The sequence below is a fragment of the Pseudoalteromonas aliena SW19 genome, assembly GCF_014905615.1.
GTDB lineage: Bacteria > Pseudomonadota > Gammaproteobacteria > Enterobacterales > Alteromonadaceae > Pseudoalteromonas > Pseudoalteromonas aliena.
In genome coordinates this window covers 1-57,671 of sequence record NZ_AQGU01000018.1, presented here as the reverse complement: position 1 = coordinate 57,671, position 57,671 = coordinate 1, and the positions used below count along the sequence as shown (strand labels likewise).

General features: G+C 38.0%; 49 protein-coding genes, 9 tRNA genes and 1 pseudogene. 7 read left to right on the top strand and 52 right to left on the bottom strand.

The window, feature by feature from the left end; all coding sequences use genetic code 11:
• Positions 1 to 337: 337 nt before the first annotated feature.
• From nadA to PALI_RS01060, 20 genes are all read right to left on the bottom strand, one after another.
• Positions 338 to 1,378, bottom strand: coding sequence for a quinolinate synthase NadA (nadA, locus tag PALI_RS01155; RefSeq protein ID WP_193154526.1), 1,041 nt, complete (start codon positions 1,376 to 1,378; stop codon positions 338 to 340).
• A gap of 141 nt (positions 1,379 to 1,519) precedes the next feature.
• Positions 1,520 to 1,595 (bottom strand) — tRNA-Lys (locus PALI_RS01150).
• 63 nt (positions 1,596 to 1,658) lie between these two features.
• Positions 1,659 to 1,734: transfer RNA gene (locus PALI_RS01145), tRNA-Lys, on the bottom strand.
• A gap of 83 nt (positions 1,735 to 1,817) precedes the next feature.
• Positions 1,818 to 1,893: transfer RNA gene (locus PALI_RS01140), tRNA-Lys, on the bottom strand.
• Positions 1,894 to 1,955: 62 nt separating this feature from the next.
• A tRNA-Lys gene (locus tag PALI_RS01135) sits at positions 1,956 to 2,031 on the bottom strand.
• Between the two features lie 83 nt (positions 2,032 to 2,114).
• Positions 2,115 to 2,190: transfer RNA gene (locus tag PALI_RS01130), tRNA-Lys, on the bottom strand.
• 71 nt (positions 2,191 to 2,261) lie between these two features.
• Positions 2,262 to 2,337, bottom strand: a tRNA-Lys gene (locus tag PALI_RS01125).
• 64 nt (positions 2,338 to 2,401) lie between these two features.
• Positions 2,402 to 2,477 (bottom strand) — tRNA-Lys (locus PALI_RS01120).
• A gap of 61 nt (positions 2,478 to 2,538) precedes the next feature.
• Positions 2,539 to 2,614, bottom strand: a tRNA-Lys gene (locus PALI_RS01115).
• 171 nt (positions 2,615 to 2,785) lie between these two features.
• Positions 2,786 to 3,535 (bottom strand): tol-pal system protein YbgF, encoded by a 750-nt coding sequence (gene ybgF, locus PALI_RS01110; protein WP_193154524.1) that lies wholly within the window; start codon positions 3,533 to 3,535, stop codon positions 2,786 to 2,788.
• Between the two features lie 13 nt (positions 3,536 to 3,548).
• The gene (pal, locus tag PALI_RS01105; protein ID WP_077537593.1) at positions 3,549 to 4,091 is read right to left on the bottom strand and encodes a peptidoglycan-associated lipoprotein Pal; all 543 of its coding nucleotides are present in this window, start codon (positions 4,089 to 4,091) and stop codon (positions 3,549 to 3,551) included.
• A 34-nt stretch (positions 4,092 to 4,125) separates the two neighbouring features.
• Positions 4,126 to 5,484: a Tol-Pal system beta propeller repeat protein TolB gene (tolB, locus tag PALI_RS01100; RefSeq protein WP_138584482.1), complete on the bottom strand. Its 1,359-nt coding sequence runs from the start codon at positions 5,482 to 5,484 to the stop codon at positions 4,126 to 4,128.
• A 9-nt stretch (positions 5,485 to 5,493) separates the two neighbouring features.
• Entirely contained in the window at positions 5,494 to 6,420 is a 927-nt protein-coding gene (gene tolA / locus PALI_RS01095; RefSeq protein WP_138584481.1) for a cell envelope integrity protein TolA, read from the bottom strand.
• A 4-nt stretch (positions 6,421 to 6,424) separates the two neighbouring features.
• Positions 6,425 to 6,856, bottom strand: coding sequence for a protein TolR (gene tolR, locus PALI_RS01090; RefSeq protein WP_077537590.1), 432 nt, complete (start codon positions 6,854 to 6,856; stop codon positions 6,425 to 6,427).
• Positions 6,843 to 7,547, bottom strand: a complete 705-nt coding sequence (tolQ, locus tag PALI_RS01085) for a protein TolQ (RefSeq protein WP_077537589.1) — start codon at positions 7,545 to 7,547, stop codon at positions 6,843 to 6,845. Before tolQ ends, tolR begins: the two co-directional genes overlap by 14 nt.
• A 975-nt stretch (positions 7,548 to 8,522) precedes the next feature.
• Entirely contained in the window at positions 8,523 to 9,530 is a 1,008-nt protein-coding gene (ruvB, locus tag PALI_RS01080) for a Holliday junction branch migration DNA helicase RuvB (protein WP_138585712.1), read from the bottom strand.
• A gap of 7 nt (positions 9,531 to 9,537) precedes the next feature.
• Positions 9,538 to 10,155, bottom strand: coding sequence for a Holliday junction branch migration protein RuvA (ruvA, locus tag PALI_RS01075; RefSeq protein ID WP_002960647.1), 618 nt, complete (start codon positions 10,153 to 10,155; stop codon positions 9,538 to 9,540).
• Positions 10,156 to 10,157: 2 nt separating this feature from the next.
• The gene (gene ruvC, locus PALI_RS01070) at positions 10,158 to 10,682 is read right to left on the bottom strand and encodes a crossover junction endodeoxyribonuclease RuvC (protein WP_002960649.1); all 525 of its coding nucleotides are present in this window, start codon (positions 10,680 to 10,682) and stop codon (positions 10,158 to 10,160) included.
• A 129-nt stretch (positions 10,683 to 10,811) separates the two neighbouring features.
• Entirely contained in the window at positions 10,812 to 13,313 is a 2,502-nt protein-coding gene (locus tag PALI_RS01065) for an ABC transporter permease (RefSeq protein WP_193154522.1), read from the bottom strand.
• A complete protein-coding gene (locus tag PALI_RS01060) occupies positions 13,303 to 14,016 on the bottom strand; it encodes an ABC transporter ATP-binding protein (RefSeq protein WP_138585725.1) in 714 nt (237 codons plus the stop codon). Before PALI_RS01060 ends, PALI_RS01065 begins: the two co-directional genes overlap by 11 nt.
• Between PALI_RS01060 and PALI_RS01055 the strand changes: the two genes are divergently transcribed.
• Entirely contained in the window at positions 14,017 to 14,640 is a 624-nt protein-coding gene (locus PALI_RS01055) for an arylesterase (RefSeq protein WP_193154520.1), read from the top strand.
• 111 nt (positions 14,641 to 14,751) lie between these two features.
• Positions 14,752 to 14,828: transfer RNA gene (locus PALI_RS01050), tRNA-Pro, on the top strand.
• A 204-nt stretch (positions 14,829 to 15,032) separates the two neighbouring features.
• Here PALI_RS01050 and PALI_RS01045 read toward each other — a convergent pair.
• From PALI_RS01045 to PALI_RS01030, 4 genes are all read right to left on the bottom strand, one after another.
• On the bottom strand, positions 15,033 to 16,097 hold the full coding sequence (locus PALI_RS01045; protein WP_193154518.1) for a replication initiation protein: 1,065 nt from the start codon (positions 16,095 to 16,097) through the stop codon (positions 15,033 to 15,035).
• A gap of 77 nt (positions 16,098 to 16,174) precedes the next feature.
• On the bottom strand, positions 16,175 to 16,393 hold the full coding sequence (locus tag PALI_RS01040; RefSeq protein ID WP_182725279.1) for a helix-turn-helix domain-containing protein: 219 nt from the start codon (positions 16,391 to 16,393) through the stop codon (positions 16,175 to 16,177).
• Between the two features lie 240 nt (positions 16,394 to 16,633).
• Positions 16,634 to 17,485, bottom strand: a complete 852-nt coding sequence (locus PALI_RS01035; protein ID WP_193154516.1) for a hypothetical protein — start codon at positions 17,483 to 17,485, stop codon at positions 16,634 to 16,636.
• A gap of 143 nt (positions 17,486 to 17,628) precedes the next feature.
• A complete protein-coding gene (locus PALI_RS01030) occupies positions 17,629 to 17,820 on the bottom strand; it encodes a hypothetical protein (RefSeq protein WP_193154514.1) in 192 nt (63 codons plus the stop codon).
• A 92-nt stretch (positions 17,821 to 17,912) separates the two neighbouring features.
• Here PALI_RS01030 and PALI_RS01025 point away from each other — a divergent pair, with 92 nt between their 5' ends.
• Positions 17,913 to 18,188, top strand: a complete 276-nt coding sequence (locus tag PALI_RS01025; RefSeq protein WP_193154512.1) for a helix-turn-helix domain-containing protein — start codon at positions 17,913 to 17,915, stop codon at positions 18,186 to 18,188.
• Positions 18,189 to 18,215: 27 nt separating this feature from the next.
• Here PALI_RS01025 and PALI_RS01020 read toward each other — a convergent pair whose 3' ends face one another.
• Positions 18,216 to 18,935 (bottom strand): hypothetical protein, encoded by a 720-nt coding sequence (locus PALI_RS01020; protein WP_193154511.1) that lies wholly within the window; start codon positions 18,933 to 18,935, stop codon positions 18,216 to 18,218.
• Between the two features lie 628 nt (positions 18,936 to 19,563).
• Between PALI_RS01020 and PALI_RS01015 the strand changes: the two genes are divergently transcribed.
• Both PALI_RS01015 and PALI_RS01010 read left to right on the top strand, forming a co-directional pair.
• The gene (locus tag PALI_RS01015) at positions 19,564 to 19,785 is read left to right on the top strand and encodes a hypothetical protein (RefSeq protein WP_193154510.1); all 222 of its coding nucleotides are present in this window, start codon (positions 19,564 to 19,566) and stop codon (positions 19,783 to 19,785) included.
• On the top strand, positions 19,778 to 20,659 hold the full coding sequence (locus PALI_RS01010; protein WP_193154509.1) for a site-specific integrase: 882 nt from the start codon (positions 19,778 to 19,780) through the stop codon (positions 20,657 to 20,659). Before PALI_RS01015 ends, PALI_RS01010 begins: the two co-directional genes overlap by 8 nt.
• Before the next feature lie 22 nt (positions 20,660 to 20,681).
• Here the strand turns inward: PALI_RS01010 and PALI_RS01005 are convergent, their stop codons facing one another.
• From PALI_RS01005 to PALI_RS00950, 12 genes are all read right to left on the bottom strand, one after another.
• Positions 20,682 to 21,272 (bottom strand): hypothetical protein, encoded by a 591-nt coding sequence (locus PALI_RS01005; protein ID WP_193154508.1) that lies wholly within the window; start codon positions 21,270 to 21,272, stop codon positions 20,682 to 20,684.
• Complete coding sequence (locus PALI_RS01000; RefSeq protein WP_193154507.1) at positions 21,262 to 22,548, bottom strand: AAA family ATPase; 1,287 nt, start codon at positions 22,546 to 22,548, stop codon at positions 21,262 to 21,264. Before PALI_RS01000 ends, PALI_RS01005 begins: the two co-directional genes overlap by 11 nt.
• 285 nt (positions 22,549 to 22,833) lie before the next feature.
• On the bottom strand, positions 22,834 to 23,481 hold the full coding sequence (locus PALI_RS00995) for a hypothetical protein (RefSeq protein WP_193154505.1): 648 nt from the start codon (positions 23,479 to 23,481) through the stop codon (positions 22,834 to 22,836).
• 34 nt (positions 23,482 to 23,515) lie between these two features.
• Positions 23,516 to 24,694, bottom strand: a complete 1,179-nt coding sequence (locus tag PALI_RS00990; RefSeq protein WP_193154503.1) for a hypothetical protein — start codon at positions 24,692 to 24,694, stop codon at positions 23,516 to 23,518.
• Entirely contained in the window at positions 24,694 to 25,722 is a 1,029-nt protein-coding gene (locus tag PALI_RS00985) for a hypothetical protein (protein ID WP_193154502.1), read from the bottom strand. The genes PALI_RS00990 and PALI_RS00985 overlap by 1 nt, the downstream gene beginning before the upstream one ends.
• A gap of 75 nt (positions 25,723 to 25,797) precedes the next feature.
• Complete coding sequence (locus PALI_RS00980) at positions 25,798 to 27,054, bottom strand: tyrosine-type recombinase/integrase (RefSeq protein ID WP_193154501.1); 1,257 nt, start codon at positions 27,052 to 27,054, stop codon at positions 25,798 to 25,800.
• A gap of 1,015 nt (positions 27,055 to 28,069) precedes the next feature.
• Complete coding sequence (locus tag PALI_RS00975) at positions 28,070 to 28,492, bottom strand: type 2 periplasmic-binding domain-containing protein (RefSeq protein ID WP_077537586.1); 423 nt, start codon at positions 28,490 to 28,492, stop codon at positions 28,070 to 28,072.
• An 11-nt stretch (positions 28,493 to 28,503) separates the two neighbouring features.
• Entirely contained in the window at positions 28,504 to 29,832 is a 1,329-nt protein-coding gene (locus tag PALI_RS00970) for a hypothetical protein (RefSeq protein WP_193154500.1), read from the bottom strand.
• Positions 29,833 to 30,436: 604 nt separating this feature from the next.
• Complete coding sequence (locus PALI_RS00965; RefSeq protein ID WP_193154499.1) at positions 30,437 to 30,688, bottom strand: hypothetical protein; 252 nt, start codon at positions 30,686 to 30,688, stop codon at positions 30,437 to 30,439.
• 75 nt (positions 30,689 to 30,763) lie between these two features.
• Positions 30,764 to 31,522 carry an IS5 family transposase gene (locus tag PALI_RS00960; RefSeq protein WP_193154498.1) on the bottom strand — a complete coding sequence of 253 codons (759 nt, stop codon included), beginning with the start codon at positions 31,520 to 31,522 and terminating at the stop codon, positions 30,764 to 30,766.
• Between the two features lie 402 nt (positions 31,523 to 31,924).
• Positions 31,925 to 33,568 carry a cyanophycinase gene (locus PALI_RS00955; protein ID WP_193154497.1) on the bottom strand — a complete coding sequence of 548 codons (1,644 nt, stop codon included), beginning with the start codon at positions 33,566 to 33,568 and terminating at the stop codon, positions 31,925 to 31,927.
• Between the two features lie 255 nt (positions 33,569 to 33,823).
• Positions 33,824 to 36,370 carry a UvrD-helicase domain-containing protein gene (locus PALI_RS00950; protein ID WP_193154496.1) on the bottom strand — a complete coding sequence of 849 codons (2,547 nt, stop codon included), beginning with the start codon at positions 36,368 to 36,370 and terminating at the stop codon, positions 33,824 to 33,826.
• Between the two features lie 251 nt (positions 36,371 to 36,621).
• Here PALI_RS00950 and PALI_RS00945 point away from each other — a divergent pair, with 251 nt between their 5' ends.
• On the top strand, positions 36,622 to 37,545 hold the full coding sequence (locus PALI_RS00945) for a M14 family metallopeptidase (RefSeq protein WP_138583869.1): 924 nt from the start codon (positions 36,622 to 36,624) through the stop codon (positions 37,543 to 37,545).
• Positions 37,546 to 37,620: 75 nt separating this feature from the next.
• Here PALI_RS00945 and ccoG read toward each other — a convergent pair whose 3' ends face one another.
• The 10 genes from ccoG to PALI_RS00895 form a co-directional block, all read right to left on the bottom strand.
• Positions 37,621 to 39,003: a cytochrome c oxidase accessory protein CcoG gene (ccoG, locus tag PALI_RS00940; protein ID WP_193154494.1), complete on the bottom strand. Its 1,383-nt coding sequence runs from the start codon at positions 39,001 to 39,003 to the stop codon at positions 37,621 to 37,623.
• A gap of 145 nt (positions 39,004 to 39,148) precedes the next feature.
• Complete coding sequence (locus PALI_RS00935) at positions 39,149 to 40,567, bottom strand: sigma-54 interaction domain-containing protein (protein ID WP_193154492.1); 1,419 nt, start codon at positions 40,565 to 40,567, stop codon at positions 39,149 to 39,151.
• 93 nt (positions 40,568 to 40,660) lie between these two features.
• Positions 40,661 to 41,965 (bottom strand): ABC1 kinase family protein, encoded by a 1,305-nt coding sequence (locus PALI_RS00930; protein WP_193154490.1) that lies wholly within the window; start codon positions 41,963 to 41,965, stop codon positions 40,661 to 40,663.
• A 68-nt stretch (positions 41,966 to 42,033) separates the two neighbouring features.
• A complete protein-coding gene (locus PALI_RS00925) occupies positions 42,034 to 42,588 on the bottom strand; it encodes a DUF1439 domain-containing protein (RefSeq protein ID WP_193154488.1) in 555 nt (184 codons plus the stop codon).
• Between the two features lie 100 nt (positions 42,589 to 42,688).
• Entirely contained in the window at positions 42,689 to 45,370 is a 2,682-nt protein-coding gene (locus PALI_RS00920; protein ID WP_193154486.1) for a DUF349 domain-containing protein, read from the bottom strand.
• The gene (locus PALI_RS00915) at positions 45,360 to 45,641 is read right to left on the bottom strand and encodes a YeaC family protein (RefSeq protein ID WP_007378333.1); all 282 of its coding nucleotides are present in this window, start codon (positions 45,639 to 45,641) and stop codon (positions 45,360 to 45,362) included. Before PALI_RS00915 ends, PALI_RS00920 begins: the two co-directional genes overlap by 11 nt.
• A gap of 1 nt (position 45,642) precedes the next feature.
• Entirely contained in the window at positions 45,643 to 45,969 is a 327-nt protein-coding gene (locus tag PALI_RS00910; RefSeq protein WP_193154484.1) for a hypothetical protein, read from the bottom strand.
• A 139-nt stretch (positions 45,970 to 46,108) separates the two neighbouring features.
• Positions 46,109 to 47,611, bottom strand: coding sequence for an alanine/glycine:cation symporter family protein (locus tag PALI_RS00905; RefSeq protein ID WP_077537575.1), 1,503 nt, complete (start codon positions 47,609 to 47,611; stop codon positions 46,109 to 46,111).
• A 381-nt stretch (positions 47,612 to 47,992) separates the two neighbouring features.
• Positions 47,993 to 49,120 (bottom strand): M14 family metallopeptidase, encoded by a 1,128-nt coding sequence (locus PALI_RS00900; protein ID WP_182702493.1) that lies wholly within the window; start codon positions 49,118 to 49,120, stop codon positions 47,993 to 47,995.
• A gap of 216 nt (positions 49,121 to 49,336) precedes the next feature.
• Positions 49,337 to 50,779 (bottom strand): glyceraldehyde-3-phosphate dehydrogenase, encoded by a 1,443-nt coding sequence (locus PALI_RS00895; protein ID WP_182702494.1) that lies wholly within the window; start codon positions 50,777 to 50,779, stop codon positions 49,337 to 49,339.
• 485 nt (positions 50,780 to 51,264) lie between these two features.
• Between PALI_RS00895 and PALI_RS00890 the strand changes: the two are divergent.
• Positions 51,265 to 51,531, top strand: a pseudogene (locus PALI_RS00890) (IS30 family transposase); the annotation flags it as partial.
• 159 nt (positions 51,532 to 51,690) lie between these two features.
• On the opposite strand, the gene ihfA reads toward PALI_RS00890, so the two are convergent.
• The 5 genes from ihfA to PALI_RS00865 all read right to left on the bottom strand — a co-directional run bounded on the left by ihfA (position 51,691) and on the right by PALI_RS00865 (position 57,226).
• A complete protein-coding gene (ihfA, locus tag PALI_RS00885; RefSeq protein ID WP_077537572.1) occupies positions 51,691 to 51,990 on the bottom strand; it encodes an integration host factor subunit alpha in 300 nt (99 codons plus the stop codon).
• A gap of 2 nt (positions 51,991 to 51,992) precedes the next feature.
• A complete protein-coding gene (gene pheT, locus PALI_RS00880; RefSeq protein WP_193154482.1) occupies positions 51,993 to 54,380 on the bottom strand; it encodes a phenylalanine--tRNA ligase subunit beta in 2,388 nt (795 codons plus the stop codon).
• 15 nt (positions 54,381 to 54,395) lie between these two features.
• Positions 54,396 to 55,376, bottom strand: a complete 981-nt coding sequence (pheS, locus tag PALI_RS00875) for a phenylalanine--tRNA ligase subunit alpha (protein WP_077537570.1) — start codon at positions 55,374 to 55,376, stop codon at positions 54,396 to 54,398.
• Positions 55,377 to 55,460: 84 nt separating this feature from the next.
• On the bottom strand, positions 55,461 to 56,171 hold the full coding sequence (gene hda / locus PALI_RS00870; RefSeq protein ID WP_171037557.1) for a DnaA regulatory inactivator Hda: 711 nt from the start codon (positions 56,169 to 56,171) through the stop codon (positions 55,461 to 55,463).
• Positions 56,171 to 57,226, bottom strand: coding sequence for a DUF2066 domain-containing protein (locus PALI_RS00865; protein WP_193154480.1), 1,056 nt, complete (start codon positions 57,224 to 57,226; stop codon positions 56,171 to 56,173). Before PALI_RS00865 ends, hda begins: the two co-directional genes overlap by 1 nt.
• Positions 57,227 to 57,671: the final 445 nt, after the last annotated feature.

Here is a 57,671-nt window from a genome sequence, read left to right as displayed (position 1 = left end):
GTATGAAATAGATACCCTTGGCGCAAGGCATTTTTAAAGATGAATCTCCAAATGCTTATTTATCAAACAACCACTTACGTTTAAGTATAAAAAAACAGCTAAATTTGAGATTCAACCGTTTTATTACTACTTCTAAAATTACTTAACCTGAACTCTGGTTAAGAGATTTACTAACGTATTGAGTCATGATGATATTTAAATTTATTTTCTCTAGCCAGAGATTTTCAGCGAAAACAAGGCGAATTTACGCGTCAATAGCGAGCCTATTGCAAGTAAATTCAACGCAGTTAGCGCTGAAAATAGCTGCTCGAGATAGATTTATTATCCAGAGTTCAGGTTACTTAACCATACTTGCAGTAAATTCAAGCATGCGGTTAAGCGATTTAAGCGCGCCTTCACGCAAATCCATATCAACAAATACTTCTTTACCTTTAGGGTCAAGGAGCGCTTCCTCAATCGCTTTTAAGCCATTCATTGCCATCCAAGGACAGTGAGCACAACTTTTACAGGACGCGCCCTCACCGGCTGTTGGAGCCGCAAAAAACTCTTTATCTGGGCACAGTTGCTGCATTTTATAAAAAATGCCGCGATCAGTCGCCACAATAAACTTTTTGTTTGGCATTGTTTGCGCTGCTTTTATTAGTTGGCTCGTAGAGCCTACTGCATCGGCAAGTGCGACAATCTCTGCTGGCGACTCTGGATGAACCAATACACCTGCATCTGGATGCAATACTTTAAAATCTTTTAAGGCTTTGGTTTTAAATTCGTCATGTACGATACATGCGCCGTTCCACATAATCATATCTGCACCGGTATTCTTTTGAATATAGCTGCCTAAATGTTTATCTGGTCCCCAAATGATTTTTTCGCCTTGTTCGTCTAAGTGCTCAACAATTTCAAGCGCGCAGGATGACGTTACAATCCAATCGGCACGTGCCTTAACCGCCGTTGAGGTGTTTGCATACACAACCACTTTACGATCAGGGTGTTCATCGCAAAACGCTGAAAACTCATCGATAGGACAACCAATATCCAGCGAACATGTCGCTTCAAGCGTTGGCATTACAACCGTTTTATTGGGGGTTAATATTTTTGCGGTTTCGCCCATAAACTTTACGCCCGCGACGATGATCATATCTGCATCGTGACGTGCGCCAAAACGTGCCATTTCTAACGAGTCTGCAACGCAGCCGCCAGTTTCTTCAGCAAGTGCTTGAATTTCAGGATCGGTATAGTAATGTGCAACAAGTACTGCATTTTTATCGACCAGTAATTGTTTTATACGTGCTTTATATTCGCCTTGCTCATCGTGTGTTAATGGAGCTGGCTTAGGAGGGAAAATATAGCCTTCAGGCATAATAGTTTGAGCTAGACTCATGTTCTCGACCACTTATCTACAGTGCATTAATTACGGCGAATTATACGAGAATATGAACACAAATAACAGCAAACTAGCGAGGCTGTTTATAAAAAATAAAATGGGAATTTAAAAAAGAATATAAAGGAAAGTATTAGAGAGTGGTGGGTCATGATGGATTTGAACCATCGACCAATTGATTAAAAGTCAACTGCTCTACCAACTGAGCTAATGACCCGCTCTAATATAATTTGCTTTGTAAAAAAGCTACGTAAATCCGCCGATTAAAACTATCATAGAATGGTGGGTTATGATGGATTTGAACCATCGACCAATTGATTAAAAGTCAACTGCTCTACCAACTGAGCTAATAACCCGCTCTATGCACTTATTCAATTATGAATGAAGCTTGCGTAAATCCGCCGATTGAAGCCACTCGCTATTCACAAGGAATAAAGAATGGTGGGTCATGATGGATTTGAACCATCGACCAATTGATTAAAAGTCAACTGCTCTACCAACTGAGCTAATGACCCGCTCTGATATTAATTCGCTTTTTAAGCGCTACGTAAATCCGCCGATTAAAACTGCCATAGAATGGTGGGTTATGATGGATTTGAACCATCGACCAATTGATTAAAAGTCAACTGCTCTACCAACTGAGCTAATAACCCGCTCTATGCACTTATTCAGTTAAGAATGAAGCTTACGTAAATCCGTCGATTGAAGCCATTCGCTATTCACAAGAAATAAAGAATGGTGGGTCATGATGGATTTGAACCATCGACCAATTGATTAAAAGTCAACTGCTCTACCAACTGAGCTAATGACCCGCTCATGCACTTATTTAATAATAAATAAGCTTACGTAAATCCGCCGATTGAACCATTCTTACAATAAAGAATGGTGGGTCATGATGGATTTGAACCATCGACCAATTGATTAAAAGTCAACTGCTCTACCAACTGAGCTAATGACCCGCTCTGATATACACTATTTGCAGCAAAGTTTAAATTAAACCATTTATATTTTAATAAATAAAAATGGTGGGTCATGATGGATTTGAACCATCGACCAATTGATTAAAAGTCAACTGCTCTACCAACTGAGCTAATGACCCGCTCTAATTTATACAACTCTAACTACTACGTAAATCCGCCGATAAAAGACCATTTAAAAAATGGTGGGTTATGATGGATTTGAACCATCGACCAATTGATTAAAAGTCAACTGCTCTACCAACTGAGCTAATAACCCGCTCTTTTTGCCGCATTTCGAGTGGGGTAACCATTCGTTTGCTGCGGGCGCTTATAATACTTATTTATAAAATGAGTGCAACCGAAATTGTCTCTTTTTTTAAGTTTTTCTGCCTAGTTGACCAATTTTAGACCGCTTATGACAAAAAGCAGTCTAATCAAGCCGATTCAATTATTTTGATAAGCGATCAGTGGCTAATTTTGCAGCAGTTGTACTTGGATACTGATTAATAAGATCGGTCAGTATTTTTTGCGCATTTTCGGCAAAACCTTGCTCTTGTAAAAGCGTTCCTAACTTTAACATTGCATCAGGGCGTTTATTTGAATTAGGAAATTCGTTTACAACCACTTTAAAATGCTCAATTGCTTTAACTGGCGTATTTTTAATCGTTAACAATTGCCCAAGCCAATAATGTGCATTAGACACATAAACTGAATTTGGATACGTTGTTAAAAAAGTTTGAAACTCGGGAATAGCCTGATCATAGCGCTTATCTTTCATTATTAACGCAACAGCACGCTCGTACGCTTCGTTTTCAGATAAATCAGTGCTGTAGGTCTGCGTATCATTAGCTTGCGTGTAGTCCGTCGCAGGGGCTACAGCCGGCTGTGTGTAAGCTTGGCTTACTCTATTTTCAATTTCTTGATAAAGTTCACGTTGGCGCTGCAGTACTTTTTCAAGCTTATAACTCTGCTCTTCAGTTACGCCTCGTATTTGGCTGACTTCATCTTGTAATAGATTAAGTTGTTGCTGTAACTCAACTTGTAAAAAATTACGTGTCTGCATCAACTTTTCAAGTGACGCTAAACGCTTCTCAACACTCGTTTGTGAACTTGCAGCTTCTGAAACAGGAGCGGGAGCAGCCATTAACTGGGTGCTCCCGCTCAATATCATGGCTGCCAAAATAATTTTCGGCTTCATAATATCTCTTATCTTAGTAAACTAATACCGCACGGCGGTTTTTAGCGAAAGCTGATTCAGTGCGAGATTTAACCATTGGCTTCTCTTCACCGTAGCTTACCACTGACATTTGGCTCGCTGAAACACCTAAACTTTGTAGATATTTTTCAACAGCTTTACCACGGTGCTCACCAAGTGCAATATTATACTCTGGCGTACCGCGCTCATCTGCATGGCCTTCAATGAGTACTTTAACTGATGAGTTTTGAACTAAGAACTCAGCATGTGCACGAAGTAAATCAGCGTATTTACCTTCAACTGTCGCTTTATCAAAGTCAAAGTAAATTACTTGCTCTTGACGAAGTGCTTCGTATTTTTGGCGAAGTTGTTCTTCTGCTTGTTGCTCAGGTGAAATAGTCGCTACTTCAACTGTATCATTATTCGTTGGCTGCTCAACAACAGCTTGATTTGTTTGATTTGCAGCACCGTCATCAATATCTGATGATGAGCTACAAGCTGCTAATGTCATTACTGGCACAGCAATTAGCAGGCCTTTAAGTATTTTATTAAGTTGCATTGAGTTGATTCCTATTTTGAGTAAACCAGTAATATTACTGTAAATATGGCGACCAAGCTGGCGCCTTTACTTGTCCGTCTAGCACAGGTAACAGTGCTTTAAAGCGGCCGTCCATCGATACCAGCGCGAGTACCTGTTTATTATTATGGAGCGTGCTATAAATAATCATCGAGCCATTTGGCGCTATGCTCGGAGATTCATCAAGGCGTGTTCGCGTTAACACTTGAAACGCGCCTGTAGCCAGCTCTTTCTTAGCAAGATGATACTGCCCGTTAGTACGGTTTACCATCACTAATTCTTTTCCGTCAGGTGTTATAGAACCCGCTAGGTTCATATCGCCGTCAAAGGTCAACCTTCGCGACCTACCTGTTTGTAAATTTAACTTATAAATCTGAGCATTACCACCTCTTTCAGAGGTAAATACTATATCTTGGCTATTTGGGTGCCAAGATGGCTCAGTATCGATACTGCGATGACGCGTAAGTCGTGTTTCTTTACGTGTTGCTAGGTCCAACAAATAAATCTCAGTGGCTCCACCGTTGTCTTTTGATAATACCAATAACAACTTTTTACCGTCAGGTGAAAACTGTGGTGCGCCATTAATCCCACGGTAACTAGCAATAACTTCTCGTTTACCCGTGTACAAATCTTGAATATAGATTTGGCTTTGGCGATTTTCAAACGTCACATAAGCTAATTTAGTGCCATCTGGCGACCAAGCTGGCGACATCAGTGGCTCTTTTGAGCGAAGTAATACTTGTTCATTAAAGCCGTCATAGTCAGCAACAACTAGCTGATAAGGCTTAGCATCTGTATCGCGCACAATAACATATGCTATCTTCGTTAAAAAAGCGCCTTTTTCACCGGTTAGCTTTTCGTAAATAACATCACTAATGCGGTGCGAGTAACGACGAAAGCCACTCTCCCCTATTACACTTTCACGCGCTTCTAAAATATGGCTTTGGCTTTTAACTAACTTACCATTGCTCATCATTTGCGTGTTGCCACCGGTTATTTGACCACGTATTACATCAACTAACTCATAACGAACTAGGTATCGCCCATCAGTTTGTTGTTCAACTTCACCAACAAGCACTGCCTCAACGCCTTTATTAACCCATGATGCATAATCAATTTCACTGTCTTTGCTCGGTTGCTGCGGCATTTGCGCAACGTTAACAGGCTTAAATTTACCGCTGCGCATTAAATCGGCAGCAATAACACTATTTAACTCTTGGGGTATAGGGCCAATTCCTCTGTATTTAAACGGTACTATTGCAATAGGCCTTGCACCATCAACCCCTTCTGTAATTACAATTTCAAGCGCTGCATGTGCAATACTCTGAAACCCCAATAATAAAACTAAACAGGCTATTTTTACTTTGTTGAACATATCATCCCTTTAAAACTCTGGCTTGATTGTTAAATTAATATTCTTGAGTTTATCGAATACATCTTTATCTTTAGAAACAGGTAGCGTGTCTGCCATTCGCACTGCTCTCAACGTCGCTTCGCACACTAATTTATCGCCGCCTAACGATTTAACTTGTGTAACTAAACCATTAAAGCCTAAGCGAATGTTAACTCTACACTGTTGATTTTTCATTTTTTCATCAATCAGTAAGTTTTGTTGGATACGCGCCATAATTAAAGCACGGTATTTATCTACTTCACCGACGACTTGTTGCTGGCGTATTTTATTACGCGCTGCCTGCTCTTTAGCAAGTTGCTCTTGTAATATCTGCTCTTGCAACGCTTGCTGACGTTTACGTTCGGCCTCGGCTGCACGCTCTTTAGCTTCTAGCTCGCGTTTTTCACGCTCTGCTTCTGCTTTTTTTAGTGCATCTTCTTCGGTTTTACGTCTTTGGGCTGCCGCTTTTGCAGCGTTTTCAGCTTCTTCCTTTTGTTTTTCGGCTTGCTTTGCTTTAGCGCGTTCCTTTTGCTCAATAGCACGTGCTTTTTTTGCTTGGGCTTGCGCTTCTGCGGTTTCTTTCTCTTTTGCTTTGCGCTCTTGCTCTAGCTTTTTAATGCTACGGGCTTCAGATTCGCGCTGCTTACGCGCGTTTGCTGCTCTGCGTTCTAAATCGCGAATGCGTTTATCTTCGGCCTGTTTTTTATCTTTTTCTTTTTTCTGCAGCTCGGCTATCTTTTGCTCAACCATTTTCTGATCGACGGTCACAGCCGATACCGCTTTATCTGCAGTTGGAATAGCCGAATTAAGCGTTACCTCCATAACTTTAGGTGCTGATGGATGAATGTTTGCAGATGCATACAAAAAACCACCAATACCTAAATGAAGTACTACCGACTTTATTAATGAACTATTCATACGGCTACTTTGTCCCCTCGAAGGATTCGGTCATTAACCCTACTGATGGTACGCCTGCATTTTTCAAAAAATCCATTAGCAACAACACTTCTTGATACGACACCTTGCCCGAACCTTTTATCATTACTGGTACGTCAGGGTTTTTCATTAGTTGTAACTTTATAACTGCGGCTACATCGAGTGCTTCCATAGGCTCTTCTGGATCTGTACCTACACTTACATAGTATTTACCTTGCGCATCAATAGAGGCAATTATGGGTGGGGTATCTTTAGTATCAACTAAATCGGACTCTTCCATTTTTGGTAAATCGACTTTTACACCATGTGTAATAAGCGGTGCTGTAGCCATAAATATAATAAGTAGTACCAACATTACATCAATGTAAGGTACTACATTAATTTCTGCGACCGGACGGCGCTTTTTACGCTGATACATTCGCTTGGGCCTCTATTTGAGTAGCTGCTTGACGATGCAAGATATTCGCAAATTCTTCCATAAAGTTAATATAATGCGATTCCAGTTTTTCGATTTTATTGGAAAAACGGTTATAGGCGATAACAGCTGGGATCGCGGCAAATAAGCCCATCGCTGTTGCAATAAGTGCTTCTGCAATACCTGGCGCGACCATTTGTAAGGTTGCTTGTTTAACTTCACCTAGCGCAATAAAGGCATTCATAATACCCCACACGGTGCCAAATAAGCCTATATACGGGCTAATTGAACCAACTGTTGCTAAAAATGAAAGACTTGACTCAGTTTTTTCTATTTCACGAGAAAGCGCAACACGCATTGAGCGGTGTGTGCCTTCCATAACAATGCCCGCACTTTGAAAAGTATTCTTTTTATGACGCGCAAACTCTTTAAAACCGGCGGTAAACAACGCTTCAATACCTTGAGATTGACCACTGCGTGACGATATTTCGTTGTATAACTTACTTAAATCAATACCTGACCAAAATTTTTGCTCAAACTTTTTAGTATTTGCCAAAGCATCCGATATTGCTTTTTTACGTTGAAAAATAATTGCCCAAGACATGACAGACATAGCAACGAGCCCTAACATGACTAGTTGAACAAGCAAACTGGCTTCTAAAATTAGATCTAAAAAATTAAGCCCTGATCCCACGTTAAACTCCTAAATAGTATCAAAATAAGAAAATTCTATAAATATGACTGCCTGTGCAGTCAAAAGTTGCAACTAGTGTATATAGTCCATTTCATACTGACAATCATATTGCTATGAATAACCAACAAAAAACGTTAAAAATAACCTTCGTATATGATTTATCCAACCCAAGTCAATAAACACACCATTTACAATTTAATATATTGCATTAAAGATGATTAAATATATCAACAAACTTCATAAATTAGAGCATTTATTCAAAATACGTGCATAAACACTCAAAAGCATCTTTAAATTACCTTTACGTAATAGTAAAACTAATACTACAAAAAACAATAAAAACATCTACAAAGCTTATTTTTCATAAACTTACAAACCCAATGACCAATTAACAAACAATGACTAAGCAGCAAAAAATACACTCGGATTATTTTTTCTAATGTGAAAATGTAAATTTTCTAGTTTGAACTTATAGTCGATATTGCGTACTATTACTGCATACCGAGCTGGTGCACTAAGTGATATTGTTTCATTACGCAAAGTTCTTAGTAATATGATTTTATCGTATTACATTGTTTTATTTTTTTGGATAAAACCTTAATTTATAAAACGTAGTTCCCAAAGATTACTTCCTTCAACTTGTTGTTTGCCCGCATTTTTTGCGGGCTTTTTTTTGCCTATCATTTACCGCGTTACCTGATACATTCGTAAACTAATACCAATTGCATTAAATTAGTGATCTATTCTAGAAACAAAAAATAGTTCAATAGCAAGGCTAAAATTATGATACATAGTTGTTCTATCTAGATAATTTTTAACGTACTTAGTGAGTTATCTAAACGCCACGCAGCATACCTTCGCAAATCTTAACGTCCTGTGAATTATCAGTTGACTATTAACGCATCGGTATTTTGAAAGAGAGGGATAATAAAGCAATGACTTGCTGCACAATAAAGCACAGCAAGCTATATAGAGTTAGTCTTTTTTAGGAAGTAAACCAAAGTGATGGTATGCACTGTCAGACACTATGCGCCCACGCGGAGTACGCTGAATAAACCCTTGTTGGATTAAAAATGGCTCTATTACATCTTCTATTGTTTCGCGCTCTTCACCAATAGCAGCCGCTACATTGTCAAGCCCTACAGGGCCGCCCATAAATTTTTCGATTATGGCGAGTAAATATTTACGGTCCATATAATCAAAGCCACTTTTATCTACATCAATCATATCAAGCGCTTGCTTTGCTACTTCGGCGTTTACTGTGCCATCAGATTTTACTTGTGTGTAATCGCGTACGCGCCGTAGTAAGCGGTTTGCAATACGTGGTGTGCCACGCGATCGCTGAGCAATTTCAGTTGCGCCATCATCACACATTTCTAAATCAAGATAATGTGCTGAGCGCCCTACTATGTGCGATAAATCTTCTACTGAGTAAAACTCTAGTCGCTGTACAATACCAAAACGGTCACGCAGTGGCGATGTGAGCGAGCCTGCTCGCGTAGTGGCACCAATAAGTGTAAATGCAGGTAAGTCTAATTTAATAGAGCGCGCAGCAGGGCCTTCACCAATCATTATATCAAGCTGGTAGTCTTCCATTGCGGGATAAAGTATTTCTTCAACTTGCGGGCTGAGCCTGTGTATTTCATCAATAAACAGTACATCGCCTTCTTCTAAATTAGTGAGCAGCGCAGCTAAATCGCCTGCTTTTTCAAGTACTGGGCCGGATGTTGTTTTAATGCTTACGTGTAATTCGTTGGCGACAATGTTTGCAAGCGTGGTTTTACCCAAGCCCGGTGGGCCAAATATCAATAAATGATCGAGCGCTTCACCACGGGTGCGAGCAGCTTCAATAAAAATTTCCATTTGCTGCTTAACATGAGGCTGACCTCTGTAGTCGGCTAAAAGTTTTGGCCTTATTGCACGATCTATAGAATCTTCATTTGTTTTTTCAGTCGCGTCAATTAAGCGATCCGCTTCAATCATGGGTTACTCACAACATAGATTTTAAAGATTCTCTAATAAGAACCTCTGTAGACATATCGGGTTTACTTATCGATTTTACGGCTTTTTGAGCTTGTGGCAATTTATAACCTAACGCAAGCAGTGCCGATACGGCATCATCGGCGGCATTATTAGCAATTGTCGCATCGCTCATTGGTTCTATTACTGCGCTGTCGCTAAATGGCGTAAATAAATCATTACCCCAATCTTTTAGCCTGTCTTTCATTTCGAGTACTAAACGCTCGGCCGTTTTTTTACCTACACCGGGTAATTTAACAAGCGATGTTGAGTCTTCGTTATTTACACAGCTTACAAATTGCTTTGCCGACATGCCCGATAAAATAGCTAAACCAAGTTTTGGCCCTACCCCATTCGCTTTTAAGAGTTCTCTAAACAAGGCACGCTCAACTTTATTATTAAAACCAAATAACAGTTGAGCATCTTCACGTACTACAAAGTGCGTATAAACAATCGCGTTTTCACCAATTTTTGGTAAATCGTAAAAACAGGTCATTGGCATTTGTACTTCGTAACCGACACCACTTACTTCAAGTAATATTTCTGGTGGCTGTTTTTCGACTAAAATACCATTTAAGCGGCCTATCATAGTTATTTCCTTAAACGTCCTCTAACAGTTTTGCTTGCGCTACCCGCTAGTTTAATTAAATTTTGTTCTGAGTGGGCGTGGCAAATCGCAATAGCGAGTGCATCAGCTGCATCGGCCTGTGGCGTACCGGGTAGTTTTAAAATGTTTTTTACCATGTGTTGCACTTGTGTTTTATCAGCGCCACCGTTACCGACTACCGCTTGCTTAATTTGCCTAGCTGAATATTCAAATACAGGTAAATCCGCCATTGCAGCCCCCACAATCGCGGCGCCTCTAGCTTGGCCTAGTTTTAAAGCTGAATCGGGGTTGTGCGCCATAAATACTTTTTCAATGGCAAAGGTTTCTGGCGAAAACTGTTCAATAAGCTGTGTTATGCCTTGGTAGATCATTTTAAGCCTAACCGGAAAAGGATGATCGGCTAACTTAATACAGCCACTCCCTAAGTATGTAAATTTAGAGCCTTGGTGGGCAACAACGCCATACCCAGTCAAACGTGAACCAGGATCGATCCCTAAAATAATGGCCAAACAGCGCTCCATTGTTATTATTTTTAAATTACGCTAATAATGCCAGAGCACTGTATAAATTACCAGTACAAAGAAAACAAAAATGCCCACGTGTTAGGTGGGCATTTGAAAGAGCATGTTAGTTTAAGTTTACCCTAGGGCGCGCACTAGTCCTTGGGTGTTTTGTTTGAGTGTTCGGGCAATCATTAAATAGCCTAAACCCGCTACAAATACGCCGCCAGCTACCGGCCCAATAATCCATATATGCGGATGTAACTTACCTGCTAAATCGAACATTTGTTGCTGTACAATTAAAAGCGCTATGTCGCTAAAAAATGCCGCAACTAAACCGGCTAAACCGCCTAGTAATAAAAACTCATACAAGGTCGCGTTTTTAATTAACCGGCTTTTAGCGCCAAGTGTTCTGAGTATTACAATTTCTTGCATACGCTCACCTAAACTAGCTTGAACTTGCGATATAAGTACAAGCGCGCCGCACAGCACTACAATTGCAAGTACAAAACCAATGGCGAGTGATACTTGCGAAATAGTTGTTTGTATTTGCTTAACAAAGTTATCAATATCAATCGCTGTAATAGTAGGATAAGTACGCAATAACTGGCTAAAATCACGTTTTTGATCTGGGTTTATACGCACCGACGAAATATACGTTGCTGGAAAATCTGCAAGTACATCGGGGCTTAAAATAATAAAAAAGTTGGGTTTAAGCGTGGCCCAATTAACTTTGCGCACACTGGTGATTTTAGCATCGAACGACTGCGCACCAATTAAAAATGTAAGCGTATCGCCTATCTCAACATCTAAACGCTCAAGCATCGACTCCTCTACTGAAGCTTCAGCCATCGCATTCTCGCCAAACCACGTGCCTTGTGTTACTTCGTTTTGGTCTGGTACATTTTTAAGCCATGTGAGGTTTAGCTCGCGGCCAATACCAGCACGTGCTTCTTCGTCTTTTTTCTCGTTGTCTTGCAGCGATACAGAACGCGCTACCAACTCGCCGTTTACCGCATTTACGCGCCCACGAATAGTAGGATAAAACTCTGAGACCTGAATGTCTTTTTGTGCTAAATACTCATTAATTGGCCTAAGCTCATTTTGCGTAATATTAACTAAAAATGCATTAGGGGCATCGGCAGGGAGTTGCGATTGCCAATCAGCTATCATATCGTTTTTAAGTACCACTAAAAACAGCAGTAATTTAATCGCTAACGAAAAACTAATTAACTGTACCGCGTTCACATTTGCACGCTTTTGAATAGACGCAATTGCAAGCGACCAACTGTTACCTGGCTTTAATCCTAATTTTCGACCACCACCAAATATTAATTTAGATACTAAAAACAGCACACCAATTAGCGCAAGTGTGGAGATAAACAAAATAAGCGTTATTTTCATGTTGTTACTAAATAACCACATCAATAAAAACACGGTTAGCGCACTCATGCCTAAATGCACACGACTCACTGCTAACTTGTCGCCTAAGTTACGACGCAGCACTCTGAGCGGTGGAATATCGAATAAATCAAATAACGGTTTGATAGAAAACATAACGGCACAAATTACGCCAGTACTTATAGCCACCAGCCAAGGTTTAAAGCCACCTAAGGGTAACTCTGTGCCCATACTTTTTGATAAGTAACTTGTTGCTATTTCTTGCAAGCCATAACCAATTAACAACCCAATACTTACCGACATTGCACACACAAGCAATAAATGAAGCATGTATATTTTGCGGATCATTGAGCGGCTACCGCCTAGCGTTTTCATCATTGCTACTGGGTCGTATTGGCGTTCACAATAACGCTTTGCTGAAACGGCTATAGCCACAGCAGCCAAAATAATGCCCAATAAGCCGGCAAGTAATAAAAAGCTCTCTGCCCGATTTAAACTGTTTGAAATGGGTGATTGGCGGTCTTTAACGCCATACCATTGTTGGTTTTCTTTCATTTGTGGTTTAAGCCACTCGTAAAAGCTATTTATGTCGGCCTCACTACCTGCATAAAGTTGGCGGTAATAAACACGACTACCCGGCTGCACAACTTCGGTTTTTGCCACATCGTCAATATTAATAAGCACACGACGGCTGCTCGAAAATACATTAAATGGCGCATCGGGCTCTTCTACAATAACTTTTGAAACATTAAATAATGCCGCGCCAAGTTCTACTTGCGCGCCTATATCAATATTTAAACTGTAAAATACCGACTCACTTAGCCACACATTACCTGGCGTTGGCCCGCTATTAGCAACTTTAGTTTCGCCGGTTAGAGTATCTTTAACTTTTAACTGCCCTTTTAGCGGGTACGTATTAGATGCCGCTTTTACTGAGCTAAACTGCATTTCATCATCGGCAAACAACATAGTGTCGAAATACACCATTTGCGCTGTTTTTAAATTTTGGCTTTGTGCTTGAGTAATAAAAGCGGTGTCGAGAACATGATCGCTTGCAAGTACACGGTCTGCTGCAATAAAAGCACTGCTTTTTTGCGCAATACTTTGCCCTATTCGCTCAGTAACCATAGACAGTGTAAGCACAGTTAAAACAGCAAGGGCAATAGCCGCGCTTATGACCGTGAGCTCACCACGGCGAAATTCTCGCGAAAATAATTTAAGCGCTAACTTAACCCACATTAGCAACGTCCTCTACTTGGCTTTTTACCAGTAAACCCGCTTCTATTTGAATAATGTGCTCACATTTTTGTGCAAGCCCTTCATCGTGAGTCACCAAAATAAGCGTGGTGCCGTGTTGCGTATTTAAATCAAATAATAAGGATTCAATCATTTTACCGTTTTTGCTGTCTAAGTTAGCCGAAGGCTCATCAGCAAACAATATTTTAGGTGTACCAATAAATGCTCGCGCAATAGCAACACGTTGTTGCTCACCGCCAGAGAGCTGCGACGGGTAATGATCAATACGATGGCTCAAGCCTACTTTTTCAAGTAATGCAATTGCTTGCTCTTTTGCATCACTTTCACCAGCAAGCTCTGCTGGTAGCATCACGTTTTCAAGTGCCGTTAAGCTTTGTACTAACATAAACGATTGAAACACAAATCCAATTTTAGCCGCGCGCAGTGCAGCACGTTCTTCTTCATCTAAATTGTGCAATGGCTCGCCGTCTAAAAACACCTCTCCGCTGCTGGCAATATCCAGCCCTGCTAATAAACTGAGTAACGTAGATTTACCAGAGCCCGACGTACCAACAATAGCAACAGACTCACCATGCTTGACATTAAAGCTGATGTCGCTGAGGATGGGCAGCTCACCTTCAAAGGTAGAGACTATTTTAGATAAACCATTAACCTGAATTATATTTAATTGAGAAAGCGCTGACATATGACTCATTCAATCCTACGTTTAGTATTCATTTTATTTTTAGTTATCAAACCGCTGAGCGCAGCAGCCGACAACACGATTTTAATACTCGGTGACAGTTTAAGCGCAGCCTATGGACTTCAACAAGAGCAAGGCTGGGTAAAATTGTTACAAGATAAATACGATGACGAACAAGCCGACATTGAACTTATCAACGCCAGTATTAGTGGCGAAACATCCGGTGGAGCCCTACGTCGTTTAGATGCATTGCTTGAGCAATACGAACCTACTCATGTACTTATTGAGCTAGGTGCCAATGACGGTTTACGTGGTTTTCCAGTTAAAAAAATGCAAACCAACTTAACGGCTCTTATTCAAAAAAGCCAAGCTGCTAATGCGATGACCGCCTTAATGGAGATTTACATTCCCCCTAATTATGGCCCGCGTTATAGTAAAATGTTTACTGACACTTTCTCGCGCGTTAGCGAAGAAACAAATGCGCATTTAATGAACTTTTTTATGCTAAACATTGCAGGCCAACCTGAGCTTATGCAAAACGATAATTTACACCCTAACAAAAAAGCTCAGCTATTAATACGCGATGAGATGTATGACTCGATCAAAAAGTGGTTAAATAAGGATTAATGAATTAATACATCGCAAGGGTGCTATTTTTAGCGTTCTTGCGCAATAAACATCCAAACAAACAATCGCTTATTGATTTTTAAAAAAATACACGTACTATTGAATACAAATCGGTATGTGGCGCAGCTTGGTAGCGCACTGTCATGGGGTGGCAGGGGTCGAGAGTTCGAATCTCTCCATACCGACCATTTAATTTATTTAAATATTAAGTACTTATAATTTAAATAAAATACATACTGCTACACGTACACTAAATATTATTAATACATGTAGCATATATGTAGCTTCACTACTTACAGCTAATTCAGCTCGTTCATATGTAGTTATTAGATAACTTTAATATGTAACATCATGTCCTATCTTATTTCCTAATACCCTGATGTGCAGCATAATTAACATATTTCTAGTAGATGTTTATATTTAGCAACAGCTTGTCGAGTCATTCCTATTTCGTTGGCTATAAGTACCTGTGAAGGCTTTTTCCCTTCACTTTGTATCTTCGTTATTGCTCTAGTAATTTTTTCCTCTGTGTTTGTTCTACGTGCTTTGTGTGTAAACTTAGCCCCCTGCTGTTGAGCAAGTTTTTTAGTTACGATCTTAATTTGCAGTAAAAATAGTCCGGCTCTCCCACGGTTATTTGACGAGCTATATTTGAACCAAGTGAAATTAGCCACACTCTTAACAATCCCTTTCAATTCGGAGTGGTTTAATGGGTGGGTTTTAGGAAGGTCTGACGAACTGAACTCATTACAAGACTGAGCAATATTAAATAAATGACTTTCCCATTGTTCATATGTCCAATTCTCTTTCGCATAATTAATACGTTCGTATGCTATGAATCTAAGCTCATGAAATACCATACAGTTTCGCGACTCAGCGACTAAAGACCAATCAAAGTCATATCGGCGTTTTTTTGTCACCTTTGTTAAATAATTATTTAATTCATTTAGACTGTATTCATGTGCATGAAGGAAAGATGTATTCCAACTCGAATTTAAAGGGTTTTTACTCAAAGGGCCGTAATAGGATGCATCAGCGCCTAATTGCAATGTCATCCCCTTTCTTACATCATCTAAAAATCTGACTGGTTTTTCACGCGATGCATTTGATGAAGGTACAAATTGAACTGCATAAAATAGATGCGCGCCACCAACTACTTTAGAGCTATCAGCTCGGTCTAAGCCACTTACAATTATATTTGGAGGCGGTAATAACTTATCTTCCCAGCTAAAAGTGTTTTCATCATCAATGTCAAAAACCAACCAGAACACGATGTTTTTAGGGTTTATCTGAATATATTTATGAGTTTTTAACGCTAAATCACCATACCGATAACGTGCTTCATGTTTTATATCTGCACTAAGTGTTCTAGGTGGTGTGGTTTGAAATAATCGTTGTGTTAAAAGCAACTGAGCACACTTATTCTCAACCATTAATGGCTGTACTGCTGAATTCATAATAAAAATACCTATGTCAAAAGTAATCAACACGGCAGGCAAGAAGTTTAATTTTTTATGCCTGCCATATTAGCAAGCTATGTGCGGTCACCATATTTTCGAAGCCAAGTATCTAAAGTCGACTTTTCAAATAGTAATTTGTTACCTAACTTAATACTTTCAGGCGAAAGTTTTTTAGCTAACTGGTGATCCCCCGCTTTTAAAGCGGCTTTACTTTTATTACGAATATTATAAATATGTTGAGTAGAACAGCTTAAATAAGCAGCTGCTTGTTGAGCGGTAATATATCCAGGCATAACAATCTCCAATACGTTAAAGAAGCGAAGAAATGCGCCACATAGATATGGCTTAATTGCATACACAAAAGTGTATGTACCTCGTTACGTATTGAAGGCAGCCCGTAAGCGCCTGTTTTTTCACTGTGAAAGTGATAAATAGAATGTTCTGAACTTAATTAAAAAGGGAAATTTCTTCGCGTTATAAATAAGCATATAACATATGCTTATTTATAAATTTAAATTACTTAGAGTTTGAAATCAAGCTTCTTTCGCTTTTCCGATAATAATATCTTTCGAAGGAACTATGGTAGTAAAGCCTTGTAGTTTAATGACCGTATTAGCACCTATACCTCGAAATAAAATAGTTACATTATCGTACAAACCTTCTCCACTATTTGTCTTGCTCAAATATTTCACCCCATTGGATGACAAAAAATTGGTATGCCGTTTAGTTAACTGTATTACATTCTGCTCTGATCTAACTCCAATCAATTGCATTGACTGATTTAAAAAGCTACCTCTAGCTTCAATCATAAGTAAGGGAACTAAATAAGCTAATAAAAATATGCCGACTTTTACTTTTTTAGCCCAACCTTCTTTATAAACCTTTAATCTTGGCTTTGTATGTAGCATGCCAAAAAACATCCCCATTCCTAAGCTAGAAAAAAACATAGTGAAAGCCTTGTACGGATCTTTAGCTATCATAGAGCTTATTAGAAGGAGGAAAATCACCCCAATTAAAGCAAAAATCGAGTAACTTCCACTTACTAAAGGAAAATCTATTTTTTTTATAATTACATTTCTCTTTTTAAGCTTAAAAACGATAGTTATCATCCATATAATTAACGGCTGAACCCACCTTAAGAATGGTGAAATAGTTATCCCCGTAGATAAAAGAACTAAAAATATCAATGTGTAAACAAACGCAAATGCTAGTGAAGCAACGATAAAAAAGAGAGTATCACCTAGAGTTAGACCTGTTGGATAATAATCAATGTAACCACAATAGAATATAGTAATTACTGCTCCAAAAAAGATACATAATTGAAAGCAAAATTTGATAACTTGGCTGATTGAATTAATCGTATTCTCATACTTCCCAGTAAACATATATCCCCTTATTTCGATCTAATTATTATCAATTAATACTGGTAAAATTAATCATAAAAAACTACGCAGCTTTTCAACTGCATAGCCTGTATTTTGTGTAAAAACCCACCTAACAATTGCACTTAACAAAGCAACTGTCAAAACTATTTGTAGAACTCACCACGACTATGAGTGTCTCGCGCTTCTTGCTCTGTGTAGCTATCACCGCAATGATCGACATTTCCAGTTCCATCATTGTATTCGTCAATGAACTTGTCTTGCTCAGACTTATCATCAACATCCAGCAAAATATCAACCGTCACGGCTCCTATAAACTTAACTGCTTTCCACAACATTTGCTTCACTCGCCTCTACCTAAGTATTCCTTAGTATCGTGAATACATTAAAGCTAAGAAACTCTTAGTTTTCAAGTTAAGAATTAAATATAATGAAAACGAATGATGGTTCACCGTTTCCAAAACGGCTAAAAGAGGCAAGACTAGCAAAAGGACTTTCGCAAAAAAAACTAGGAATACTGGCGGGAATGGATCAGTTTGCAGCTTCGCCTAGAATGAATCAGTACGAAAAAGGCGTTCACTCACCCGACTTTCAAACAGTGCGGGCACTAGCTAAAGTATTAGAAGTTCCAACAGCATTTTTTTACTGTGAAGAGAATGAGCTTGCAGGTCTTATATTAGCTTACGAGGAAAAGCCCTTGAAATAGGCAATTATTCGAAAGGAAAATATCTTCTTAAGTCAAATCAATGTCAACTTTTTGCAGTAATGACTTCTTTTGTACGCACGCATATCTCAAATTTGAAATTAGTATTTTTGATGCCCTCTTGTAGCTCACCATCAACGTCAGAGCAAAAAGTGAGAACAATGATAAATACAGCGATGTTTCAAAAAGGGTATTAAGAAAATTTTTATCTGGTTTCATATCAGATATGCTAATTAACCTAAATTGAAAGTTTATGAACAAAATATATCCAGCCCAAGCAGACCCAATTAGCCATTTGTAAAACTTTACTCTTTCATCTATTCGCTCTTCAATTTTATCAACGTTGTCCTCCAACAACTCTAAACTATCAACACTATTAATTTCATGTTCCGATAAGATAATAACCGTGTTTTTAACTGTGAGTTCTGTAACGCCATTAAAAGCATATGAACTAGGGGTAGAAAAGCTAATCAATAGTAAGAAAAACCAAACAAATATATTTAAGGTAGCAATGTAGCTATTAGAGTCGAGAATAGAGTTATTGACTAAAAAAGATAAAGCTAGAGCTATGGCAAAACTAAATAACGACCATATTTTTAGCGGACGAACAAAGTCTACGAATCCTACTTGCAAATATACTAGAGGATAAAGAAACAACCTTTTAAATAGTGATAAGTAGCTTTTTCTAGTAGAAAAACCTAATAAGCTAGATTCCGTACACTCTAATATTGACTTAGTTTTATTAAACACTAAACGCTCCGTAAATTATTAAACCAATAAAAAATTATTAAAGTATCGTTTATCTAACAGCTAAACAATTTTAAAACATTAATAACGAGAACCTAATTCAGGCATTGTAAAAGTAGCTATATGTAAATGATAACTTTAGCTTTATACCTACAATATAATGTAGAGCTTTAATAAAACCAATTTTAATAGAGGCATCATGAGCAATAGCCTCTCTTTAAACATTGGGGCTTCGCCCCTGTCCCCCGCTATGTCGAAGCCGAAAATCGGCTTACACATAGCGGGGGACAACACACTCGCACTCTTATACGCAGGTTTTATTTGCAGATTGAAAAATATTTCTAAAATGATAATCTTATTGCTACTGAAGCTCTAACGAGTCAGAAAAAAACAGGCGCTATTCTGCTGCCTTCAACACGTAGTAACGAGGTAAATACTATCTTTTCAAAGGTAGTAACCAACCAAAAACGGCGCACTCCAGCTGCTGACAACACGTAGAAATGAGGTTAATAATCAGGCGAGATCAGTCCGAGCCTTTCGCATGTGCGAAAAACAGGGGCGAATAGGCTTAAGTGCCGCTGAGCTTTATTGCCAGTCAATCTTACAACCTTAATACGACTGGAGTCATACCATGAAATTCGATGCACAAGCCGAAGTCCAAAAACTTAAATATGAAAGCAAGCTAATCGCTGGAAACCGTAAAAAAGCATCTAAGCTTGATAAACATAAATTTGAGCTAATAGAAATTTACAAGCAAGGGTCTAACATTGTCGAGCTTCAGCGCTGGCTAAAGCGTAAAGGTATCAATGCTCATTGGTCAACAATTCAAAGATGGGTTAAAAAACATGGCTAAATTTGCAAAACCAAAAACTCAAGCACACAATGTCATAAAAGGACTTACAAAAAGTAAGCTTATAAAGTCTCTTGGAACTGCCAGAAACTACGAGCAATCACTTAACACCGTTGCCTCTTGGGCTAAAGATATCGGCATAAACGGTATTCAGGCAATGACTATAGACCAAGCACTCAATTATTTAGATTATCGAAAAGAAATAGTGGGTCAAAAATCACTTGATATGGAGCGCCAAGCAATACAGGCAATGATGAGGCTTAACGGCAAACTTAAAGAGAAGCAAACACTCCCTGTTATTAAATCAATTAACCAGCAAATTCTTAAATCACGCGCCTACACCACAGAGCAAGCACAAATAATAAGTAAGCATCAAACATCTAAATATTCATTATCAACACAAATAGCACTCTCTGCGGGGCTTCGTGCACATGAATTATTGACCATAGCCAAAGTTGAAGAACGTAAAGCAGATAAACGACCAGCTTTTGATTCAAAATGGTCTGGTAGAAACGGTGTGCTATATACTGTGACAGGCAAAGGAGGCTTAACACGCGAAGTACTAATACCTCACGATTTATCAGCTAAATTAGAACTTCGTAAACTTAAACAACCTACCACTGTTGTTGATAGAAAAATAAACTACTTACAGCGCTACGATATTGGAGGTGGTAAAAGGTGGTCTGATTCATTTAATAAAGCATCAAACCGTACGCTTTCATTTTCAAATGGTGCACATGGACTCAGGCATAGTTACGCACAAGAAAGACTATTAGAGCTGATACTTAACCAATATCCATATCAAATAGCATTAGAGACCGTTTCACAAGAAATGGGACATTTTAGGCCTGAAATTACTGAGGTGTATCTAAGATAAAATGAAAGATTACTCAATAAAATTAAGTATACTCCTCTACAGGATGCTCTCTATTATGTATTTTTAAAGGAAGCACTGAATCTTGTGTTAGTTGCCTGAGTGTTTTAACAATGTCGACAGGGTTGTTTGTTACTTTAGTTTTCTTAACTATATAACCCTCAAGGTTTTTAAGACGAAACCTATTGCTAGTATTTCTCAAAGCTCCTAAAAAGGTTTTTGGATTCCCTTTTCTCATCATTACAGCATATCTAATATTTAAATTAAAAAAATCTTCACGGTTTATATCACTTAAATACTTTACGCATATAGTATATAAAGTAGCTATAGCTTCATGTATCTTTGATCTTATGTCTACAGGCTTAGCGTCACCTTCTTTAAATTCGATAAAGTACAAAGCATTATTAAATAGAAAAAGTGAATCAGGTGATTTATGTAATGCATCATCACAGCCCAAATGACAGTTCTTAACATCATCAAAATCAAAGGCTTTATATTGAGATTCAACAAAAAAATTATCATCTGTAGTATTTTTTGAAATTTCTGAAATTGCTTTTAAACTATTTGGGTACAGTTCTACAAGTTTATTATAAATTAGCTCTTCGTTAGAAATCATAATCCACTTCCCTATGTAAGTCTTCTAAAGGCCGTGAAAGCTTATCAATAACTTTAGATAACTCATCTGTAACATCATCAAACTCGACACCATTAGGTACTTTATTCGTTTGATAAAACGACGGAGATATTTCAAATTTTTCACTATATAAATGCAGTGCTTCAATTATGTAAGGGCTGTGAGTTGTAACTATAATATTTGCGCCAGTTTGTGCAAGTAATGCGATAGATTTTGCATATTTGACTTGCCAGTCAGGGTGAAGATTTACCTCAGGCTCATCTATTATAGTCAGAGTTTTATTATTGATATGCCCACCATGAACAAGCATATCAAAAACACCTAAGTTCTTTATTCCTGATGCAACATTACTTGACGCATATTTTAAACCATTGCGACTTAGCAAAAATTGTTTACTATCTCTGTCATAATAAAAATCGCCTCCATAAATACTATCTGAATCCGCGCCATTTATATTTTGCTCTTTCAAGTCAATTGTATACATAGACTCATTTAACTTCCTCGATAAGTCTTTGACGTGTAAAGGAACCATTAAACCATTATTTCTAGAGTGCCCTACATCAAAAAGTGTTTTTGCACCTTGGATAAAATGGTGGAATTGAAGAACAACTGAGCTATCAAAATAGGTTGAATCATCGTATGAAAAATCATCATTCACATCAAACTTTATTAACTCACTTTTGCTCCATTCCATGGAAAGTATAAGTGTAGCTCCATCATTTATTTCAATTTTTGCATTTTCATCAGTAAGTTTGTTTACTATATCTCCGCGAAACTCCGAATAAAAAGCTTTTCTTACAGCACCTATTTTGGCTTTTGCAGGATCATTACTTTCATTCAGATAACTTCTAATAATAGCCATTTGCTTAAGCGAGAAATTAAAGAGTGAATTTTCGATTCTTCCTTCGCTATACAGAATTTTTAGAAAAGATTGCCTATCATAGATAGCTTCTTCACCATGAATTAAGATGTGCTCAAAAAAAGTCGGCGGAAAGAAAGTTCTTTTTATATCTGACTCTGCTGAAAGTGGGATTGATTTTCTGATAGTAAAATATATTGTTTCAACAACATTCATTATTTTAGAATGTTTATCCTCTAAGAGATCATCCTCTATTTTATTGAAGGCTTTTACTAATGAGAATAGGATCTTTCCTATAGTACTCTTTCCCGTATCGTTTTCGCCTGCGATAACAGTTAGACCACCAATACAAACTTCAGCATTTTTTATTGTTCCGAAATTTTTAATATGTATTTTCATTTGAATCCAAAAAGTAGATAAGTATTGAAACCATAGATCACTATTTCTCTAAAGAGAGCCTTTATAGAAAACTATAGGCTCAGAGCTAAATTTTAACATAGATACTAATTTTTCATACTACAAAATTACTTAAAAAATTATGCATTTAGGGCGATACTATGGATAATTAAATATATCAAAGTAATTGCTGCACTTAAAAAGTAGGCTAAAATATGTAAATTCTGTTTTCCTCATTACACTTTAGCTATTTCGCACATGCACTTCTTCTTGAACAGATATGTATTTTTACTTTTGTAGCTTCTGAAAAAAGACATCATCATTAGTATCGATTGAATGCTCAAGAACCAACAATAAATTTTTAACAAACTTCTCATTTATTATTAAGCGGCCCGTTCGGGCTAATTCAACTTCAAAGTTATTAAGCTGTATAGATACTAAATCAACAATAGCGACTGTATCAGCATAGTTATTTAAAAAATAATCTCGAAGATCTTTGGTAGTAGTAATCTTAGTTTTTGCAACTGCTAATTCCCCACATTGAATATTAGATAGAGATATGCTTTTAATTATAATTTTATATTTATTAGAAAAATCATTTATTAATGCTTTCAGATCAAAAACAACAGGTGTTAACTCTAAGTTTTTATCAAACAGTGTTGAGATCATTTCAAAAGCATGTTTCATAGTCCTTGGTGGATTGATAACGTATAAAGACAACGCACTATTAAACCTAATTCCAAATTTTACTTTTAGGTAACTTACTGTTTCAACTTCTGTGGTTTCACCAGTGGTAAGTTCAAACTTTTCGAGTTTAACAAAGCGCTCAACATACTGTAATAAAAAGTTGTCTTTGGCATCATCAATTATCTCAAAACCAAAGCCTTTATCATCAGTATAGACCATTTGTTGAAGATTTTTATGAACCGCTTCCATGCTTATCACGCCTACAGTTTTATATAATTTGAATTTAAGCATTACTTACCCCCAAATTTACAACTGTTTCTTGTACAGGGCTTTTCTCAATTACATTTTCGAATGAACTAAATATTGAATTTTCTAAGCCATTAATTAATTTCTCAAAATCAGCGCCAGTAACTGGTTCTCTTGAGCTTTTTCCATTAAAAGTTTCTTTACCTAGGATACGAAACTTTAGATCTTTTCCTTGGTGTTTATCATCAAAAGTTAATTCAAATATTACAATCGGACTATCTTTTAAAAGTAATGCTTTTGATTTCCATTTTATACGACTTAAATAAAATCCATTTTTACAAAACTCTTTAACTTCAGATGAACTATGAAGATAATTACCATCGAATTGCGCATTTTCAATTCGTTGATCATTATCATCATTATTAGTTAATTCTGTGACAGCATCACTCTCTAATAATTCATTGTCCAAATCCTCACTAGAGTTAGTACTACCAATAGGGTTTGATAATATTGATTTGCATTTACTTACTCTAGCTTTTTCTATTTGGATGAATACAAACTGCCCGGGGATAGAATTATAAATCCCCTCAATAAATTCATTCCTCGACCCACTATCAACAGTAGTTGACAAATCAACATCTTTAAGTTCAAAATCATCACAAACAGTTGCTCTATAACACTTTAAAATGCTATCTAAAATATCTTTAATTCTCTTTGTGTATGTGTATTGGATTGAGACATAGTTATCTTTCATCATAAACTGAATATAACCACCATGCCTTTTTTTTTGCTGGTATTTACCACGCGTAAAATCAAATTCAGTATATTCTAAATCGACGTTATAAATACCTTCTAAAGTTTGAGAATGATTGATAACTTCAGAACCAACAAATCTAGGGCGGTTTTCTATCACACTATCAAGAACATCACTAAGTTTTGAGATATCAAACTTACCCAAAACTTGGCGTATTGAATATTGGTCACGATTAATTTTTGGCGTAAGTTTATTTTTAATCTCTTCCAATTGAGAATAAGTAAAAGGTAGGTCTGAAATGTGACTAATTAACTCATCTCTATCTAACGATGAGGGATATATTATTCCTCTTTTGAATGCAAGTTTTCTTAAAGATTGAGATGTTAGTTTTGCCTTATTAGATTGAAGTGCTATGAATAGATCGTTTTCATCCGAAAAAATAGTTGATTTGAATTTTAGCATTAGCTGTTTTCCTTAACTAGTTGACGCACGATACCTTTATTGGTCATTGGAAAAGGAAATAAAGAAACTCTAACATTCTCCATTGTAATCATTTCTATCTTAGCTAATTTATTTTTTTGTGTCTCAGTCATGGCAAATTGTCTATGATATAAATTTTTTGCTACAGAAAAAAAGTTTGCAGCGGTTCCAGAAAATGGAGTTATAACATACACTCTTTCAAAAACATTAAGCATCTGATAGTTAAAAATAAACTCGAAAAGATACACGAAATAGCTATCATTCTTTATCTCTTCATCCCAAAAGATATTTAATATTCTGTCAGTAGTTTTCGGATGAGGGTATTCAAATAAGATCATGCCTGAAGTTATCATTTCTAAAGATGCAGGATGCCTTAAATCATCTGAACTACACTTGTTATGCTTATCTGGATAATAAAAGCTACACTTAGATCTATCCGCTATTTTGGTCTCCACACTTTTAAAAGATTCATCGAGTTCAATATTTCTTCTTTCCTTGATATTTGAAACTACATTTAATAGAAAACTAATCAATTTGGGAGTAAAAATATTTAATTTTGAGTCTTTAGGTAATAAAAAATCGAATGTCGCTTTAGATTCAATGGTTTGAAGAAGATCCTTATCATAACGATCATCATTATTATAAATAAAAAGCATTCCGTGAATATTGTACTTCAACTCTTGTTTAGTGAAAAAACCTGCCCACTCCTTGCTTCTTTTCGCACAATAAACTTGCTTTGAGAGACTAACTAAAGCATTACCTATTTTAGAAGGGCTAATTGACTCTTTCTTGTAGGACTTTAAATCTGTTTGGATATATTGAGTAATCTCTGTGTATGGATCCATATAGTTAAAGACTAAATCAGTAGGATGAGTCTTTGTTTTATGTAACTCATCACAGCAAGACCAATTTATATCTTTATAATCATTATTAACCTCCCATTTCATCTCAGCAAAAATCTTATCTGAAATAATTTGAGCCATTTCATCTATATTTTTAGTCTCTCCCACTTGACATCCCTATATTTTCTTAATTTTTATTACTTCACAATAAGTAACTCAGGCCATTTAGTAAACCACTCTTCTTTAAAAAGTTATATTGTTTGCTAAAGTCTCGAGTGCCTTTCTTCTAGGTTCCATATATTCCTGCATATTATAAACGCCCTGCACACCTTGCAATTGATGATTTAGTATTTTTTCAATCACTATAGGGTCAGTCCCAATATCGGTGTCACCTAAACGAGTCGCGACTGTCCTCCGTAAGTCATGAGGCACAAACTTAGGGACTCCCAATTGTTCTAATTTACGGCTTATGGAGCGTGACAGTGAGTGCCTATCAATGGGTTGTTCACCTGGGCCTGATTTATTAGTTGTTGTACTCGGAAACACATATTTAGAATTAAGGTAGCCAAATGCTGCCCGTAATTCATCAAGCAAAATTACCATATTTTGAGTTATCGGTACTTTATGGATCCTCTCACCATCTTTGTTTTGCTTTACGCGCTCGGCTGGGATCGTCCATATCATTTTTTCAAAATCAAATTCTTGCCACTGTGCGCCTGTAACTTCTACTGGTCGACAACCTGTTAAAGTGATGCATTTCAATGCGTATATAACTTGCTGGCTTATACCTAGCTTTGGTAGGCGTTCAAAAACTTGAATCACTTCTTCAAACTCTAGCGCTCTGGTTCGCGACTTTTCAAGACCACCTACACTTTTCTTTTTAACTGTGCTTATCGGGTTACCTTGAATTAAATCTCGCTCAACACCAAAATTAAACATCTGCTTAAGGATGGATAGCGTTTTATTCGCCTGCGTTTTAGCGCCTCTATCTGTTATTGGATCAAGCACTTTTTTAAAAATTTCACGGCGGGTTATTTCTTTAAGTTTATAGTTGCCAATAAATGGCAAAATGTCTTTTTCAAACATTCTAATTACAGGCGCTACGTCTTTTCGGTTAACTTTAATATCCCTTTCAATAAACTCTTTAGCAAGCTCTTCAACGGTTGGGGATATATCTTCGATAAACTGCTGCTTTAGTGATAGCTGCTTTGTTTCGTATACGTCTTCACCTAAAGCAACTCGCCCTTTTAGGCTTTCAACTTCCTTGCGAACATCTTTTAAATCGCATTCACCAAAGTACCCTAAATGGTAATTACGCTGTTTACCTTTGATGCCACCAAAGCGATAATTTAAGTAAAGTGCAATTTTACGCTTTTTATCATTTTGTGTTTTACCTACACGTGCATGAAAACCACTTAACTTTGTGTCATTTATCCGTTTAATAGGTTCAGGAACTGAGCTTAATAACGAATCAGTCAATAACATTTTCACGACAGACATATGTAGCACCAAATATTAAACATAAAGTACATGCAGCATATATGTAGCACCAACCGTATTCAACTACTTAATTCTACTTAGAGCTAACCTATACTAATAAATTAAATTTAAACCATTTATAACAATCGGTTAAATTAAAAATAAGTTCTACTTGTAGCTACTTACTTCTACTTAAATCTAATCTTTATTTTTATGGGGTGGCAGGGGTCGAGAGTTCGAATCTCTCCATACCGACCAATTAATTTCCTTCAACATCAGTAATTATCTATAAATTCTTACAGCTTCGCTTGTTTATAAATCTTCTATAACTTCTTTCGTAATAGAGGCCACTCTGTTTTATTAATTTACACATAATTTTTGCCCTATAAATTTACGCTGCTCTGGTAATCCCCCAAAAAGATTAATAATACCAATTGCATTAAATAACACGGTGAAATTATGACATATAGCTGTTCTGTATGAATAATTTTTAACGCAGTTAGTGGATTATTTAATGCGATAAAATGATCTTGTTTTTGAATAAAATTGGTATAAGTATCTAACCTATATAAACAGCTCCCATATTTAAGCAAGCTATTATCATCGCGTAAATTTGAGACATGGTAAAATTTAAACAATCGATAGCTGTATGTATTGTGTGGGCATCGTTTTAGAAATACCTGACTAGGGCGTGTTGACCTTTTGTGATTGATTTTGCAGCAGACTGTTTGGTATTTGGCAAAGCAGCGTCTATGTAGTGTGGTTATTCCCCATAAATAGGCGATAACGCAGCATAAATGCCAAACATGCGCTGCCCTTTGAGTTCTTTCTAGGGACGATTAACTCTTTGTTACTCGGTTTTTACTTAGCCCAAGCCCACTAGGTTACAAACCTCGCGCCGCGATTAAATCGCCCCTAGATTGAACAAATTTCAATCCACAAAGGTCAACACGCCCTAACACTTTGAAAATAAAAAAGCTCTCGTAATTAACATTACGAGAGCTTTTATGTATGTCTATGTACTTATAATAATAAATTAGAAAGTAGCTAACACTCTTACGCTATCTGTAACGTCACCGCTTTCTAGGTAACCAATAGCTTTAGGGTTAGAACTAATCTCTTTTAAAACTTCGCTTGCATCTTTAGCTTGTAAAGGGGGACTTCTGCGTCCTGTAAAAATAAGCTTTGACCATACCGCATCTACTTGAGACGTGTTTCTTTGTAAAACAGTGTCGTCAAATGCTGTTCTAGCACCTTTACCTGCTTCAAACAACACAGGCACAGCTTCAGTCCCGTCAGTAAACTGTCCCAACTTGCCCATAAAAATATTTTTTACTTGTGCTTCAGAAAGCTCAGAGGTGTTATTTTTATTTACAACAACAGATAATGCCGCGCTGCTTGTAGTCGTCACAATCGACGATAAAACTGTTAAGAAGAAAATTGCTTTAAAGATTTTCATGGATTCTTCCTTTAGAAAATAATATCTAACGATACAGTTGATACGATAATATTTTGGCCTGTAGCTGAAAGCGTTTCGTTAGTAAGGTTTCTGAAACCTGACCCGCCAGTCGCTAAACCGTCATTATTTAGAGGGCGGAATCTATCAACTTGCACCTTTAATGCCATTTTCTTGTAAAAATCCCAACGAAGACCCGTTGTAATTGTATTTGAACGTGAATTTGAGTTTCTTACAACATATTGATCAAGCGGCTCACTACCTAGACCAACAACCTGAGAGTCAAGACTCGCTTTTACATCCGCATCAACATCTAGCGCAAAGTTTTCAGTTAAAGATTTAGCATATGAGTAACCAACATAAGGAGTAAATGAACCTAATCTATATCCAACCATGCCATAAGCAGCTATACCGTTAGATAAAGCAGATCTTGCTTCTCTGTGAGCCCACTCAAATTGACCAAAGTAGCTGCCGTTGTCATAAACTACAGCAAGGCTTGTAAGGTTGAATGGTCTACGTTTGCGTTGAATGATACTAAATACATCACCTGCATTTGGCACAACTTCTGAACAAGCACCAACTGCACAGTTATCATTTTGAGGGTCTATATTTAGCCCTAATTGGTAATCTGTACTTACCAGCATTCTCATATTACCTGGTACGTAATCGCCTTCGGCGCTAAGAGTTGAATGCTGAGCATTCATGTATCCCGCTCTGAAAGTCCAAGAGTCATACTGTACTGTTCCAACTAAACCAGCCATGTGGTGAAACTTAATGTAACTTTTACCTGGGAAGTATAATTTATCAAACTTACCTGCATAAGCTTGTATTTGGTACGAGATATCGCCATCACCAATAAAGTTACTGTATATAGCATCTACACCATCGATATTATTAATCGTAGCTTGGCTATATAAATCAATAACAGGTCTAACCCAAACGTTAGAGTAGTTAACGTTACGTGTATCTGAACCCAAAAATACAGGTGATACGAAGCGTCCAGCTCTTAAACGAAGGTTTGAATTATATTTATAACTGATGTAAGCCCAATCTAATGATGGCTGATAGTTATTTTTGTAGTTACGACGTGAAAGCAATTGCACTACGCCTGATAACTTATCTGATATCTTATATTGACCTTGTACACCTATCACTGTGTCATTATCAAATCTCCAATGATCATCAGCACCAGTTGGTAGTGTATTATTTTGAATAAACTGAACATCTTCTTTATTCGTTTTTACAGCACTTAACGTTGCAAAACCAGAGATTTTAAAATCGTCTGATGCTTGAGCAACACTAGGTAATAATATTAAAGCTAAACAGATATAAATATATTTCATATTGACCCTTGGTTTAATCGAGCTATATTTGAGCAAGTACTGCAGCACAAACCAACCCTTTTGTTTGATTGTTCAACTAAATTATAATCCATTTCTATTTTATTTGTAATAAAAATTGAACTTATTTTAGCTTTATTTGGTCTTATTTAAGTTTTTATAAGATTTATTCATATAAAGTACATAATCCATCAAATAACGGTAAAGTTATCTGAGCTACTGCCGATACCTAGTGTTTTTTACAGTTAAATACCTTAAAGTTAACAGTATTTAGAAAAAGATTAGCTGAGAAAGTTTATAAATCAAGTTCCAAACTTGAGAAGTTGCTAATGAGAAACCGCACCTGTAATAGGAAAAGGCACACTTGATTAGCTTTACACTATTTTTAAATATTGTCGCTCAATCAACATTAGTTGATCCTTATGTACACGTTTTAGTTCTGGTATTAAAAAGCACTTAAAGATACTTTAAGTAATCAACTAATTTTTACACTTAATTAACTTAGAAGCATTTCAATGGGGAAGGTTAATGTAGGGGGAATTTTGAACGTTCTCTTAACTTCTATTTTATAGGAAGCACCATTGGCGCTTCTTATAAAGTTTAACTCTTATAAGTGTTTACGTGTCACACCATTTCTTACCAAGTCATGTCCCATTTGAAATACATCTTCTGTAATGGTGCGTGCCAAAAGTAGCTTTTGCTGGTCATCGAATACCGCAACAAAGCGGCTACCATCATTGTTGTTCGTAGCCATACCGACACCCGCAACGCCTTTTAAACCTAAACTACCACTTTCAACTTTTAATAAAAAGCTTTCAAGATCACTAAGGTTATCAATTATATTTTTTTCATTATTCATTTTAATACTCTTTAATCACGCTTCGTTTTTGACGAAGCTCCTAGGAGCTGTTGATCTTTGCTGTATATAAATTGTTCACGCATGCATTGGCAGCCACATCATCAAAAAACTAAGCGTAACCATACTTGAATAATTACGCGATAACTTATCGTATCTTGTTGCTATCGCTCGATAATTTTTAATTCTACCAAATGCATTTTCAACCAAATGCCTGTATCTATATAAGCACCAATCAACATCCTCATTCCCTTTCTTCTGGTGTTTTCTTCTTGGAATTGTTGAATCTGCTCCCATTTTTTCTACTTCCTCACGAAAAGTGTCGCTATCGTAACCCTTATCTGCGACAACATGTTCAGCTTTCGGCGAGTTTTCTACCAAACTTTTTGCATGAACTATATCGTTTACTTGTCCTTGTGAAAGCTCAAAGTAAACAGGTAAGCCGCCGCTATCTACCGCTAAGTGGATCTTAGTTGAGTTGCCTCCTCGGCTTTTCCCTATATCTTCGGTCGCTGAAGAAGCAGCCCCCGTTCCATGTTGGTGAGCACTGATAATACTCCCATCTATAAAGAGCCATTCGACATCTTCAGAATCCACTAATACATTGAAAGCATGAGATAAAACCCCTTTGCTTGACCATAGGTTAAATCGTCGAAAGACCTTGCTCCAGCACCCAAATTCTTTTGGTAAATCACGCCATGGCAAACCTGTTCGCATCCGATAGAGTATTCCTTCCATCGTTATTCGATGTGCAGGCTTATCATAAATTCTCCCTGAACTTAACATTGCTTTGTACAGGATTTCCCAACGTTCATCTGTTAACATTAGCCTTGGCATAGTGAGTCGCTATTTTTTGTTTTTGGCGAAGTAAATTATACCTGCTCACTATGCTGTTTAAAAAGTATACTTGAAAGATCAACAGCCCCTAGGGCCTGTTTATCTTTCGAGGTTAAATTTGCAGCAGTCTGCTTGGTATTTAGGCAAGGCAGAGCCTATGTAGTGTGGTTATTCCCCATAAATAGTTGATAACACTGCATAAATGCCAAACATGCGCTGCCCGAAGGGTTCTACCTAGGGGCAATTAACTCTTTGTTGCTCGGTTTTTACTTAGCCCACTAGGTTACAAACCTCGCGCCGCGATTAAATCGCCCCTAGATTGAACAAATTTTAATCCTGAAAGGTCAACAGGCCCTAATAAGCTGTGTACTATTTTATAGAGTACCGCTGAAAACTTAAACCCTAAAAAGTACTTACAGCTAAATCTAAATTGATCACCGCGCAACCAAGCTCCTTTGTACTAATACGATGATAGCTAGTACTTCTAGTCGCCGTAAGACTAATTATAAACTCGTCTTGTTGCGCTACCGCACTTTGCTCTTGGCTTAAGCACATAGCTTGAGTAAGTGAACGCAGCTTTGAATTTGTTAAAATTGCGCCAAAGCGCTGTACTGGCAGTGATGGGATTTTTATAGCAGGTAATGCTTGGCTTATAGTGCGTTCGCTTAGAGTAAAGGCATTGTTGGTAATATCAATCACGCTGCCTGTAGGCCAGTACGAGTAGCTATAATGTTTGCCTTTTGGTTGATTGTTAATTTGATTCGCCAAGTGCACTACACCGCTTTTTCCTATTACTGTCATTAGATTACCCTCTGGCGATTTAATAACAACCAAAGCGGTGTTTTCATCAATACCAAAACCGTGTTGCACTTCTGCTTTAATATTTTTAGCTTGGCTTTTATCAATAGCCATCGCAAGTCTAAATGTACGGTTTTGTTCACTAAATTGAGTATCGAGTACACCAAAATTAAAACTACCTAATCCACCAGCATGGCTGTTATTTGTGCTCTCACGAAGTGCAGAAAGGCTTGTTGTAGTATATTCACTTACTATTTTATTTTGAACCACAGTACCCGCTCCGACCCCCACAATTACAGGGCGTGATTGCAATGCTTCAGTCCATGGGTATGGTCTATCGTTTTGCTCAAATAAAACTCGGTTTGCTAACGCTGCATCACCATCATTAAACATTACACCAGTACTGTGTTTAATCAGTGAAACGAGAGCATCAATACCTTTTTCACATAAACTAAGCTCTGCTTGAATACGGTCTGGATATATTGCCTCACGATTATATATTTTCATTTGCGTATTTCTGAGGATAGCTAATTTATCGCATGAGTTGTTTGTTATTGCGTGTACAAGCGCGGGAGTAAGCGCTAACCAATGCGTATTTATATGCGATTGAAAGAGAGCTTGTGCGAGATCAGCGGCTTCATATGGGTCTCGACTAGATGCTGTAACAACAAGCATTGTAGGCTCTGCGTTATTAACTTTTAAGCTACCCGATACAAATTGCAATATATTATTCGTCGCGCTTTGGTTATTCAGATCAGTATTTACTTGCTCTTTTAGGCGCTCAGCGCTATTTAATTGCGATATGTTTGGCTGGAATATTTCTAACATATCAAATACAAAGTTATATTCACCAACGGATAAGCTACTCAGTGATGTATTATTTATATCCCGCCATAACCAAAGTAAACTTTTTTTTGTCATCGGCACTGTTTTTTGTATTTTTATTGTATTAAGCGCATTTATTGTCGCTAATTTTTTATCATTATTACCACTGGGCCAATACTGAGCTATTTTACTAATTTTAGCATCCGTAACTTTAAAAAGATTGTGGGCTTTTCCTTTAATTTGCGCGCTGTTTTGGCAATTTTTAGGTGTAGAGCTTGAACAGGTTGAGAGCGCTCCTCCTGCTAAAACTAATGTTTGGTTTTGTGCTTGCACGTTAAAGGCTAATGAGCAAGCAATGCCTAATAGTACAACCGTACAACGAGATAATTGTGATTTTATATCAAGCAAAAGCAGATTTTTCATAATAAGACTCTAATGGCTATATAAGGAGTGATTTAGCTGATAACAAACCATGCTAAGTTTTATAATTTTATCAGTAATGCCACCGCGACTAAACTTTTTTAAGCCTAAACATACTAACCTTATAAGCACTTGTACATTCTATGGAACACTATTTCCCAGTAATAACAACTACCCAACACGCAATTTTTCGTTGCGAGTAACATTGTGCTTCGGTTGCAGTTTATTAAATAACCTGAACTCTGGATAATAAATCTCTTAACCAGAGCTCAGGTTAAATAATGTTGAGGCAACTTCAATAGGGTAATCATCATTTACTAATTCTTTTATAAATACTGAGCACGCATGGGGATCAGCAATTAAATAGGTTTTATGCTTAGCCCGCGTAATACCCACATACAATAAACGCCTTTCCTCTGAGTGGGTAAAGCTGTCTTGCACTGGTAATAACGACTCTAACAACACGTTATTTTGGTTATTGCTAGGAAAACCTAATTTACCTTGCTCAAAACCAATAATAATACCGTAATCAGCTTCAAGCCCTTTGGCACCGTGCAAGGTCCAAAAGTGCAACGTATTAGTTTGTTTTTTATTTTTTAAATGCTCCTCTACCCTATTAAGCATAAAGCGGTATCGGCTAAGCACCGCAATACTGGCTGTGGCGTCGTTTTTTTGAATCGTACGAATAATTTGCTGAACTTTTACTTCAAGTGACTTAGCGCCTTTGTATTGGTCGTCTAATAAAATAACTTGCGGTGTACTAACTTGCACATGCGTTGTAATGTACTTTTTGTACTGCTCTGGGTTTTGCATTACAAAACGCCCCGCTACATCGCTTATACTATTGTTATATCTAAATGTTTTTTGTAACACCGTTAATGAGTGACTCCCCACAAGCTCTTCAAATCGGGTCGTCAGTGCAAGGTTACCACCCGAAAAGCGATAAATAGCCTGCCAATCATCGCCTACAGCTGTAAAGCGGATACCCGTGCCTTTGTTAATAAGCGTATTTAAAAAAGCCATACGTGCACCCGATATATCTTGAAATTCATCAACTAAAATATGGCTCCAAGGGACACTAAATTCACCTTTTTTCACAACTTGTGTGGCGTGAATTATCATATCATCAAAATCGATGGCGTTTTGTCTGCTTAACTCGTTAGTGTAAGCATCATGAATAGTGATAAGCATGGCTGCATAGCGCTGATGGTTTTTAAATCCACTTTGCTTTATACGCTGTTTTATTTGGGTATTGGTTAACTGCTCAACCCTTATGGCTTGTAAGCACTTTAGGTATTTCTCGGCTTCTTGCTGTAACTGCCCTGAGTTAGTTAAAAGAGCAAATGTTTTGTCATCACCTAAGGGCGTTAGCGCAACATTATGCTGCTTTAAAAATTTACCTAAGCGCTGCTCTAGTTTCCCATCAAGCCAATTGAAATGAAAGGTTTCGAGAAAAATAGTGTTATCTTTTTTATACAGTTCGCGCTTGAGCGCTATGTGTTCGTTATAGTGCTCTTTGTTTATGCCTGAGGGAGTATTACTTTGCCTATCAATATCATAATGATCTAAGTAAATATTGTATTTTGGTAAGTAGAAGCTGGAGTATTGCTTGTTTAGCCTTTTATCGCCCGTTCCCACGCGTTGCTTTATTTTATAAGCTGGTTTGTATTCGTGCTCAACCGAATTCAAGTGCAACCAATTAGAAATAAGTAGCTCTTGATAGCTTTTAACTTTGTAACCAGCAAAGCTTTTATATTCATTAATCCGCACGTAATGTTCATCTTCAGCACTATTTTTAAAACTAAAAATATCAACGGGCTCATACAGTAAATCAACAAAGCTTTTTAAAAAAGCAGAGTTAGCCTGCATTTGCTCACTTAGCCACGCCGTAAACCAACTTTTTAACTGTAATGCATCACTAGCCAATACAGAAAGCTCAGTCGACTTTTTAGCATTTCGCAATAGTGTTAGGCCTAATGCATGAAACGTTAAAATAACAGGCGGTGTCATGCTTAAATTTGCCTGTCCTGCGCGTTTAATAAATCGCTCTTTTAGCTCTTCTGCGGCTGCTTTATTATAAGCGAGTACTAATATCTGATCTGGCGTTGCTATGTCCCGATCAATTAAATCAAGCGACTTGGCAACCATAACTGATGTTTTACCCGTACCCGCTGCTGCTAATACTAGGTTTTTATCGTTATCGCGAATAACCGCTAAACGCTGCTCTATTGTCAGTGGATTAGACTCCACATTGTTATAAAAATTATCTCTTAGAGTAAGCTGTTTTTGTTCATACTTATGGCGTAACTGCGCTACAGCGTCGGTTACTTTAGGTGTGCGACTTAAAATACTTAAAAACTTTATGCTAACCGGCGATAAATGCTGTTGCCATAAAATTTGATTATGCGCGTAATTTTTACTTAAAGAAAAAACGGTTTTATTCAATATTTCAATTGAGCTGTCTCGTAAAAACTCATCTAAAGCATATTGCTTTAACTGCGTTTTAGCCTTGTTTATTTTTTGCTCCAAGCTGTTTGCAAAGTAGTGATTTAATGTTTTGCTAAGCACGTCTGCTTGGCCTTTATTTAAAAAGCTAATGCATGTGTTATTACGATCACTTAAATTAATTTCAGCACTAAACAGACGGTTTCTTAGCACAGAAAAATTACTAAATTCGCTTAACCTAAATTGCAGCTTAGTGTTATCCCTAAAGTCGATAACAAGCATGCTCTGCTCAATACTTACTCGCTTAATACGGGTAAAAAAACGACCTAACCAACTTGGTGTGGCAATATACTGCGCCATAATACTCAATACAAAAACAGACTATAAGCTGATTTTAACATACTCTTTTATAATAAATTGATGCATAACAGCAACTACCGCCCCCTTAGTTATATCAATGAAAAAGTACACAACAAAAGTACGACTTAACGTTTTAATTTGCACGCTGTTTTACTGAACGTTAAGCTATATCCTTATTACATAATTTTAGCAATTGCATTTAATACCTTCACTTTTATAAAGACAAAATTCAATTGATATAAAGGCTTATTATGACTAACAGTACATACCCTATAGGCACACCTGGGACGAAATGGAATAACAGCGATAAAGCTCAGTGGTTAGCACGTCAAAACATAAAACGCAGTTACCAAGATGAAGTGGTAACGCTAGTTGACGACCTAAAAAGCATATTAAATGTAGAGCAATACGGTGAGCTTAATTACGCCGCAGGTGTTTATCCACTGTATGTGTTAAAAACACCTCACTTTAATGCTGACAAACCAACAGTTTTAATCACCGGTGGTGTACATGGCTACGAAACCAGTGGCGTACATGGCGCACTTAGATTTGCCAAAACATCGGCAATACAACACTCAGAGCAGTTTAATATTATTGTTGCGCCCTGCATTAGCCCTTGGGGGTATGAAACAATAAATCGTTGGAACCCAGACGCGATTGATCCTAACCGCTCTTTTTACGAAAATAGTCCTGCTCATGAATCGGCTGCAATTATGGCGTTTGTGAAATCACTCGATATAGATTTAATGGCTCATATCGATTTACACGAAACAACTGACAGCGATAACAGTGAATTTAGACCCGCACTTGCTGCCCGTGAAGGCACTACAAACACTAATTGGAACATACCTGATGGGTTTTATTTAGTGGCCGATACCAATAAGCCGGAGCCTGAATTTCAAAAAGTAATTATCGAAGATGTGGCAAAGGTCACGCACATTGCACCGAGCGATGAAAACAACCAGTTAATAGGCGTAGCTCAAGAGCAATTTGGTGTAATTAACTATGCTGCTCGCGATCTAGGTTTGTGTATGGGCTTTACTGATGCACCCTATGTAACCACAACAGAGGTATACCCTGATAGTCCAACAGCCACAGATGAAGAATGTATTTTGGCTCAAGTAGCTGTAATTGATAGTGCACTTAAATTTATCATTAACAAGCAATCAAAATAAAAACAATGCCCAAGTAGATATACTGCTTGGGCATTGTGGCTGGTTTGGTTGAGCCTGTGTAAATAATTAATCTTTTCAGTTTTTATAAAACTGACTATCTTTAGTTATAGTAATACTGGCGTCTTCTTGCGCCGTTACAATAAATTGTAACTTGCTGACTTTACGCTCAATATCGTAACCATCGGCTGTTACTGTAACAGGGACTCTTTTCATCACACCTGGCTGTATAAGTGTAGAACTTGGACTTGACAGCGTTGCTCCTGGTAAACCCTCTATGGCAATAGTGTAATGCAGTGCTTGCTGCGTTTTATTAATAATAGTGAGCGTGTAAGGGTTTTCTACTAGGCCCTCGTAGTTCACTCTATAAAGCGCATTTCTGTCGCGTAATACTGAGGCTTCTATTGGTGTACGTTGCAACATCCATGCAAACATAGAAATTATTAACAAAGCCGTTAATGCGCCGTATCCTACTAGTTTTAATCTAAATGGATTGGTTTTGCCCCCTTCCATTTGTTTTTCACTGGCGTATTTAATTAAGCCTTTTTCGTAACCAAACTTATTCATGGTGTCGTCGCAAGCATCAATACATAAGCCACAGTTTATACATTCATATTGCAAGCCATTTCGAATGTCTATTCCTGCAGGGCATACCTCTACACATAAGTTACAGTCTACACAGTCACCTAAGTTAAGCTCTTTTGGATCGGCTTTACGTTTACGCGGTCCTCGGTTTTCACCTCGTTCGCTATCATAGGTAACAAGCAACGTATCTTTATCAAACATAACAGCCTGAAAACGAGAATACGGGCAAGCAATTGTGCACATTTTTTCACGTAGAAACCCGGCATTACCATAAGTACAAAAAGCGAATAAAAACACCCAAAATCCTGTAATACCTGACCATTCAAACGTAAGCATTTCCATATACAAACTTTTTGCCGGAATAAAATACGCCATAAACGAGGTGGCGGTTAAAATCGAAATAACAATCCACGCACTGTGCTTAGTTATTTTTTTGCGCCAAGTACTTAACGTCCACTGTGATTTATCTAATTTAATACGCTGATTTCGCGTGCCTTCTATGCGTTGCTCTACCCACGAAAACATGAGCATCCATATTGTTTGCGGGCAGGTGTAACCACACCAGACTCGACCAAGCCAATTAGTTACAAAAAATAACGCAAAAGCGCCCACCATAAACAGTAAGGCTAAAATCATAAAATCTTGAGGAAGGAGTGTTAAACCAAAAATAGTAAAGGTTTGCGTTGCCACATCAAGCAGCACAGCTTGTTGTCCGTTATATTGGATCCACGGTATTGCAATAAAAGTCAGCATTAACAGCCAACCTAAATTACGGCGTATACGCTGAAAAAACCCTTTTTGCTCGCGGATATAAATTGGCCCTTCGGTGTTATAGGGCTTAATGATCATGTCTTCTTCTTTAATATCAAACTTCATAGTACTTGCTTCATAATGACGGGTATTAAGCAAGTATTTGCAACTTTCAGACCAAGCTGAAACTTTAATTAATACATTGATATTAAAGAAGTTACTCCAGTATAGAAAAAATTAATTCGCGATATAAAACGAATAACGCGATATATCACGAATATTTAGTAATCCCTAACTTTCGCATTTTTGAACGTAGTGTACTCTCCGGTAAGCCCAGTTTAACAGACGCCCCTTTATCACCCGATATTTGCCAGTGCGAGAGCGCTAGTACAGTTGTTATATGTTGCTTTTGGGCTTCATCTAACGTAAGTAATGGATTAATAACTACTTCACCACCCGCTTGCAAAGGCTGGCTTAGCTGCAGTACAGCCTGATTAGATAAAATAGCTTCGCGCTCAAGTACATTTTGCAGCTCTCTAATATTTCCTGGCCAATCGTAGGCTTGCAGCTGCATAATTGCTTTTTTACTTAGCCCCTTTAAATGTTTCCCGAGCCGTTTATTTAACTGCGCAATTAAATTAGCGCACAAATAAGGAATGTCTTCTTTTCGATCTTTAAGGGACGGGACTTTAATAGGAAATACATTAAGCCGATAATACAAATCAATTCTAAACGTGCCTTTTTGTACCATTTCCCACAGGTTGCGGTTAGTCGCTGCAATTACTCTAATACTTACTTTTAGCGTATTGCTGCCACCCACACGTTCAAACTCTTGTTCTTGCAGGACTCTCAGTAATTTACTTTGCGCCTCAAGCGGAAGCTCTGCTATTTCATCTAAAAACAAGGTGCCTTTATCAGCAAGTTCAAAACGCCCTTTACGACGCTCATTGGCACCTGTAAACGCGCCCTTTTCATGACCAAACAGTTCCGACTCTAGTAAGCTCGGTGTAAATGCAGCGCAATTTACTTTTATAAAGGCTTGATTACTGCGTTTACTAAGCCGATACAAATTACGGGCTACTAACTCTTTACCCGTGCCATTTTCGCCAAGTATAAGCACTGTGCTGTCGGTTTCACTTACCAGTTTTATTTGATCTAACATGGTTTGAAATATATGGCTTTGTCCAACTAACCCTGAGTCTTGCCAATCTTCGTTAAGTTCTGCAATTAAGTAGTTGTTTTCATCTTTTAGCTGCTCGCTTAAGTGCTTTACTTTTTCAAGTGCCTCTTGCAATGCATTTTGTGTGCGTTGTTGCTGTGATATATCGCGAAATACCGCTACAGCACCAATCAATTGGTTATTTTGATACACGGGTGTTGAGGTGTATTCAACTGCAAATGAGCTACCGTCTTTGCGCCAAAAAACTTCATTTTTTACTTCACGGCGTTTGCCATCAAACATGGTGCAATATATTTGGCATTCGTCAGCGGGATAAGGCGTCCCATCAGCATGAGTATGATGATGATATTGATGTATTTTTTTACCTAAAAGTTCATCAGCACACCAACCCGTCATACGTTCAGCTGCAGGATTTACAAATACCGCATTACCCGATAGGTCAAAACCGTATATGCCCTCACCTACTGCGTTTAGCAATAACTTAGGATCGTTTAAAAATTGTTTTATCATAAATACACCTCGCGAAATATCACGAGCATTATGACAATTTCATACGCTAAGTGCACTCATTACTTTAAATGCACTCAAGCGTTCATTAAAACGCTATAAATAGTGCTTAAATAACGTTTTAATGTCTATTTTTGCACCTAGCCTTGCGGCTATTAAATAAAGTCCTGCAAGTTTTCGGTGAATAAATAGCGCATCAACGGGCGGTGTATGCCATTGCTGAGATTGCGCACTGAGGGCAAGCCCTGCATTTTTAATATTGAGCGCGAGTTCGCTATTTTTAAAATCAAATTCCCCTTCTGCTCTTAGTGGCTCGCACGCCATTAAAAATAAATCAATGACGTTGTTTTTATACTCATCAACTAAGTCATTTTGAAAATAACCAATGTGTGAAGCCGCTTTAAGCACACCTTCTCGGTTGTTTTCGCTACCGGCTTTAAACAATGCTAAGTAACCTTCGCTAAGCTTGGGTGATATTTCTCGCGTTGCGCCAAGATCAAATAAAACAATTTTTTGTGTATCAAGCTGGTAATGAAAGTTGGCAAAGTTAGGGTCGGTTTGAATCAATTTAAATTCAAACATTTCTTTGAAAAACAAATCAATCAGTTGCTCTGCAACAAAGCTTTTTTGACTATCAGGTAGCTCTGTAATGCTCTCAATAGGCTCTGCCTTTATATATTCCATAGTAAGCACTTGTTGTGTGCTGTGCTCAATATATACATTGGGCACTTTAAAGTGTTCGTTCTCTGCTAGCGCACTTTTATAACGTATTAAATATTGCGCTTCTCGCGTGTAATCAGCCTCTGCTAATAACTGTGCTTTGGCTTCACTAATAAGCGGCTTAATATTAAGATCCTTAGGAAGTAATCGAGAAAGTGTTAATAACGAAATTACGTTATCAACATCGCTCACTACACTTTTTGCAATACCTGGGTATTGGATTTTAACAGCAAGCTGATCGCCATTTTCTTTATAAGCTAAATGAACTTGCCCTATAGAAGCTGCGGCAAAAGGCCTTAGCTCAATATGAGAAAAACGCGCTAGCCACTCATCCCCCCATTGCGTTTTTAGCACTTCTACAAGTTGTTTATGCGGCATTGGATTCGCGTCTGAGCGCAGTAAAGCAAGTAACTGGGCCAATTCAGGACTAAGTAAATCACCGGCATCCATTGAGAGCAATTGCCCGAGCTTCATTGCTGCACCACGTAAATGTGATAACTGCATGGCTAGTTTTTCAATGTTTTTAGGTTGTAGTAGTAAGCTTTTATTATTCCAACCTTTACCGGTTAATGCGCTCTTAGCGCCATCAACTAACATGTTGGTAGCAACACCTGTTGCGAGTGAGCCTAATTTTGCAAAGCGAGAGAGTCGAGAGGTGGGCACTGTAAGAGGTGCTGCCATAATATTAAAACCTAATTAGCCTGAGAGTCAGGCTAATTGATACGTATATTTTAACCAGCCAGATCTACTTAAAGGTGAGGTACCAATTTAATTGCACCTTTAACTATTTTCATATCGAGTGGAAGCTTACTGAGTAGCATCATTTTAGGGTCATCCATATTTAATGTGTAAACAGGGTTAACCGCTAAAAAGGCATTTATAACATCCATTGCTTGGCTATCTAGTGCGCCTATGTTGCCTTTAAAACCACCGGCATCAACGCTCGAATCGAGCAACTTAATATTACGTAAAAAGACTGCTTTTTTTTCACTGTCGTAAAACGGGCTCCCTTCAATTTGCAGCTTTAAACGCACTGGATATTTAAGTGCAAAAGCATTGATTTCAGCGCTTGAATCTGCACCCAGCACAACAACATCGCGGTTATCTGGGCCAATATTGACACTTAAGTCGTTTACATCAAACTTAACCGGTAAACCCATCAAGCTTATTTTTTCACTTAACTTTGGTAATTGCTTACCCAGTACAGCCTCAACCTCAGCGTTGGTAAATGAATACACTGAAATGCCTTGCGTAGTATTACAGGCAGTTAATAATAGCGCTGCGATAATAACTAAAATTCTCATGAGAACCCTTTTGTTTATGAATTAGTGATACATAAAAAAGCCGCTATTAAAGCGGCTTAGTAAAATAGCAACCAGCAAATATTATGCTGTTTTTAATGCATTAAGCTGCAAGTGTCGCTTTAAGTCGCGTTAGTGTGTCAGGTTCAACTGAACCGGCACTGAGCGCTAATAACTGTTTTAAATAATAGTTTAAATCAGCATGTTCGCCACGATGTTTGTCATCTAACATGGCTACTTGCTCTGCCATTCTAAGAGATTTATCAGTTGAACTGACGTTCGCTAGTATTTCCATGCGCGTAATAAGCTGTTCTGTATTTAATGCTGTTTTGAGCGGTGCTTGATACTGACTTGGTAACGCTTCATTGTTTTCAAGTGCTGTAATTAACGCATCTAAATTAGCTTGCTCTGATTTACTGATAAGCAAGGCAAGTTTATCTTCAATGGCTGCTAATAATTTAGTTACCTTAGGCGATAATGATCTAAATTGAGCGTACCCTTTTACTTTCGTTTCTAGGTCGTGCAACTGCGCTCTTTGGTTAACATCACTCAATGCTGCTTCAAGCTCAGTAAGTTCTGCTGCTGCTTGTTTATCTGACTCGTTTTGCTCAAGTTTTTGCTGCTCAAACTCACTACTACGCTTAGTAAATGTTTCGTCATTAAACTGACGAAATTTTTGCCATAACGCATTTTCAGCTTTCAAGCCTGCAAAACCAATAGTTTGCCATTGCTGCTGCATCTGCTTCAACTCTTGACAAGCCGCAGCCAAATCATCACTTTGAGACAATTGCTGCGCTTTTTCTACTAATTCATTTTTAAGTGCGGCATTACTTTTATGAAATGCGTTTAATAAAGCCAGTACTTGTTGCTGTTCGTTTTTGTAGCTGTCATTTAATGTGCGGTATGTTTTAGGATCAACTTTACCTATACTGCGCCACGCTTTATTTAAACGATTGTATTGGCTTTCATATTGCTTCCAATCAAAGTTATCCTCTGAAGTAGCCTGCAAATGCAGTGCGTGCATATCGCTAATAATATTTTCGCGTTGTGCTTTTGATGCTTCGCGTTGTACTTCTTGCTCTGCAAAGTAACTACGACAAGGTGCAAATAACAGCTCAATTTTTTCATCAAACTGTACGCCTTGTTGCTTTTCTTCGTCGGTATCTAAACGACCTAACTCATTCCAACGTTTACGTAGCACTTTCACTTGCTCTGCACGTTGTTGTGGATCGGTGCACTCTTCGCTCACTAAGGCACTTACTTCTTCTAATAACGCTTCACGCTTTGGTGCTGCTGCGTATTTTTGCCAATCTTTTGCATTTGCAAGTTGTGCTTCAAGATCTGCTTTTATATTTACAAGCGGCTGTTGATATTGCTCGGTTAGGGTATTAAATAATTCTTCAAACCCTTTAAACACACCAAAAGCAACATTAAATCGGCCTTCTTCAATTAGTCGTTTAACATCACGCACTTTGCGTTTTGCTTGGCTTTGGTTTTTCTCAAGTGGCTTGATTAACTCATTCATTGGCGCTAAAAATTGCTTTTTATGCGCACTTAACTGAGTTTTAAATGTACTTTGCAATGCACCATCTAAAATATTCAAGTGATTACGCGCTGCTTTAAAGCCTCTATTAAACGCAGTTAAGGTTTCATCATATTGCGCTAAACCTTCAGCAGGTTTTATTTCGCATAATGCTGCAAAAGCGAGTTTGTATTCTTTTATAGCCGTTGTTAGTTCAGGTAATTTAGTTACTTGAGTAAATAGTTTTTCTAACTTGCTTACAGCCAGTTTTGATTGCGTATTGTTAGCTAGTTCTGTTTCGCTAATAGCTTGCTTAGCTTGCGCTACTTTTGCATCAAGCCAATCTTGTTGAATTTGCTCTGGTGTTTCGAGCCCAAGCTGTAACGCGTTTTCTATTTCGTCGCTTAAAGCTTCGAGCGTTGCAAGGGCAAGCAGCTGTCGCTGTTGCAGTGCTAATTGCTGCTGCTCTTTGTCGTGTAACGCTTTGAGCTGTTCAATGTGTGCATCTAACTTAGTGGTGATGGAAGTATATTTTTCATCTAGAAGCTTAACACGTTCATCACTTAACCATTTAAGCTCAAGTGCTTGCCACTGAGCTATTAAATCGCTCGCTTGTGGATTAACAAGAGCAAAGTCTGTTTTTTCACGCAAGGCATTTAGCTTAGCTAAAATAACACGGGTAGCACTTTCAACCTGAAGTGGCATTTCAATTGCTAAACGCTCATTTTCAATATGCGTGTTAAGTGCTGCTTTTGCACCGCCCTTTGCATGCTTTACTAATTGCTTAATTAATTGATGTGTAATAACAAGCTCAACTAATTGAGTTTGTAGCTCTTCGCTACCTTCTTTAAAGGCTTTTTCGACTAGTTTTGGATTTGCTAAACGCTTCAGTAATTTAACACGTACTAACAGTTCTTTTTCTGCAAATGCTAACTTTTCGAGTGTTTTAACGGGCGCAAAACGCTCTATATATTCGTTTTTAATTTGTGGTGCTAGTGTACTTTCACTATTTAAAACAGCATTAGATATTTGAAGTTCTGCTATATCTTTTAATGCTTGATCTTGTTTATACGCTTTCCACCAAAGTGGTAAGTCATTTACTTTTTGAAGCGCTTTACGGCGTATTTCAGCGGAGCTATCTTCAAGTGCTAACGTGTTTAATATGGTTGCATCACGTTCAATGTCGAGTTTTTCGATAGCATCAAGACGTACTTGTTGCTTAGGGTGTTTCCATTTTGGTGTAAAAAGGTGCTTAAAGATCATGTTCACTAAACCTAGCTATTTCGTTGTCTGATTTAAATTCTTTTTGTAGTTGAGCTTTTGTCTTTTGGATCATTTCACCATTAGCACCAATCGTAAATTGCTCATTTGATTGAGCCACTTTTGCTTGGTACAACATAACCAACTGCACTGTTTGTTGCTTTTGCTCATCGGATAAAACGGTACCATCTGGCCATTTACCAGTAGAGGCACCGTATTGTAAGCGTTCAAATAATTCGGGAGTAATATTTTGTACAAGATTATCGATATTCATGTCATTTTTTCTTTTTTAGTGTCACTAAAACAATACGGTTTATAAGATACCAAATACATCCTACGCCAATTGCAGCGGTGTAAACGTACCACTGCAGTGTTTCTTCTTGTGGTTGTAAAAAGTATAAACAGAAAAAACCACCTAAAAACAAGATAAGCGCCAAAAAGGAGTGATTTATAAACATCTGCTTTTTTTTAATTCGCTGCTCGCGCTGAAGTTGTTGAACTTGCTCGTCGTTTAGCTCTGCAATGTTACTTTCGCAATGCGGACATTGCTTATGTTTATCTGAAATTGATTTTGCACATTTTGGGCAACGAATAATCGCCATACTTCTCTCCATACTACGCATAAAAAAAGCGCCTTTCGGCGCCTTTATTGTACGTGTTTTATTTCTCGTTGTCTTTTTTGAATTCAAACCAATAAATCATTTAAGGACGATAATTTTCCACGTTACTCACTGAGTTTAGTTACTCAGCGTCTTTTGACTGCTTTTCTAAACGTTTTTCCCAAAAAGTTGCATTTTTAATGCCTAATTTAACTGGGTCAAATATAATTTTTTCGCCTTTTTTCTTTTGTTCTTCATAATCGCTCAAACATAATAAAGCAGGCTTAGCAACGAAGAAGATGGCTAAGATACCCAATATGTTGATCCAGGCCATTAAGCCAACGCCAATATCACCAATAGTCCAGATATAACCTGAATTGTTCACCATACCGTATGCAACCATGAACATAATCACAAATTTCACCAGTACAAGCGGAATACTGCCTTTAAAGTAACGATTTAAGTAAGCAATATTCGTTTCCGCAATAAAGTAATAAGCAAGTATTGTAGTAAAGGCAAAGAAAAACAACGCGATACCAACAAATGCTTGTCCAAAGCTACCAAATACACTAAATAAAGCCATTTGCGTAAAGGCTGCCGATCCAACTTCAGTAGCTGCATCAACATTTTGTACAATAAACTGCCCTGCTGGTAACTCACCCACAATATTGTATTGCTGCGTTATTAAAATCATTAATGCTGTTGCAGTACACACAAAGAGAGTATCAACATAAACAGAAAAAGCTTGTACTAAACCTTGTTGAGCAGGGTGATCTACTTCTGCGGCAGCTGCTGCATGAGGCCCAGTACCTTGGCCAGCTTCATTAGAATATATGCCACGTTTAACGCCCCAACCAATAGCTGCGCCAAAACCAGCCTGTGCTGTAAACGCATCACTAATGATTAAATAAAATATATCGCCCACTTTATCTAAGTTTAAAAATACCACGATTAATGCCAATACTATGTAACCAAGTGCCATAAATGGCACCACAATTTGAGTAAAGTTCGCAATACGTTTTATACCGCCAAAAATAATAAATGCCAAAACAATAAGGATAATTGCCAAAGCGACCAACTTAAAGCTGCCTACGTCACCAAAGCTAGTAGAGACAATATTGCCATCGCCAAATACTTGGGTAAACGCATTACCTACCGCATTTGCTTGTACGCCTGGCAGGAAAACACCACACGCTATAATTGCCGAAACAGCAAATAAAATAGCCAGCCATTTTTGCCCTAAACAACGGTCAAAATAATAGGCTGGGCCACCACGATATTGCCCGTCTTCTTCTGTTTTATAAATTTGCCCTAGAGTAGACTCTGCAAATGCGGTACTTGCGCCTAGAAAAGCAACAACCCACATCCAAAAAATAGCACCTGGTCCACCAAAACCAATAGCCGCTGCAACGCCTGCGATATTACCAACGCCTACTCGTCCAGACAACGATACTGCAAGAGCCTGAAAAGATGAGATACCTTTATCAGACGTATTAGGACTGAATAATAACTTGCACATTTCTTTAAAATGTCTAACTTGAGCAAATCGAGTTAATACTGAATAAAACAAGCCTGCGCCTAGGCATAAATAGATGAGTGCGTTACTCCAAACAACATCATTAACAGCGCTTACAATAGCTTCCATGGATATCCTCTATAGTTATATTTATTATTTTTAATTACGAGACTCTGCTTTAGCTACTTTGCAACATAAGCTTTACGAAATAAGGTTGTACCTCTCCCGCCCCGACTGATGATTTAATTAATATTAACTTAAGTACACCAACTTTGTTAACACTTAATTTTCAAAATATATAATTACACATTTGTTGTAAGGCACTACACCTGAAGTATTTAAATGAAAGTAGATTGATTTGTACCGATACGGCGATGATACGCAGCGAAGAAGCGTTGAAAACGCTTTAAGAATGCAGTTGCTATATGATGATTATTATTATTTTATACAAAGGGTTTTGTTAAAAGCAAAAAGGGTATCAAAACTATTGATACCCTTTTGATAAACGTTTTATCTTAAATTATCAACAACATTAACAATAGCCGCTAACGTATCTTGGCCAAATTGATACGAACGACGGTCTGACCAGCCATAATCTGGATCTGGTAAATCGTTATTATCTTTAAATGGCATCTCAACGGTGTAAGTTAATGCTTTAAATTCTTCAGCCGTGGCTGATGAACCTACCGTAAGGTTAGCTTGGCCTGGCTCGTCTTTTGGATAGCCATGCTCATCTTGGAATTCAGGTGTAATAGTTAAAAGTGCTGCTTTAAAGCTATCTTCTAAGCCTTTAAGACGTGCATCGTAACTTGGAATACCTTCACTGCCTGCCACAAAGTTATATGGGATAGCTTCATCGCCATGTATGTCAAGGTGCATATCTAAACCAGCTTCGCGCATTTTATTAAGGACTAGGTAAACCTCAGGGCTATTTTCCATACTTGGTGTTTGCCATTCACGGTTTAAGTTAACGCCTTTAGCGTTAGTACGAAGATGCCCGCGCGCACTGCCGTCTGGGTTCATATTTGGCACAATGTAAAAAACTGCTTTTGATAGAAGCGCAGCTGCATGTGGGTCTTCATCATCAAGTAATTTGTGAAGTAGACCTTCTACGTACCACTGCGCCATTGTTTCACCAGGGTGTTGACGAGCTGTGATCCAGATGTTTTTCTTGTCTTCACTTGGCTCACCAATTTTAAGTACGCTCATGTCGCGGCCATCGAGCGTTTCACCCAGCGTTTCTAATTGGCAAGCGCCTTGGCTTTGTGCCCAAGACAGTAAATCTAAATGGCGCTCATAGCTGTATGGTGCAAAGTAGGCAAAATACACACTGCCGCACTCAGGTTCGATTTCAAAACTTAATGTCCCATTTTCATAGCTTGATGGTACACGAAACCATGTTTGACGGTCATACGACGCAACTGCTTGGTAACCTTCCCAACCATCTGGATAAGCTGATTTTTCAAGCTCATTAATATTTAACTTATGCAATTGGTAAGGCGTTGTTTCAAGGCGAAAGTGAAACCACTGATAAAATTCAGACTGATGATCTTTGTTAATTTCTAATTGAATATTTAAAGGATCGGTGGCTTCTATTACTTTAATATTACCACTGTCGAAATTGCTGCTGATTTTCATGAAAAAACCTTTAAGTTAAATAAATTTATCTGCTTACTAATTTGCAGAGCTAACACTACAGGTACACACATACGTGTAGAAAAATACTGGGAACTTCGAAAAACAAAGTACGACCAACACTTACATAATTAAAGCCTATCACATGGAATAAGCTTTAAAAATAACACATGACCAAAAAAGCCAGCAAAATGCTGGCTTTTAAATCACTGCAATATATTAGCGAGGTAAGCTTGGGAATGACACTTCGGCCATATCGCGCATACAACGAACTACTTGGCAGCTGTAACCGAATTCATTGTCATACCATACATATAATACAATACGGTTATCTTCAACGATCGTCGCTTGTGAATCAACAACACCTGCGTAACGGCTACCTACTAAATCGGTAGATACAATTTCCGTTGATGCTGTGTAATCAATTTGATCGCGCAAATCGGAATGAAGTGCAGCATGACGTAGGAATGAGTTTAACTCTTCAACCGTTGTGCTTTTTGCTAAGTTAAGGTTCAAAATAGCGAGCGATACATTCGGTGTGGGTACGCGGATTGCGTTACCTGTTAACTTGCCTTCAAGCTCTGGTAATGCTTTTGAAACCGCTTTTGCAGCACCTGTTTCAGTGATTACCATATTAAGTGCAGCGGCACGGCCACGGCGCTCTGCTTTGTGGTAGTTATCGATAAGGTTTTGATCGTTCGTGTACGAGTGAACAGTTTCAACATGGCCATTATTAATACCAAACTTATCATTTAGTGCTTTAAGCGTTGGTGTAATTGCATTGGTTGTACAGCTCGCTGCACATACAATTTTATCTTCAGGCAAAATATCTTTGTTATTAACACCATATACGATATTTTTGATATTACCTTTTGCAGGCGCTGTTAGTAATACTTTTGCGGCGCCTTTACACTCTAGATGCTGACCAAGGCCTGCTTCATCTTTCCAAATACCCGTGTTATCAACAATCAATGCATTGTCGATACCGTATTGAGTATAATCAATTTCGCTAGGAGAGTTAGCATAAATAACTTGGATGTAGCTGCCATTAGCTTTAATAGCGTTACGTTCTTTGTCAATCGTGATTGAACCGTTGAATGGGCCATGGATTGAATCTCGGCGCAATAAGCTTGCACGTTTTTCAAGATCGCCCTCTTTACCACCTCGCACAACAATCGCGCGCAAACGTAAATCTGAATATGGACCTGATTTTTCAATCAACAAGCGCGCAAGTAAACGACCAATACGGCCAAAGCCATAAAGTACAACATCACGCGGCTCTCTAGCTGGTGAGTCAGCTATTTCTGCAAGCTCATCTTTTACAAACGTCTCTACTGAACGGCCGTTAGCAGACTCAGTGTACAAGTAGCTATAAGCAAGTTTACCAATATCTATACGTGCAGAGTTCAAGTCCATTTTGCTGATAGCTTCTAAGAACGGGAAGCTTTCGCGTAAACGTAATTTAGTGCCTTCAAACTGAGCAACAGTTTTATGAGATTTGATAATATCGATAGTACTGGCATTTACGAGAGGACGGCCATATACAGCAATTTCAATACCACGATTACGATAAAGCTTACCTATGATTGGTTGCATGCTTTCTGCGTAATCTTGGCGCTCTTGCCAACTATTCGTGTATTCTAACTCGTGAGATGAGGTCATTTTATTTACCTAAGTTAAACATTTTTGAACGGATAGCCCAAATGGGCACAGCTATTCTAATTTAATCTCAGGTTATTCTCTACTATTCGGGGCCAAATGATTTTAGAAAAGCGTAAACTTTAGCAATACCTTTGGCTAATTCTATACATTTTTGGTTGCGTTTTTTTCATATTAGCGATGAGGGAGCGTTGAACACTGTGAGGATGTTACAGTTAGTTAAAAAAGATTTGGTAGTGCTGGCTGACTTTTCAAAATTGAGATTTGCTCTACCTAGTGATACCAATTCGCTTAATTAAGTGATCTTTTTTAAGGTAAGAAAATCGTGTCAATGACAAGGCAAAAATTTCGTTATTTTGTTCTATATCAGAAATTTTAACGCAATTAGCGTCAGATTTAATCCCTCAAATTGATTAAGTAACCTGAACTCTGGATAATAAATCTATCTCGAGCAGCTATTTTCAGCGCTAACTACGTTGAATTTATACCAGTCTGCTTATCATGAGCAAATCACAGAGACATTAAGTGTTCCTGTTTATTTTGCTCACCCTTATCATTCATGGGAGCGCGGATTGAATGAAAATACGAATGGATTACTACGCCAGTATTGCCCGAAGAGCACAGATTTTAAAGCGGTCACACCAGCACAAGTTATACCAGTACTTGAGCAACTTAATAATCGTCCGAGGAAGACACTTAGATTTGAAACGCCGGCAAAATTGATGCAGGATCACTTGGCGGCTAAAGCCGCCTAAACGTTATGTACTTCAGATTTGAATCCGCGAGTTTAAATATTATTATGATTCAATATATTAGTAAATATCTTAACCAGAGTTCAGGTTAAGTATTATTGCGAATTGGTATAAGCAGCTCAGAAGCGTAATTAAAAAAAAGGCAGCTTACGCTGCCTTTTTTTATTTTTCTTTGCTTGTACCCACTTCAACACGGGTTTTAAGCTTCTGACCTGGTCTAAAGGTCACCACACGACGCGCCGAAATAGGAATATCTTCACCTGTTTTCGGATTGCGGCCTGGTCTTTCTTTTTTATCTCGAAGATCAAAGTTACCAAATCCAGAGAGCTTAACCTGCTCGCCTTTTTCTAGCGCTGAGCGGATTTCTTCAAAAAACGCTTCAACTAAATCTTTGGCATCTTTTTTATTGATCCCGAGCTTTTCAAATAGGTGTTCAGCTATGTCGGCTTTAGTAAGCGCCATATCTAGTCCCTCAACGATGCATTAAACTGTTCGGCCAATTCGGCCACCACGTTATCAACTACTAGATTGATATCTTTCTCTTCGAGTGTTCTATCAACCGCTTGCAGTGTTAGAGCAATCGCCAAACTCTTACAATTTGGCTCAATACCTTTGCCCTTATACACATCGAATAAGTTTAGGTCAACCAATTGATTTCCGCCAACTTTTTCGATCGCGCTTAAAATATCACCAGATTGAACGCTGTCCGCCACTAAAATAGCGATGTCGCGGCGATTTGAAGGGAATTTAGACACCCCTTCTGCCTGCGGTAAATTTCTTTTTTCTATTGCTGACATTTCAATTTCAAAAACAAAAGTTGCGTTGTTGATATCTAACGACTTTTGAGCTTGAGGGTGTAAAGCACCAAAAAAACCAACCTTTTTGCCATCAACATAGATTACTGCTGATTGACCAGGATGAAGTCCATCTGACTGCTCGGCTTTAATTTCAAAGCGAGTAACGTCATTAGTAATTGCAAGTAAGGCTTCAACATCACCTTTTAAATCGTAAAAATCAACGTTACGTTTTTCTTCAACCCAATGTTCACCATTTACAAGACCCGTAATAACGCCGCCAATAACCGGTACTTGGTAAACACCATTTTCTGCACTTTCGTCGCTTATAAATTTAAGACCATGTTCAAATAAACGAATACGAGGCTGTTGGCGATTTTGGTTATACGCTACAGACGCTAATAAACCCGGCATTAAACTTACACGCATCGCTGACATTTCAATTGAAATAGGGTGCGGTAATTCCATTGCTTTACACTCAGGGTGTAAAATAGCTTGTGCTTTAGGATCTACAAAACTGTACGTGATTGCTTCTTGGTAACCACGAGTCACTAGCGTATTGCGGAACTTGCTAAGCGCAATAGTTGCTTCGTTATGTGTCGTCATTTTAAGTTTTGCAGTTGGTGCAACATTAGGAATGCTGTTGTAACCGTAAACACGTGCTACTTCTTCAATTAAATCTTCTTCGATGCGAATATCAAAACGGTAGCTTGGTACGTCCGCACTCCAGCTTTCATTTTCTACTTTAACATCAAGGCCTAAACGCGTAAGAATATCAGTTACTTTAGCATCTTCAATATGATGACCAATAACACGGTCTAAACGAGCACGACGAAGACGTACTTCAGTCACTTTTGGTAGTTTGTCAGCCGCTACAGCTTCAACAACTGGGCCTGCTTGACCGCCTACGATTTCAAGAAGTAGCGCTGTTGCACGTTCCATTGCATCATGTTGCAGAGCAAAATCAACACCGCGTTCATAACGGTGTGAAGCATCAGTGTGTAAACCGTAGCTACGTGCTTGTCCTGCAATTGCTACAGGGTTAAAAAATGCACTTTCAAGTAATATATCAGATGTTTTATCTGTAACACCTGATTGCTCACCACCAAAAACACCCGCAATTGCTAGTGCTTTGTTATGATCGGCTATCACAAGTGTTGTGTCGTTTAATTTAGCGGTGTTACCGTCTAATAAAACAAGTTCTTCACTTGCGTTTGCACTACGTACTTTAATACCACCTTCAATCGCATTTAAATCAAACGCGTGCATTGGGTGACCAAGCTCAAGTAATACATAGTTTGTAACATCAACCACTGGGTCGATTGAACGTACGCCACTGCGGCGTAGCTTTTCAACCATCCAAAGCGGTGTTTCTGCATCAAGGTTAATGCCCTTTATCACACGACCAAGGTAACGAGGACATGCGTCGTCGTTAACTAGTTCAATCAATACTTTGTCATCAATTGTTGGAGTAACAGCTGGAATATCTAATACGTTTACGTCAATACTATTTAAAACGCCTACTTCGCGTGCTAGACCTTTTATACCTAAGCAGTCACCACGGTTTGGTGTTAAATCAACATCTATAATATTATCATCAAGACCTAGGTAGTCACGTAAATCAGTGCCTATTGGTGCATCGCTTGGCAATTCCATAATGCCGTCGCCTTCTTCGCTAATACCTAGTTCAACAAAAGCACATAGCATTCCGTTTGAAGGTTGGCCGCGTAGTTTGGCTTTTTTAATTTTAAAGTCACCAGGCAGTACAGCGCCAACAGTTGCAACAGCAACTTTAATACCTAAACGACAATTTGGTGCACCACACACGATATCAAGTAGCTCATCGCCACCGACGTTAATTTTGGTAACACGCAGTTTATCTGCATCTGGGTGTTGTCCACATTCAACAACTTCACCTACAACTACGCCATTAAATTTGGCAGCAGCAGGCTCAACGCCATCAACTTCTAGACCAGCCATTGAAAGCTGTTCCGAAAGAGCTTGCGTATCAATAGCAGGATTAACCCACTCTCTTAACCACTTTTCACTAAATTTCATTTTATTGTTTCACTCTTAACGGAACTGGTTTAGGAATTTTAAGTCATTTTCGAAAAATGCACGTAAATCGTTTACGCCATAGCGCAACATAGTTAAGCGCTCTACACCCATGCCAAAAGCAAAGCCGGTGTATTTTTCTGGGTCGATACCCACAGACTTAAGTACATTTGGATGTACCATGCCGCAGCCTAGTACTTCTAACCACTTACCGTCTTTACCCATAACATCTACTTCAGCTGAAGGTTCTGTAAATGGGAAGAATGAAGGACGAAAACGAATTTCCATATCTTCTTCAAAAAAGTTACGTAAAAAATCATGCAAAATACCTTTTAGCTCAGTAAAGCTAACATCAGTATCAACCATTAAACCCTCTACCTGATGGAACATAGGTGTATGCGTTTGGTCGTAATCGTTACGGTATACACGTCCAGGTGAAATAATTCGCAGTGGTGGCTGCTCAGTTTCCATAGTACGGATTTGCACACCACTTGTTTGTGTACGTAGTACTAATTTAGGATTAAAATAAAAGGTATCGTGATCAGCACGTGCTGGATGATGCTCAGGAATATTTAGTGCATCAAAGTTATGAAAATCATCTTCAATTTCTGGGCCTGATTTAACTTCAAACCCTAACTCACCAAAAAAGCTTTCTATACGTTCGATAGTGCGCGTAACTGGGTGTAAACCGCCAGCTGGCATAACGCGCCCTGGTAGAGTTACATCTATAGTTTCAGCCGCTAGCTTTTCTTCAAGTGCTTTACTTGCTAGCAATTCACGCTTTTCAGTGATAGCAGCTTGCACATCTTGTTTAGCTTGGTTTATAACTTGGCCTGCTTCTTTGCGTTCTTCAGGGGCAATTTTACCTAACGTTTTAAGTAAGCTAGTGATTTCGCCTTTTTTACCAAGGTAATTAACCCTGATATCTTCTAACTGCGCTATTTCACTGGCACTGGCTACCGCCTCAAGTGCTTGCGCTAATATGTTTTCTAAGTTCATTCGATACCTGATCTTTCACAGAAGGTGATTGCTGTTAAGTAATAGCTTATGATAACTGAAAGCAGGGTCTAGATTCTAGACCTACTACAGCTTTAACGTTGATTTTATAAAAGGAATTGTTAATTTTCGCTGTGCGGCCATCGATGCGTGATCTAATGTGTCAAGTACATCGAGTAAAGCACGCATATCACGGCTTAAGCGCGTCAATAAAAAACGTGCACATTCATCACTTAATTCAAGGCCACGCATATGAGCACGCTTAACAAGTGCTTGTGCTTTATCATCATCACTCATAGAGCGAATTTGAAAGGTTGTTCCCCACGTTAGGCGAGATTCTAAATCAGGCAGCGTAATATTAAGCATGCTAGGGAGTAAATCAGCAGTAACAACCAGCATTTTTCCAGGCTCGTTAAATCTGTTAAAAAAGTTAAATAATGCTTTTTCCCATGCATCATTTCCAGCCACTAGGTGTACATCATCAATACATAAAACATCAAGCGCTTCTAAACCATCTAAAACCATAGGTCCAAAATCTATCACTTCGCGCATTGACAATAACATATTAGATAAGCCACGCTCTTGTGCTTTTATACAGGTTGCATACAAAAGGTGAGATTTGCCTGAATCGCCTAACCCACATAAATAAGTGTACTGAAACGCTTTTGCTAACTTTAAAAAACTATCCTTTAAATGATTAACCTCTAACGAATCTTCCCCACCGAAATACGATGCAAATGTTTCGTCATCCGGTAGTGTTACCGGTAATGCCATTTGCATAGGATCTGACGTTAACATTATGGCGTTACCCACTGATACTCTAGACTATTTTTATCGACAACATGGTAAAAGTCGCGTGGATCCTTGTAGTCCTTGAACGAAGATTCAAGTCCTAAACCTTTTTTAAGATCGGTAAGGTTTCCCGTGTGATTTAGTTTAAACTCGACAAACTCTGATGTTTTTCGAACAATTGTAACCTCAGTAACAACACTTAAATTCAGTAGTCTACGTTTCGCACGCTCAATATCAACAAAACTTTGCGTGCCTTTCAATGTTAATGAAGCCGTTGCTTGTTCATAATAAGCATTTGGATCAATAGCGTACTCACTTGCAAGGCCACGTGCTAGCGTATCAATCATTTGGCTCACTATTTGCTGTTTATCGCCCGTTAATCGATTAGAATCAAATAAATCATCATTAGTAAAGCGCCAATCTAAAATCCAATTTTCGCTATCTGTTTCTTTATACATTCTTGCAGTAATACTTCGCTCAGCACTATAACGTCTAGAGGCTTCTTCTACTGGTTCTGAGAAATTACCCCACACCTCTGGAATACCCACTAAACGTCTATCTTGTAAATCAAGCAAGGGAACAATTACCGGTAAACCACGACGCCCAGCTTTGTCATAAATCAACTGCTCTAATTGCGGGTAGCTTTCTTGAGTTACCAGTTCTCTACGCCAGTTGTCTTCAATACCTAACCATATTGCAACTAACGGACGCTGTACTCCCCATAAAGGCAAGTTAAGCTCCTTAATTAATGCATTGATCTTTCGAGCTTCAAATTTAACCACGAGTTTTAATTGTCCATTTGCTCTCTCGTCATATTCAAACTTGAGCATATAATCAGAAATATCTTTCGTGCGCTGCTGTGCTTGCTTGTTTTGATCTGCAGTTTCATCACCACTTACTTTCACTAAAACATTGAGTAAAGCTTTGCGACTCGCCGCTAATCGGGTGTCTCTAGTTTTGTCATCTACTTTTAAAATATCTTGATATAGATCAGTTACTTCAACTGCCGAAATAGAAAAACAAAATAAAATGGAGATGGCGCTAATTAATAATCTATGCACAGGCTATTAGTTCTTGGTTTTAAACTATTTTGATCCTAAATCAAAGCCACTGACAAAGCAAAATTATATTTGTTATCTATAGTGGTATATGTAATTTATAAATAGGAATTTTTAATGCTGTTAGCGTCAGATTTAATCCTTCAAATTGATTAATACCAATCTGCTTATATATGGGGTCTATTTAACGTTAAAAAATTACGCTAGAACTAGGCAAAATTTTTGTATCTAATTGTTCTAAATAAAAAATTTTAACGACGTTATAGTGCAATTTAATTCGTTAAATTGATCAAAGATTTATGCAGTTTGGTATCACTAGCATCGCCGGAGGCTGTCTTCAGGCTGTTTCAATTTGAGTTTGTACAACCTAAATTAATTTTTCTACAGACGTAAAAAAGCCCGAATCGTTAGGTTCGGGCTCTCTTTAATTTGAAGTCGGTGCCCTACG

Excerpts from the sequence above, each read along its gene's own strand:
- PALI_RS01045 (WP_193154518.1), bottom strand. The coding sequence starts at position 16,097 with ATGAATTCAGCAGTACAGCCATTAATGGTTGAGAATAAGTGTGCTCAG.
- PALI_RS00975 (WP_077537586.1), bottom strand. The coding sequence starts at position 28,492 with ATGAAAATCTTTAAAGCAATTTTCTTCTTAACAGTTTTATCGTCGATT.
- PALI_RS00915 (WP_007378333.1), bottom strand. The coding sequence starts at position 45,641 with ATGAATATCGATAATCTTGTACAAAATATTACTCCCGAATTATTTGAA.
- ccoG (WP_193154494.1), bottom strand. The coding sequence starts at position 39,003 with ATGAAGTTTGATATTAAAGAAGAAGACATGATCATTAAGCCCTATAAC.
- PALI_RS01015 (WP_193154510.1), top strand. The coding sequence starts at position 19,564 with ATGAAATTCGATGCACAAGCCGAAGTCCAAAAACTTAAATATGAAAGC.
- PALI_RS01000 (WP_193154507.1), bottom strand. The coding sequence starts at position 22,548 with ATGAAAATACATATTAAAAATTTCGGAACAATAAAAAATGCTGAAGTT.
- PALI_RS00925 (WP_193154488.1), bottom strand. The coding sequence starts at position 42,588 with ATGAGAATTTTAGTTATTATCGCAGCGCTATTATTAACTGCCTGTAAT.
- PALI_RS00935 (WP_193154492.1), bottom strand. The coding sequence starts at position 40,567 with ATGATAAAACAATTTTTAAACGATCCTAAGTTATTGCTAAACGCAGTA.
- pheT (WP_193154482.1), bottom strand. The coding sequence starts at position 54,380 with ATGAAATTTAGTGAAAAGTGGTTAAGAGAGTGGGTTAATCCTGCTATT.
- PALI_RS00930 (WP_193154490.1), bottom strand. The coding sequence starts at position 41,965 with ATGGCAGCACCTCTTACAGTGCCCACCTCTCGACTCTCTCGCTTTGCA.
- PALI_RS00990 (WP_193154503.1), bottom strand. The coding sequence starts at position 24,694 with ATGCTAAAATTCAAATCAACTATTTTTTCGGATGAAAACGATCTATTC.
- PALI_RS01025 (WP_193154512.1), top strand. The coding sequence starts at position 17,913 with ATGAAAACGAATGATGGTTCACCGTTTCCAAAACGGCTAAAAGAGGCA.
- PALI_RS00980 (WP_193154501.1), bottom strand. The coding sequence starts at position 27,054 with ATGTCTGTCGTGAAAATGTTATTGACTGATTCGTTATTAAGCTCAGTT.
- PALI_RS00950 (WP_193154496.1), bottom strand. The coding sequence starts at position 36,370 with ATGGCGCAGTATATTGCCACACCAAGTTGGTTAGGTCGTTTTTTTACC.
- PALI_RS01010 (WP_193154509.1), top strand. The coding sequence starts at position 19,778 with ATGGCTAAATTTGCAAAACCAAAAACTCAAGCACACAATGTCATAAAA.
- pal (WP_077537593.1), bottom strand. The coding sequence starts at position 4,091 with ATGCAACTTAATAAAATACTTAAAGGCCTGCTAATTGCTGTGCCAGTA.
- tolA (WP_138584481.1), bottom strand. The coding sequence starts at position 6,420 with ATGAATAGTTCATTAATAAAGTCGGTAGTACTTCATTTAGGTATTGGT.
- PALI_RS00970 (WP_193154500.1), bottom strand. The coding sequence starts at position 29,832 with ATGAAATATATTTATATCTGTTTAGCTTTAATATTATTACCTAGTGTT.
- PALI_RS00900 (WP_182702493.1), bottom strand. The coding sequence starts at position 49,120 with ATGAAAATCAGCAGCAATTTCGACAGTGGTAATATTAAAGTAATAGAA.
- PALI_RS00995 (WP_193154505.1), bottom strand. The coding sequence starts at position 23,481 with ATGGAAGCGGTTCATAAAAATCTTCAACAAATGGTCTATACTGATGAT.
- ybgF (WP_193154524.1), bottom strand. The coding sequence starts at position 3,535 with ATGAAGCCGAAAATTATTTTGGCAGCCATGATATTGAGCGGGAGCACC.
- PALI_RS01035 (WP_193154516.1), bottom strand. The coding sequence starts at position 17,485 with ATGTTTACTGGGAAGTATGAGAATACGATTAATTCAATCAGCCAAGTT.
- nadA (WP_193154526.1), bottom strand. The coding sequence starts at position 1,378 with ATGAGTCTAGCTCAAACTATTATGCCTGAAGGCTATATTTTCCCTCCT.
- tolR (WP_077537590.1), bottom strand. The coding sequence starts at position 6,856 with ATGTATCAGCGTAAAAAGCGCCGTCCGGTCGCAGAAATTAATGTAGTA.
- PALI_RS00955 (WP_193154497.1), bottom strand. The coding sequence starts at position 33,568 with ATGAAAAATCTGCTTTTGCTTGATATAAAATCACAATTATCTCGTTGT.
- PALI_RS00910 (WP_193154484.1), bottom strand. The coding sequence starts at position 45,969 with ATGGCGATTATTCGTTGCCCAAAATGTGCAAAATCAATTTCAGATAAA.
- PALI_RS01005 (WP_193154508.1), bottom strand. The coding sequence starts at position 21,272 with ATGATTTCTAACGAAGAGCTAATTTATAATAAACTTGTAGAACTGTAC.
- PALI_RS00965 (WP_193154499.1), bottom strand. The coding sequence starts at position 30,688 with ATGAATAATGAAAAAAATATAATTGATAACCTTAGTGATCTTGAAAGC.
- PALI_RS01040 (WP_182725279.1), bottom strand. The coding sequence starts at position 16,393 with ATGCCTGGATATATTACCGCTCAACAAGCAGCTGCTTATTTAAGCTGT.
- PALI_RS01060 (WP_138585725.1), bottom strand. The coding sequence starts at position 14,016 with ATGTCAGCGCTTTCTCAATTAAATATAATTCAGGTTAATGGTTTATCT.
- PALI_RS00905 (WP_077537575.1), bottom strand. The coding sequence starts at position 47,611 with ATGGAAGCTATTGTAAGCGCTGTTAATGATGTTGTTTGGAGTAACGCA.
- pheS (WP_077537570.1), bottom strand. The coding sequence starts at position 55,376 with ATGAACTTAGAAAACATATTAGCGCAAGCACTTGAGGCGGTAGCCAGT.
- ruvB (WP_138585712.1), bottom strand. The coding sequence starts at position 9,530 with ATGATTGAAGCGGATCGCTTAATTGACGCGACTGAAAAAACAAATGAA.
- PALI_RS00960 (WP_193154498.1), bottom strand. The coding sequence starts at position 31,522 with ATGCCAAGGCTAATGTTAACAGATGAACGTTGGGAAATCCTGTACAAA.
- hda (WP_171037557.1), bottom strand. The coding sequence starts at position 56,171 with ATGTTAACGTCAGATCCTATGCAAATGGCATTACCGGTAACACTACCG.
- PALI_RS01030 (WP_193154514.1), bottom strand. The coding sequence starts at position 17,820 with ATGTTGTGGAAAGCAGTTAAGTTTATAGGAGCCGTGACGGTTGATATT.
- PALI_RS00920 (WP_193154486.1), bottom strand. The coding sequence starts at position 45,370 with ATGATCTTTAAGCACCTTTTTACACCAAAATGGAAACACCCTAAGCAA.
- PALI_RS00945 (WP_138583869.1), top strand. The coding sequence starts at position 36,622 with ATGACTAACAGTACATACCCTATAGGCACACCTGGGACGAAATGGAAT.
- ihfA (WP_077537572.1), bottom strand. The coding sequence starts at position 51,990 with ATGGCGCTTACTAAAGCCGACATAGCTGAACACCTATTTGAAAAGCTC.
- PALI_RS01065 (WP_193154522.1), bottom strand. The coding sequence starts at position 13,313 with ATGTGGGTTAAGTTAGCGCTTAAATTATTTTCGCGAGAATTTCGCCGT.
- PALI_RS00895 (WP_182702494.1), bottom strand. The coding sequence starts at position 50,779 with ATGACCTCATCTCACGAGTTAGAATACACGAATAGTTGGCAAGAGCGC.
- ruvA (WP_002960647.1), bottom strand. The coding sequence starts at position 10,155 with ATGATAGGCCGCTTAAATGGTATTTTAGTCGAAAAACAGCCACCAGAA.
- tolB (WP_138584482.1), bottom strand. The coding sequence starts at position 5,484 with ATGTTCAACAAAGTAAAAATAGCCTGTTTAGTTTTATTATTGGGGTTT.
- PALI_RS01055 (WP_193154520.1), top strand. The coding sequence starts at position 14,017 with ATGACTCATTCAATCCTACGTTTAGTATTCATTTTATTTTTAGTTATC.